At 39.6% G+C, this 57,671-nt stretch carries 45 protein-coding genes (1 of these 45 running past the window's edge); 16 read left to right on the plus strand and 29 right to left on the minus strand.

The features are described 5' to 3' along the window. Positions 1-567: 567 nt before the first annotated feature. Complete coding sequence (locus tag JMN32_RS04410; protein ID WP_202855081.1) at positions 568-1,311, minus strand: L,D-transpeptidase family protein; 744 nt, start codon at positions 1,309-1,311, stop codon at positions 568-570. Between the two features lie 3 nt (positions 1,312-1,314). Beyond that, on the minus strand, positions 1,315-2,160 hold the full coding sequence (locus tag JMN32_RS04415; protein ID WP_202855082.1) for a YARHG domain-containing protein: 846 nt from the start codon (positions 2,158-2,160) through the stop codon (positions 1,315-1,317). 57 nt (positions 2,161-2,217) lie between these two features. Here JMN32_RS04415 and JMN32_RS04420 point away from each other — a divergent pair, with 57 nt between their 5' ends. From JMN32_RS04420 to JMN32_RS04435, 4 genes are all read left to right on the plus strand, one after another. Next, positions 2,218-2,862: a DUF2306 domain-containing protein gene (locus JMN32_RS04420; RefSeq protein ID WP_202855083.1), complete on the plus strand. Its 645-nt coding sequence runs from the start codon at positions 2,218-2,220 to the stop codon at positions 2,860-2,862. Then, positions 2,859-3,575, plus strand: a complete 717-nt coding sequence (locus JMN32_RS04425) for a M15 family metallopeptidase (protein ID WP_202855084.1) — start codon at positions 2,859-2,861, stop codon at positions 3,573-3,575. The genes JMN32_RS04420 and JMN32_RS04425 overlap by 4 nt, the downstream gene beginning before the upstream one ends. A 550-nt stretch (positions 3,576-4,125) precedes the next feature. Continuing rightward, positions 4,126-7,179, plus strand: coding sequence for a fibronectin type III domain-containing protein (locus JMN32_RS04430; protein WP_202855085.1), 3,054 nt, complete (start codon positions 4,126-4,128; stop codon positions 7,177-7,179). Positions 7,180-7,378: 199 nt separating this feature from the next. Further along, positions 7,379-9,019, plus strand: coding sequence for an ABC-F family ATP-binding cassette domain-containing protein (locus JMN32_RS04435; RefSeq protein ID WP_202855086.1), 1,641 nt, complete (start codon positions 7,379-7,381; stop codon positions 9,017-9,019). On the opposite strand, the gene JMN32_RS04440 is transcribed toward JMN32_RS04435, so the two are convergent. From JMN32_RS04440 to JMN32_RS04500, 13 genes are all read right to left on the minus strand, one after another. Continuing rightward, positions 9,016-9,705 carry a LuxR C-terminal-related transcriptional regulator gene (locus JMN32_RS04440; RefSeq protein ID WP_202855087.1) on the minus strand — a complete coding sequence of 230 codons (690 nt, stop codon included), beginning with the start codon at positions 9,703-9,705 and terminating at the stop codon, positions 9,016-9,018. The two genes, JMN32_RS04435 and JMN32_RS04440, sit on opposite strands and share 4 nt — an antisense overlap. A 200-nt stretch (positions 9,706-9,905) precedes the next feature. Next, positions 9,906-12,329 (minus strand): hypothetical protein, encoded by a 2,424-nt coding sequence (locus JMN32_RS04445; RefSeq protein WP_202855088.1) that lies wholly within the window; start codon positions 12,327-12,329, stop codon positions 9,906-9,908. Positions 12,330-12,407: 78 nt separating this feature from the next. Then, positions 12,408-13,172 (minus strand): hypothetical protein, encoded by a 765-nt coding sequence (locus JMN32_RS04450; protein ID WP_202855089.1) that lies wholly within the window; start codon positions 13,170-13,172, stop codon positions 12,408-12,410. A gap of 5 nt (positions 13,173-13,177) precedes the next feature. Further along, positions 13,178-14,743 carry a hypothetical protein gene (locus JMN32_RS04455; RefSeq protein WP_202855090.1) on the minus strand — a complete coding sequence of 522 codons (1,566 nt, stop codon included), beginning with the start codon at positions 14,741-14,743 and terminating at the stop codon, positions 13,178-13,180. 4 nt (positions 14,744-14,747) lie between these two features. Then, complete coding sequence (locus JMN32_RS04460) at positions 14,748-15,488, minus strand: hypothetical protein (protein WP_202855091.1); 741 nt, start codon at positions 15,486-15,488, stop codon at positions 14,748-14,750. After that, on the minus strand, positions 15,488-15,799 hold the full coding sequence (locus tag JMN32_RS04465; protein ID WP_238354352.1) for a hypothetical protein: 312 nt from the start codon (positions 15,797-15,799) through the stop codon (positions 15,488-15,490). The genes JMN32_RS04460 and JMN32_RS04465 overlap by 1 nt, the downstream gene beginning before the upstream one ends. Next, complete coding sequence (locus JMN32_RS04470) at positions 15,780-15,947, minus strand: hypothetical protein (RefSeq protein ID WP_202855092.1); 168 nt, start codon at positions 15,945-15,947, stop codon at positions 15,780-15,782. Before JMN32_RS04470 ends, JMN32_RS04465 begins: the two co-directional genes overlap by 20 nt. Positions 15,948-15,949: 2 nt before the next feature. Continuing rightward, positions 15,950-18,247 carry a hypothetical protein gene (locus tag JMN32_RS04475; RefSeq protein WP_202855093.1) on the minus strand — a complete coding sequence of 766 codons (2,298 nt, stop codon included), beginning with the start codon at positions 18,245-18,247 and terminating at the stop codon, positions 15,950-15,952. A gap of 20 nt (positions 18,248-18,267) precedes the next feature. Beyond that, entirely contained in the window at positions 18,268-19,299 is a 1,032-nt protein-coding gene (locus JMN32_RS04480; protein ID WP_202855094.1) for a hypothetical protein, read from the minus strand. A 41-nt stretch (positions 19,300-19,340) separates the two neighbouring features. After that, on the minus strand, positions 19,341-20,339 hold the full coding sequence (locus JMN32_RS04485) for a hypothetical protein (protein ID WP_202855095.1): 999 nt from the start codon (positions 20,337-20,339) through the stop codon (positions 19,341-19,343). A gap of 39 nt (positions 20,340-20,378) precedes the next feature. Then, on the minus strand, positions 20,379-21,287 hold the full coding sequence (locus JMN32_RS04490) for a hypothetical protein (protein ID WP_202855096.1): 909 nt from the start codon (positions 21,285-21,287) through the stop codon (positions 20,379-20,381). 19 nt (positions 21,288-21,306) lie between these two features. Further along, the gene (locus JMN32_RS04495) at positions 21,307-22,596 is read right to left on the minus strand and encodes a S8 family peptidase (protein ID WP_202855097.1); all 1,290 of its coding nucleotides are present in this window, start codon (positions 22,594-22,596) and stop codon (positions 21,307-21,309) included. Between the two features lie 162 nt (positions 22,597-22,758). Then, on the minus strand, positions 22,759-24,183 hold the full coding sequence (locus JMN32_RS04500) for a hypothetical protein (protein ID WP_202855098.1): 1,425 nt from the start codon (positions 24,181-24,183) through the stop codon (positions 22,759-22,761). A 327-nt stretch (positions 24,184-24,510) separates the two neighbouring features. Here JMN32_RS04500 and JMN32_RS04505 point away from each other — a divergent pair, with 327 nt between their 5' ends. After that, positions 24,511-25,302, plus strand: a complete 792-nt coding sequence (locus tag JMN32_RS04505; RefSeq protein WP_202855099.1) for a sensor histidine kinase — start codon at positions 24,511-24,513, stop codon at positions 25,300-25,302. 282 nt (positions 25,303-25,584) lie between these two features. Here JMN32_RS04505 and JMN32_RS04510 read toward each other — a convergent pair whose 3' ends face one another. After that, positions 25,585-25,941, minus strand: a complete 357-nt coding sequence (locus tag JMN32_RS04510) for a hypothetical protein (protein ID WP_202855100.1) — start codon at positions 25,939-25,941, stop codon at positions 25,585-25,587. Between the two features lie 450 nt (positions 25,942-26,391). Between JMN32_RS04510 and JMN32_RS04515 the strand changes: the two genes are divergently transcribed. Both JMN32_RS04515 and JMN32_RS04520 read left to right on the plus strand, forming a co-directional pair. Beyond that, entirely contained in the window at positions 26,392-27,990 is a 1,599-nt protein-coding gene (locus JMN32_RS04515; protein ID WP_202855101.1) for a sensor histidine kinase, read from the plus strand. Positions 27,991-28,174: 184 nt separating this feature from the next. Next, entirely contained in the window at positions 28,175-29,125 is a 951-nt protein-coding gene (locus JMN32_RS04520; protein WP_202855102.1) for a class I SAM-dependent methyltransferase, read from the plus strand. Positions 29,126-29,135: 10 nt separating this feature from the next. On the opposite strand, the gene JMN32_RS04525 is transcribed toward JMN32_RS04520, so the two are convergent. Next, positions 29,136-29,603, minus strand: a complete 468-nt coding sequence (locus tag JMN32_RS04525) for a hypothetical protein (protein ID WP_202855103.1) — start codon at positions 29,601-29,603, stop codon at positions 29,136-29,138. Between the two features lie 310 nt (positions 29,604-29,913). Next, positions 29,914-30,633, minus strand: a complete 720-nt coding sequence (locus JMN32_RS04530; protein ID WP_202855104.1) for an SDR family oxidoreductase — start codon at positions 30,631-30,633, stop codon at positions 29,914-29,916. 187 nt (positions 30,634-30,820) lie between these two features. Here JMN32_RS04530 and JMN32_RS04535 point away from each other — a divergent pair, with 187 nt between their 5' ends. The 4 genes from JMN32_RS04535 to JMN32_RS04550 all read left to right on the plus strand — a co-directional run bounded on the left by JMN32_RS04535 (position 30,821) and on the right by JMN32_RS04550 (position 36,440). Continuing rightward, positions 30,821-31,654 carry a hypothetical protein gene (locus JMN32_RS04535; RefSeq protein WP_202855105.1) on the plus strand — a complete coding sequence of 278 codons (834 nt, stop codon included), beginning with the start codon at positions 30,821-30,823 and terminating at the stop codon, positions 31,652-31,654. A gap of 64 nt (positions 31,655-31,718) precedes the next feature. After that, positions 31,719-33,707: a DUF3352 domain-containing protein gene (locus tag JMN32_RS04540; protein ID WP_202855106.1), complete on the plus strand. Its 1,989-nt coding sequence runs from the start codon at positions 31,719-31,721 to the stop codon at positions 33,705-33,707. Positions 33,708-34,085: 378 nt separating this feature from the next. Then, positions 34,086-35,420, plus strand: coding sequence for a cytochrome ubiquinol oxidase subunit I (locus JMN32_RS04545; protein WP_202855107.1), 1,335 nt, complete (start codon positions 34,086-34,088; stop codon positions 35,418-35,420). A gap of 3 nt (positions 35,421-35,423) precedes the next feature. Continuing rightward, positions 35,424-36,440 (plus strand): cytochrome d ubiquinol oxidase subunit II, encoded by a 1,017-nt coding sequence (locus JMN32_RS04550; RefSeq protein ID WP_202855108.1) that lies wholly within the window; start codon positions 35,424-35,426, stop codon positions 36,438-36,440. 68 nt (positions 36,441-36,508) lie between these two features. Here the strand turns inward: JMN32_RS04550 and JMN32_RS04555 are convergent, their stop codons facing one another. The 5 genes from JMN32_RS04555 to JMN32_RS04575 form a co-directional block, all read right to left on the minus strand. Beyond that, positions 36,509-37,741 (minus strand): DUF58 domain-containing protein, encoded by a 1,233-nt coding sequence (locus tag JMN32_RS04555; RefSeq protein ID WP_202855109.1) that lies wholly within the window; start codon positions 37,739-37,741, stop codon positions 36,509-36,511. Between the two features lie 95 nt (positions 37,742-37,836). After that, positions 37,837-38,826 carry an AAA family ATPase gene (locus JMN32_RS04560; RefSeq protein ID WP_202855110.1) on the minus strand — a complete coding sequence of 330 codons (990 nt, stop codon included), beginning with the start codon at positions 38,824-38,826 and terminating at the stop codon, positions 37,837-37,839. 2 nt (positions 38,827-38,828) lie between these two features. Continuing rightward, positions 38,829-40,028 (minus strand): hypothetical protein, encoded by a 1,200-nt coding sequence (locus JMN32_RS04565; protein ID WP_202855111.1) that lies wholly within the window; start codon positions 40,026-40,028, stop codon positions 38,829-38,831. Next, positions 40,021-40,701, minus strand: a complete 681-nt coding sequence (locus JMN32_RS04570; protein ID WP_202855112.1) for a hypothetical protein — start codon at positions 40,699-40,701, stop codon at positions 40,021-40,023. The genes JMN32_RS04565 and JMN32_RS04570 overlap by 8 nt, the downstream gene beginning before the upstream one ends. Continuing rightward, positions 40,702-42,519, minus strand: coding sequence for a stage II sporulation protein M (locus JMN32_RS04575; RefSeq protein ID WP_202855113.1), 1,818 nt, complete (start codon positions 42,517-42,519; stop codon positions 40,702-40,704). Positions 42,520-42,552: 33 nt separating this feature from the next. Here JMN32_RS04575 and JMN32_RS04580 point away from each other — a divergent pair, with 33 nt between their 5' ends. Beyond that, on the plus strand, positions 42,553-43,278 hold the full coding sequence (locus JMN32_RS04580) for an RDD family protein (protein WP_202855114.1): 726 nt from the start codon (positions 42,553-42,555) through the stop codon (positions 43,276-43,278). Between the two features lie 25 nt (positions 43,279-43,303). On the opposite strand, the gene JMN32_RS04585 is transcribed toward JMN32_RS04580, so the two are convergent. The 5 genes from JMN32_RS04585 to JMN32_RS04605 all read right to left on the minus strand — a co-directional run bounded on the left by JMN32_RS04585 (position 43,304) and on the right by JMN32_RS04605 (position 46,165). Continuing rightward, positions 43,304-43,702 carry a hypothetical protein gene (locus tag JMN32_RS04585; protein WP_202855115.1) on the minus strand — a complete coding sequence of 133 codons (399 nt, stop codon included), beginning with the start codon at positions 43,700-43,702 and terminating at the stop codon, positions 43,304-43,306. A gap of 178 nt (positions 43,703-43,880) precedes the next feature. Then, complete coding sequence (locus tag JMN32_RS04590) at positions 43,881-45,212, minus strand: hypothetical protein (RefSeq protein WP_202855116.1); 1,332 nt, start codon at positions 45,210-45,212, stop codon at positions 43,881-43,883. Between the two features lie 74 nt (positions 45,213-45,286). Beyond that, complete coding sequence (locus JMN32_RS04595; protein ID WP_202855117.1) at positions 45,287-45,544, minus strand: hypothetical protein; 258 nt, start codon at positions 45,542-45,544, stop codon at positions 45,287-45,289. A gap of 54 nt (positions 45,545-45,598) precedes the next feature. Then, positions 45,599-45,841, minus strand: coding sequence for a DUF6952 family protein (locus JMN32_RS04600; RefSeq protein ID WP_202855118.1), 243 nt, complete (start codon positions 45,839-45,841; stop codon positions 45,599-45,601). Between the two features lie 6 nt (positions 45,842-45,847). Next, the gene (locus JMN32_RS04605) at positions 45,848-46,165 is read right to left on the minus strand and encodes a thioredoxin family protein (protein ID WP_202855119.1); all 318 of its coding nucleotides are present in this window, start codon (positions 46,163-46,165) and stop codon (positions 45,848-45,850) included. A gap of 219 nt (positions 46,166-46,384) precedes the next feature. Between JMN32_RS04605 and trpF the strand changes: the two genes are divergently transcribed. Further along, complete coding sequence (gene trpF, locus JMN32_RS04610; protein WP_202855120.1) at positions 46,385-46,987, plus strand: phosphoribosylanthranilate isomerase; 603 nt, start codon at positions 46,385-46,387, stop codon at positions 46,985-46,987. 49 nt (positions 46,988-47,036) lie between these two features. On the opposite strand, the gene JMN32_RS04615 is transcribed toward trpF, so the two are convergent. Continuing rightward, positions 47,037-47,825, minus strand: coding sequence for an outer membrane beta-barrel protein (locus tag JMN32_RS04615; RefSeq protein ID WP_202855121.1), 789 nt, complete (start codon positions 47,823-47,825; stop codon positions 47,037-47,039). A 286-nt stretch (positions 47,826-48,111) separates the two neighbouring features. Here JMN32_RS04615 and JMN32_RS04620 point away from each other — a divergent pair, with 286 nt between their 5' ends. From JMN32_RS04620 to JMN32_RS04630, 3 genes are all read left to right on the plus strand, one after another. Next, positions 48,112-49,410, plus strand: a complete 1,299-nt coding sequence (locus tag JMN32_RS04620) for a PorP/SprF family type IX secretion system membrane protein (RefSeq protein WP_202855122.1) — start codon at positions 48,112-48,114, stop codon at positions 49,408-49,410. Positions 49,411-49,465: 55 nt separating this feature from the next. Next, positions 49,466-52,657, plus strand: a complete 3,192-nt coding sequence (locus JMN32_RS04625) for an FG-GAP-like repeat-containing protein (protein WP_202855123.1) — start codon at positions 49,466-49,468, stop codon at positions 52,655-52,657. A 204-nt stretch (positions 52,658-52,861) separates the two neighbouring features. Beyond that, a protein-coding gene (locus tag JMN32_RS04630) for a T9SS type B sorting domain-containing protein (RefSeq protein WP_202855124.1) crosses the window boundary here: on the plus strand, positions 52,862-57,671 show its 5' portion. 1,370 nt of this gene lie beyond the right edge of the window; the window shows 4,810 of its 6,180 coding nt (coding positions 1-4,810); the start codon lies at positions 52,862-52,864; its stop codon lies beyond the right edge, outside the window.

A 57,671-nucleotide genomic window follows, 5' to 3' on the forward strand; every position in this document is an offset into this window, starting at 1 on the left:
AGACAAACGCAATGTATTTGCACCAATACCATTCTTTAAATGATATACAAAACTATAGCTATTATTTGTTAATAAAAGCGCTTTATTACCGATAAGCTTACATACTAAAAAAGGGCTCTCGACTAATAAGTCAAAAGCGTACTCCTAATCATAACATAAAAAAAACACCTGTTGCCTATATCTTACACGTCATAAAACCTGACCTCATTAATAGCCTGATTTTCAAGCAACATTTCCTTTACGCATTCCGATGCAAGATTCATTCATTATCCTCCCCTTGGTCCCAGCATCCGCTACTGACCCTATATGATCTTGAGCGTCCGCTCAATTCCTGTACTCATCCCTAATGAACAAATTAATCCAATTGACCACTGTAAATGTCATGAAATACATGGCGTGCTAATTCCGAATGGCATACTTTCTTCCCGTGTTTCAAAGGTTAGCATTAAAGAATCAACCCGGGCGGACGCCCTATTCCGTTTTAGGTCGTAGAACCGCTGCACTTAACCTACCAGATGGGGTTTTACCAAACTTTCAAAGTTTAGCAAAGCAAATTGAAGGCTAATTTCATCTGAACTTCAACTTCTCTAACTCTCTATCAGGCACCTGGATCAGCAATGGCTCCTTCTCCGGATCAAGCCAGCCCAATAGTTTCATCAGGTTCTCCTTGCTCATGGCAGTACAGCCCAGCGTTGGCGAACCGGGGCTTCTCCAAACATGCAGGAATATAGCACTGCCTTTACCGGGGACAGGTGGATTATAGTTATGCTGCACCACTATACCCAACTCATAGAGGTGGTCCGACCGTTTCATCCTCTCAAAAGATGCCCAGTACCTCTTCGGTTCATTGGGTTGGTCCGCAGGCACTGACACCCACTGGTTATAGTCATCGGAACCCGTAGCATCTACAAAGTAATCACGTGCAGTGGACTGACGGTATGGAAAAAGGGTTCCTGCCGGAGCAACTTTCTCATATCCAAAAACGAAATCAAACAGAAAAACACCTGCCGGGGCTTTTCCATCGCCCTCTACCTTTTCAACAACTGAGGTATTAGCGTGGAGCCCTCTACCCCATGCCAGGCCATTTTTACCGAGAGACACTTCTACCCTTTCTCCATGCTTTGTCCAGTTTCCATTGGCTCGACTATAACATTGAAGTGTGCCGGTCTTAGTATCCCAATCGGATGTGGTGACTAAAACTACCTGTTGATGGCTTCCAGGTATAGACAACTGATCTAACACCGATTGGGCATAGCTTAACCATGAAAAACATGAAAATGCTGATAGTAAAAATATTCGATATAATGCCATTACTTACCTGCCATAAGAATCGTAATAATCATCATAATACTCCTCATAGTTATAGAGCAGGATAATATTATGGGCTTCAACTTCCGTTAACTGATCTCTGATATCAATGCACATCGGTATATACCAGTCTTTGGCATCAAATATCCTTCTGATCCTTAAGTTCTGAAAGCTGTAACCATGGCGGGCGTATATCTCATTTCTGATCATCTCAATCTCCTCAGGAAGCAGATTCTCTACATCGGACTCTTCTAGATAACGTGTTGAAGCATCCGGATAATCTCCAAGTCTGGCATCATACTTATAGATTCTCTTTTTAAGCGTATACTCCTTCGCTGAAACTGTATTTTTATAAGGCTTCCAGGAGCCTGTCAATTCTTTTTTGCTTAAGTCAATAGTAAATTTAAACTCTCCGTCATACTGATCATCTCCGGGCTCCTTCATTTGTATATCATAAACCCCAGGATGAGATTCCTTGAGGGAACCCTTGATCGGTCTGAAATTACCAGCACATACACTATGTCCAAAAATCGAATCCTTATCAACATGTGCCAGCGCAATATTAATCTTGTTCTTGCCAAAGCTGCCAACCCAAAATCCGTAAAGCGGGTTTTCCGAAGCGTTGATCTCATAAATATTCTCTTCGATCTTATACTGCTCTTTGGACTTATCAGTCCCTATTGTTCTCGGGTCGCGTTCCAAAGTTGCCGTTAGCGTTTCTGCCTGCTCTGTTTCCTCAGAAACCCCTTCTTCCTGAGTTGTTTCAATAGTTTCTGCCTGTTGTTCTGTTTTGCCGCATGATAGCACAAAAAAAGCGATAGCTGCAATAAGAACGAGAGATTGTAATTTCATAGTTATTCCTGATTATTAAGTCACGGATTAATTAAGTATATTTTCGCAGTAAATACAATGCATTTAAAAAGTACTTTTAAAATATTGCTCATTCTTACACTTGGATTCTTCACTGTGTTGATGATCAATATTACACTCCCCTATTTTGCGTTTGATGATAAGGTTGCCTTTCTAAAAATCAAACAATGGATTATCCATAATGAAATCTGGAAAGGTGCTTTTTACACGCATGTCATTACCAGTTGCTTTTGCCTGATTGCTGGCTTTACACAATTTTCAGACAAACTGCTTCGTTCCCGTCCCAAAATCCATCGCACCATGGGATGGCTCTATGTAATCGTTGTTCTTCTCTTTTCCGGTCCTTCCGGTTTAATTATGTCTGTTTATGCCAATGGCGGTATTCCTTCACAAATAGCTTTCACAACTTTGAGTATTCTTTGGATATTCTTTACCTATAAAGGGTTCAAAACGGCTGTCCGGGGAGATTTCTCAACACATAGAAAATTTATGATCAGAAGCTATGCGCTGACGCTGTCTGCACTAACTTTGCGCGCATGGAAACTGGTCATAGTACTGGCATTCAGACCTCAACCTATGGATGTCTATATGCTGGTAGCCTGGCTGGGATGGGTGCCCAATCTTCTTATTGCGGAGTGGTATATTCGCAACAGGTTCAAACATTTCAAATTGATATTCAAATGATCAGATATTTCTTCGTTCTATTCATACTTCTTGCACAGGCCTGTAACTCCGGTCAAAAAGAAACCACGGAAACAATTCACGAGCAGCCTCAGGAAGAAGCAGTGGTTTCAGTGGAAGATACTGTTAAGGCTGAGGATGTCATTGATAAAACAGTACTGTATGACTCCAGCTTTGTAAACCTGAAGAAATACGCTGATGGATTTTCATATGATATGAGGTATGCAACAGCTAATAATTTTCTTAAAAAGAAAGTTTACCCGTGTGCTGAATGCCTGGTAAGAAAAGAAGTCGCAGAGGCCTTGACTAAGGCCAATAAAGAGTTAACCGAGAAGGGCTTTAGAATCAGGTTCTTTGATTGCTATCGTCCCTTAGATGTACAGAAGGCTATGTGGGAGATATTCCCTAATGCCAAATATGTGGCTAACCCCAACACTTCTGCTTCAATACATAACAGGGGTGCTGCCGCAGACATCACCCTGGAAGATCTTAAAGGCAACCCACTCGATATGGGTACTACTTTTGACTTTTTCGGAAAAGAGGCTCATCATGCATACACTGAGCTTCCCGATACGGTATTGGCTAACCGACAACTGCTAAAATCTACCATGGAGAACAACGGTTTCAGAGCGATTACTACGGAATGGTGGCATTACAGTTTCAAAAGCAAATACCGCTATGAGCCTTCTAATTTTAAGTTTAGTTGTGGGCAATAAATTGCAAATGTTAATTGAAAGTAGCTGAATAAATGTACCCATGAAAGCCATTTGTCACAGAAGAAACCAATAACAAATCCCAAATCAACATTACTTACTCCTCACCTCAGTAATATATACTTATTTAAAAATTGAACACCAATTCATACTTATGTATGTTTTTAAACTATATATACATAAAAACACAATCCCCCTCCCTTTAAAATCCAATATATTTCCATTCAAAAACCATCTTAATAACAGTAATGGGTTTCGAGTCACGAATTCTTTGGGTTACAGAAAATATCAATCATTAATTTTCCTGGTTCATAGTTAGCACTTAAATAAAATATCCCACATAGCTCGTTTAGCACATCAAGAGTTAAAAAACACATTCCTGGAAAATTTATTACATACAGCCGTTGGTAAGCGATTCATGACACTTTGCATATTAGAACTGATATATAATAATTTACAAAAATTATTGTAATACAGACAATTATACAATAATAGATAAGAACAATTTTATTTGTAATTATTTAATTAATCAACCTTTAACAAAACCAACCAAATGAAAAAATGTAACATTAGATCGTATGCTATTTTGCTACTTTTGCTATGCTACAGCTCTATTACGGCCTTTGGAGCTGCAACTTTTGTATTTAACCCTGCACAGCCAACGGCGGGGCAAACCGTAACTGTACAAGTTACTGACACTTCACCTTGGGCTTACGTAGATGTACAAGCTACAGGTCCTAACACTGTCAACGGTACCTGGGGAGGTGTTGTGGATAATGGTAATGGTAGTTGGACCTGGACCTGGACTTTTTCAGGACTCCAGCAAGGGAGTTACACTGTTAAATTTTACTCCAATAATTTTAGTGAGCTTCGGGGGCAAACTTCCCTTACTGTAGCCGGCAATGGCAATGCCTCCTTTGCATTTACCCCCTCACAACCAACGGCAGGGGAAACCGTAACCGTACAAGTTACCGATACTTCACCCTGGGCTTATGTAGATGTACAGGCCACTGGCCCTAACACTGTCAATGGTACCTGGGGAGGTGTTGTAGATAATGGCAATGGCAGTTGGACCTGGACCTGGACTCTTTCAGGACTTCAGCAAGGAAACTATACCGTGGGATTTTATTCTGACAACTTTGCTCAGCTTCGAGGACAAACTTCTCTATCAGTAAGTGCAGGTTCAGGCACTACAGATGATGCCTGGTTTCAATTTAACCCTCCCAATCCATCACCAGGACAATCCGTGCAAGTAAAGGTGACTTCAAGAACAGGATTTGCTAATATTAATTTAGATGTGAATCGTAATGGTACCAATGTACCTGCTACATACAACACTTATATCCCCAATGATGACTATTACGATGGAGCCACCCATACTTGGGTCTATGATTTGCCCGCTCTCCAAAATGGAGTGCATTCCATTACGTTTACAGCTGATAATGGTTCAACTACAGCAGGGCAAACTATTTTACCGGTTCAAGGTCGTTCTATGCGATCTATTACTCCGTCCTACTTTGGCTTCAACGGGCATTTTTGGTGGACTTATAATTGCGGTACTGTGGGCGACAGAATTCAACGATTTATTGATGAGTACCAGGCATTAGGAGCCAAAACCATCCGCATTGGTATTGATTGGGCCGCGGTGGAACCTTCCAGGGGTTCCCGCAATTATAGTTACTTTGATGATATTCTTACGCGCTTTAATGCTGCAGGGATTACTGTGATAGGGTTGTTTTATACCGCCCCGGCCTGGGCTACTGAAGACGGATCAGCATGGGGCTTAGGTAAAAAATTAAACCGAAACGAGGTGAATGCTATGCGAGCCACCGCTCAAGACATGGCACAAAGATACCCTTTTATACACAACTGGGAATTTTGGAATGAACCTCACTTTAGATCTGTAATGACCGAAGGAGAGGAATTCGCTTTTTGGTTCAGAAATTTTAGTCAAGCCATCAAAGGGGTAAGGTCTTCTGATAAAATTAGTTTTGGGACAATCATCACCCCTGACTCAGGCCCTCACACCGCTTCATTTGTGAAAAATGTAATGAGTGCTCTTGAAGGATACCAGCCTGACGCAATTTCTCTTCACCCCTACTATGGATCCTCTGTAAATACAACCCAGATTAGTCAAATTCACAATCTAGTCCCGCATGTGCCGTTATGGATTACAGAGTATGGTTGGAACAATTACTCAGAGGAGAATCAGACTAATAATCTGGAAAACGCCATTACGTGGATGCAAAGTCAAAGTTATATCGAATTCGCAATCATGCATATGCTACATGATTGGGATGAGACTAACGATACCCATTGTGACTTCTCTGATGATGGCCCTGGAAACGAGCGTTATGGTTTAGTTACACTACCTTTTTATCAAGGGCAAAATTATCACAGAAAGCAGGCATGGTACAAATTTAGAGAACTCGCACTAGGTCTCTCTGCTTGCACTGTTCCAGCTAACCCTACGGCTAACAGCATTACCTCTAACTCTGCTAATATTTCCTGGTCTTTGGTCAGCGGCGCTTCAGAGTATCAGGTAGCCTATAAACCAAGCGCTGACGTATCGGGGTGGTTATACAAAACAGTAACAAGTACCAATACCAGTTTAACAGGGTTAAACGCCTCAACAGAGTATGTATACCTGGTTAGGGCTAACTGTAGCGGGAACTGGACCGGATGGACCACAAACTCATACTTCACCACGCTATCAGGATGCACACCTCCTTCTGGCTTAGGGGCGAACTCCATTACCACTTCATCCGCCAATGTGTACTGGGCCAGCATGTCAGGTGCTACTCAATATCAGGTAGCTTATAAACCCAGTGCTGACGTATCAGGGTGGTTATACAAAACAGTAACAAGTACCAGTACCAATTTAACAGGATTAAACTCCTCAACTCAATATGTATTTGTGGTAAGTGCCTACTGCCCTAGTTCAGGTGGATGGACTGGGTATTCATCTAATGGTTTCTTTACTACCAGTGGTAACTGCCACCCTCCTATAGGTCTTGGAGCAGCAGCTTCATCGACATATGCTTATTTATCCTGGACAAGTGTAGCAAATGCTACTGCTTACTATGTAGCCTACAAGCCTAGGGATTATGGCTCTTGGCAGTATCAAACTACAGGAGGAACAACGGCTTATGTCAGTGGACTAACACCACTCACACCGTATGTTTTTGTTGTAGCTACCTACTGCCCTTCAAATGGATGGACAGGGTATTCATCAAATTACACCTTTTATACTTCAGGAAGTCTATTGCAATCAACCCCGGATACACAGGCCAGAACACAAACAACTCAACCTGAGCCTCCCACTAATGACATCATGGAAATGCAGAAAATAACCATGGACATATATCCTAACCCCGTAGAAGAAGGGCAATGGGTAGGAATGACCATACATATGACTGCAGAGGAAAATGTAGAGGTTACTCTATTAGACCATACTGGCAGAAGAATAGAACAACTGATGAATAAAAAGTTAAAAAGGGGCATCAATAATGTAAAATTTACTCTGCATAGTGTAAAGTCAGGAATGTATTTGGTGCAGGTGGTACAAGGAGCACAGCAGGAAACCCTGAAGCTCATGGTTAAATAAAATACATCATAAAGTCCATTAGCTGGGATTATCATACGGTAAAGGCAGCTTCAGTGATCGGGTGGCTTTAAGTCATCCGGTCACTACTTATACCCATAGAACTCTTAGTTAGTCCTTCTAATTTTTTTCTCTCCCCCCTCCCAAAACCTGCAATACATCTCGAATTTATAAATACCTTTGCAGCTTAATTTTTTAACACATGATCTCTGTTGACGCTCTTACGGTTGAGTTTAGTGGCTCGCCTCTTTTTAGTAACATCTCTTTCAACATCAATGAAAATGACCGTATTGCTCTTATGGGTAAAAACGGTGCAGGTAAATCTACCCTGCTAAAAATCATAGCTGGAGTTAATGCTCCTACTCGTGGTAAGGTCTCTGCTCCAAAAGATGCCGTGATTGCTTACCTTCCCCAGCATTTGCTTACTGAGGATAACTGCACAGTTTTCGAGGAAGCTTCCAAGGCTTTTTCAAAAATATTGGGCATGAAGGAACGCATTGAGGTCCTAAACAAAGAGTTGGAGACCCGAACAGACTACGAGTCTGAAGAATATTATAAAATAATAGAAGAAGTATCAGAACTAAGTGAGAAGTACTATTCTATTGAAGAGGTCAACTTTGATGCAGAGGTTGAGAAAACATTATTAGGCCTTGGCTTTCTGAGAAGTGATTTTACAAGACCTACCAAGGAGTTTAGTGGTGGATGGCGCATGCGTATAGAATTGGCAAAAATACTTTTGCAAAAACCCGACTTGATATTGCTGGATGAGCCTACTAACCATATGGATATTGAATCTATTCAATGGCTGGAAGATTTCCTTGTCAACAGTGCTAAAGCGGTAATTGTAATCTCTCACGATAAAACCTTCGTTGACAACATTACTAACCGTACCATAGAAGTTACTATGGGCCGCATATACGACTACAAGGTAAACTATACGCAGTACTTGCAGCTTCGTAAGGAGCGTCGTGAACAGCAGCAAAAGGCTTATGACGAACAACAAAGACAAATAGCTGATATACAAACGTTTATAGATAGATTTAAAGGTACTTACTCGAAGACACTTCAGGTACAATCCCGGGTAAAGATGCTGGAAAAGATGGAGATACTTGAGGTAGATGAAGTCGACACCTCACATCTTAACCTTAAATTTCCTCCCGCACCTCGTTCTGGTAACTACCCTGTGATTGCAGAGGATTTGAGCAAAAAATATGGTGACCATGTCGTTTTTAAAGATGCATCCATGACCATTGAACGTGGCCAGAAAGTAGCGTTTGTTGGTAAAAACGGAGAGGGTAAATCGACGATGGTTAAGGCTATAATGGGTGAAATTGATTTTGAAGGTAAACTCCAGGCCGGTCACAACTGCATGATCGGGTATTTTGCTCAAAATCAAGCTTCGCTATTAGAAGAGGATCTTACTGTGTTCCAAACTATTGATAATATTGCCCAAGGTGATATCAGAACTAAAATAAAAGACCTTTTAGGCGCATTCATGTTCAGTGGTGATGCTATCGAAAAGAAGGTTAAAGTGCTATCAGGTGGTGAGAAAACACGACTTGCTATGATCAAGTTATTGCTACAACCTGTTAATTTACTGATTCTGGATGAACCCACTAACCACCTGGATATCAGAACAAAAGACATACTTAAAGAGGCGCTTCAAAGTTTTGATGGTACTTTGATTCTGGTATCTCATGATAGAGATTTTCTGGATGGACTCGCCACCAAAGTATTTGAATTTGGTAACAAGAGAATTAAAGAGCACTTTGAGGATATCAATGGATTCCTAAGGAACAAAAAACTTGAAAACCTGAGAGAAATAGAAAGAAAAACTGCTTAGTCCTGGAGATCGAAAACCTGTGCATACTTGATCAACTCTACAAATGAGCTGGTGTCAAGTTTCCTGTTAATGTTTTTCCTGTGTTGTTCTACGGTTTTACGACTAATACTTAACTTTCTGGATATCTGAGGGTTATTCATCCCTTTGTACAATAGGCTAATGATCTCTATTTCCCTGCCGGTGAGCTGTTTAAACTTACTGTAATTACTCAGGTAGAAGGCCTCTTCATCCGCTAACCGTCCAATGCGCTGCCTAAGATAGTGAATATCGGAAAGTGGTTGCATCATGACAATCATGTCGCCCAGTGCAATAGATTTTTTGGCAGAGATGAGGCAAAGTTTGTATTCGCCCTCAGAAGGAAACCAAACCCTTTGCACATCATGATATACATCTTTAGGGTTCGTTTTAGTTAATTGAGGTTTTAGCTGATCTAGAAAGTCTTTTAAAGCTGCATGTTGATTGTACTTCGTCAACCAGCTTTCATTAATATACAAAAAACTCTTTGATTGAATGCTCAACCATTCGAAACCAACCGGATTGAGATATTCAAGTGTTAAATCTGACTTAATAATGCAAAAGATACACGGCAACACATCCCCTACTTCATATACACCATGCCCTTCCTCTTGTAGCCAATGATCAATTACATGCAGATTAACACCTGGTAAAGCCAACTTCCCTTGCATGTACGTCTTTCCTTTTAACTTAATTATAAACTTATGAATATTAAGCTAAATATGTCGGACGAAATAAGCTTGTAAATTACATTGAATAATATAGATATTCTATATCATTTTTAACAAAAAAACGAGCATACAAACTTGCTTATATGTACCGATTATTTAAAAACCTATACATTCTTACATTATCGAATCACTATGAAGCATCAGGCTCTTTTAAGAATGTTCCTTTTTACGAGTTCATCGAGCAAAGCCTGATAATTATTCTGGAGCAATTTATCTGCTCCTGCAACTATTTTAGTCCCCAAAGGATCCGTATAATCTCTAACAAGGTTTTTGATAATAGTAACCGAAGCGCTGGTGGGTCTGGGGGTAATATCCCAGGCCTTCTTATAGAATAAACTGTAAGGGCTGCTGTCTCCAACCGAATCATATAAGTTGGTTATGGACTGCTTAACTGCCTTTCTCATTATTTCCAGATTGGTTTTGTCCAGTGTACCATCACCTGTAAGTTTCCAGCTATCTCCCTTATTGTTGGTAACCGCTACACCACCTGGGTACTCATTTAGCGCATCGTGTACTAGTTTGGCAACCATGGTCTTGCCAATGATATCTGGCTCTTTTTTCATTATTCCTTGAAGCAGCTTGCTGAATATATCGGCTGAATCAATATTAGGCCTGAATATAATCCCTTCCCATTTCACGGTCTCGTACTTACTGAAAGTGTCTTTAAGCTTACCTCTGAATGCAGCAGAAGCAATATTATCAAACATTTTTTCACCGTTTGATGTGAGACTTCCCCCACTCATAACCCTTGATTTAAAATATTTCGACAGGTCGTCTTTGTTGAAAAGATGGCCTGCAGCAAAGGCATCGGTTAAGAAATGGTCTCCAAAGGCATTAGCTACTAATGCTCCATCCACCGCATCACTACTATTGCCTGCCCTCATAATATCTATAGCCTTCTTATGATATTTTTCCCACTCTGCCTTGTGATTTGACTTAGAACTAGAGAAGGAAATATAAGTACTGTTAGAAGGAGCAAAATGAGCAAAATTGTCTTCTGCAAGTTTAAGATACCTGCCACCTGTAGCGCTCTGCCATTCAGCATCACTGGTGTTGGATATTGAGGCTCTTCCACGCGTCACTTTGCTTTCATAAAATCGCTTACTCTTATCAATCAGACTCTTCAACTTTGATAACTCACTGGCCTTTGCTCTTAACATCTGATCATAGCTTTCATAAAAATCGCCCATAGCTATCAACTCGCCATAGGTGAACTTGACTCCGTTTACATCGATTTGATACGTGGGCGTTACACGATCTGCATCCACAAGGCCGGATAGCACATGCTCTCCTGTACCGTATTTGGCCTCACTATAGACCGTATCGGAAAATGATAATGAATGCGCAGCCGCTAATGATGCTGTATCTATTGTAATAGAGCCATTGCCTTCAACCTTGGGCTTACTATCAGCCAAAAGAGGGTTAATCTTCGACTGTAATGCACTCATGATGCTACCCCCAATAAAAGGTATATAATCTGCCTTGGCAATAGTATCTGATATCAGTTTTACAGAATCATTGTAGGCCGTACTTACGGCATTGGCAAATGAATCTCCCCGCAGCCAATTATTCCAGACTTTAGTCATCATAGGCTCAGGAATATAATTGTTCCGGATGGCTCCTGCTGTAGCTCTCGCCCCTGCATAAAGCCAGTCATCGTTAAGACCAGCACCTACACAATTCATCATATAAACTACTCTAATAGGCAAGGCCTTGCCATAACTATCTCTAAGTGCTCTGACATCATTGGCGCTAATACTACCTCCTCCATAAGCACTGAATGATGAGCCATTGCCATGAGTGAGTGTAAACACATCAATAATATATTCTTTATTAGCCAAGTCGTGCAATGTATGTTTCAGGTTAGCATAGGTGGCTTTTGCATCTTCAAGTATAATAACCTCCCTATATTTTTTTCCCTTGGCGTCGGCAAACTTATTAAGCCATTTCTCAAATTCTTCAGAGACATAGTCAACCACTTTTTCCAGCCCTTCCTGAACAGCTTTACCTATGGTGCTTTCCCACTGAAAAGGCAGCGCCCCTGTATTTTCTATAAACACGACTAAAGCAGTATTCACCGATGACATTTGCATAGTCATCTGCCTCGCCGTTTCAGGTTTCGCTGAAAGCAATGCTGTTTCAAACTCACTTCTATACTTGGACTGCACCGCAGACTTAACCGCTTTATACAACCCTTTATGATTTATTTTCCTGAATGCTCTTTGCACTCCTTCCGATGATATCCAGCCTATATCGGCCACACCATTAGGAGGCCCTGGCATAATATTTTCAGTTTTAGACAATGTGGTAGCTGTCCATAAGCTTCTCGCGGCGATATCTTTAAGTTCATCTGAAAGCCCATATTCCTCAGGTGACTTACCAAAGAACAAATCAAGTACCTCAATGACAAACACATCCGCTTCAACCATGATGTCACCAACCCTGGAACCTTTTCCATTGTCAGCAATCAAACCATTTTTTGCACTTTTACCTTTGACAAAGGTCCTTTTGCTCTTATAGCTTTGCAGCTCTTTATTTAATGATAGTAATCGGTTCCCTTTCATCGGTTTATAATTTTATTTTAGCTCATTTTAAAATTTTACTTTGCAATCAACAGCCTTGATTCATCTCTGATATTATCATCAAGGGTTTCCTATTTGCTCAAGCAAATACTTTTTCTGATCTGCCGGCAAAGCAGGTACAGTATAGCTCCTGTTGCTTTTCTTCTGAATAATGTCCGTAGCTTTCCCAGATATTGCCCAATCGGCTAAAGACACGCTTTTGGCCTCATGCCTTACAAATTTCAAACCTCCAAAGGCATTGATCTCAAATTCTCCCTGAAACTCGAATTGTCCGTTACCCCATGGATCAAAAGTACCATCGTACGCAAACACCACAGGCCACTCTCGTGGGTCTTTCATATTATTTGGTGGGATCTTACCCAGTTTGGTAAAGCTCACATTCAATGAGGATTTGGAAAAAGCAGTAGTATTTTTCAGGTTTCTCCTGACATAGGCACCTCCTATCTCTCCGTAATCGTTGCCCTCCCAGGTAACTTCAATCAGTGCATCAGCAGCTCCAAAAAGTGGTTTATCAAAATTGATCCATAGTATCGGATATGTATATGAAACTTTAGGTCTGTTATTGAGTTTTTGCCTGGCCTGTGGGGTTAACAACCGCTGAGCTTTGTCGGAAGAAATGGTGAGATTTCCTGATTTTGTCATTGCCGGTTGTAATAAGGATGCTCCACCCAGCCCTAGATTAGCAGCTTCTACTGCTGTGAGCCCTGCAATACCGAACAGTCCTGCTGTTTTGGCCCTTGTATACCTTGATGATGCTTTTGATACTTTCTTTCGCCTGATTGCAAATGTTGATAGTTCCTGTTGAAGTGATATGATGCGGTTCATAGTTTTTAGTTTTTTATTTTCAAATGACCTGCATATTGCCACTGGCCATTATGCTTAGTTTTAACCGGAGTATCTATAGATATTCCTTGTATCCCCTGATCCAGAATATTCAACCCTGAAGCCTCAAGAGCCTTAACAAGTGTATATGGGATAAAGAATTTGTCGTTGTCTTTAGTATTAATATCAACCTTTCCTTTGAATTGCTTACATTTCTCTTGGTCTGGCTTAGGCACACGTTCACATACTGACTGGTGAATCTGAACTGGAGCATAACTGATCTCCAGAATGGGGTTCTGAGCATCCGAAATGTTTGTATCTGTAGTCAGTTTAGTTACAACCCCCTGAACCGCCTCTGTATTTGCACTCTTGTGCCTCAACAAAACAGCTCTTCCTTCATTAAGTACCTGGTCAATATCCTTACGCTCTGTTTTCCCACTCTGATCTGCCCACATCATTTTATCATCACCAGTGTATAACCCTGCCCTGCAAACTCTTTCCTGCGTACCTGATGTCTCTGACGTGACCAGGATTAGATCTCCGGCTTTTAACTGCTGTTTTCCAACCTCCAAGCCTCCATTTTCAGGCGACAGCGGTTCTTCACTATTATATTTCAAAGAAGTATCTTCCTCAATAATGTCTGATGGAGCAGGGGCATCATCCACTACTGTTGCATCTCCCATGGGCTTTTTAGTAGCAATAGTTTTAATTTCGTCCTTCTCCAGTTCGCTTTCCATCTGATCAAATTTCTTCTCCATGGCTATGGACCCTAGGTCGTAAGAGTTTGCATAGCGCATGCTTTGAGCTATTTTCTCAAATATTTTATGCTCACTACCTAAAAGCTCAGGATTCTCCTCTTCCTTTTGAGGTCTGCTTCGTTCCTGAGAAGGTGGCGGATGTGCCCCCCCTTGCTGCAGCAATTCTTTTGATGGTGACTCACTTTTGTTTACTGTTTTCTTCTTCTCAGGATCAAACACTTTTTGTCCCGTTAAAATCGCCTTAATATCATTAGCGAACTCGTCCTCGTCTACTTCATAGGGCTCGCCTCTTTCCTCTCCTTTTGACGGCTGCCCTCCACCCTTATTCTGAGGAGCGGTTTGAACAGGAGGCTCTGCTTCTACTTTCTTATCCGGCTTATCTGGCAAAGGGGCTTTTGCTACAGGTTGCTCTTCTCTCATCGGTTCTGGCTCTCCCTCGTCACCATCTTGTGCCACCTGCATCTCTTCTTCTGCTTCTGATAATTGCACCACCTTATCAAGCATGGGGTTATCATGATCATCATCTACTTCTTCATAGCTAGCAGGAATAGTTTCGCTTTCAAAGGGTTCTACGTAAAAGGCCTCTCCTTGCATGTCATCTACAAAACTAAGCTGTGCTGAAGGTTCATTATGCCTGTATGAATCATAAACGGTTTGATCATAGACATCAATATTATACGACAGACTTATGGCATTACCTTCGTCATAATGTTTACCTGAAACTCTGGTCGTTTTTTTTCTCTTCCTCTCCTCTTTCTTAGTATGCTTCTTACAGTCAAGAGCAAGCTGAAATAATCTACCTTTGGGTGACATCATATCTTCAGTTGTTTATTTCTAACTTAAAAATTGCGTAAGGGTCCAATGTCATCACCAGTTCATTTTTACCTCCCTTTATAATTTCAGGCTGGACCTCTATCATAATTTGTTTCTTATCTGAGGCAATAACACTTACCAATTGGTCATTTACCACAGCTACCGGTTCAAACTTATTGTCTACATGGAGGTTTTCACCTTCAACAAGCAAAACAGGTTTATTGCCGCTCATGCTCAGACTCACTTTTCCAACTGATGGCGGCAAGGAGCTTCGTTTTGATTTCTGTAATACATCTGCAAGCGATTTATAGCTTATTTTTTTATTGGTAACCTTTTCCAGATCTACATTCTTCTTCTCCAGTTTTTCCAGGTCATTGACAGAGGTCACTCCCATTTTCCTAAGTGTCTTTTTGGTTTCATTATCAACCTCTATCTCATCAATGGATTTGGTATCTACAGTTATGGGTTCTTTAGATGTTTGCCTGATCTGCTGATCTGTAATAGAGCCTAGTTGGATGGATAACTTGGAGGCTCCGCTCTGGCCGGGCTGTGCAGTGATGAACTGAACCTGATCCCCGTTGTAAGAGGGAAAGAGTTGAAGGTCAAGACCTACATCCTTCACTGTATAGGTCAAAGGCCTGTTGATAGCTTTTACGGCCAGGGTTTCACGAGCTTTGTCTAGTTCAACTACCAAGGAATCAATAAATGACTCAAGGTTCCAAACCGTATTGTTTTTAGCTGTTGCCATCAATCCTCAGGTTTATCTCGTTGAATATGAATTTTCATTTGGTGAAACACGGGCATCACGGTGGTTTCGACATAATACAATGGTGGTGAACCACCAATTTTCACGGTTCCATCTTCTGCCACCCTGATGTCTAATTGTACAGGTATATCGAGCTCTGCACCTTCCATTTTTAAAGCAAACTCAGCCTCTTCTGAAGTAAGGTAACCGTCTATATCGCTCATTTCATAAACAAACTCGCTCATTTCAAGCATGGCCTCGTCTACTTCAGACTGGGCGTCAGCCGGCTCATTATCATATTCCTGATCCACCATCGCTATTGTTTTGTTGTTTTTTAGTATCTACTGGCATAAGGCTGACTTTTTTGTCAAACAACACCTTATGGCCTTCCATTTTTATTTCGGGAGTACTCATGCCTTCGGCTATTGAATGCAATGGGAATTTTGTATGTGCTCTCTCCATGATCATAAAGATTGTGTACCTATAAAATGAACTGATGAAAATTTAGGAAACTGTACTTCCTCGTCCTGGACTTCCGTAACCATACCGGTTGCATCTGCTGCTACCACCTTGCTAAGTGTATAGGATTGAAAGTTTCCCTCCGGATATGCCCACAGAGCTGAAGTCTCCCCTTGTCTTCCCCTGAAATCTGCACTGAACCGAGCTGCGGTGGCTGCCTGCTTGACAAATTCCTGACTTCTGAATGCATTAAGCTTTTCCTGATCAAGAGGCGGCAAGTCATGTAATTTAAGGAGTTCATTATACGCCTCAAGGCTAATCTCCATTCCTGACTTTAGTTTGGCGCTTATCTTTCTTCTGTAGTCATCACCTGCATCATCACTATGGGCACTATCACTGACTTTCTTCTTGCGTGTGGACAATTTCTTGATACTGGCATCTTCCTCATTGAGGTGATAATAATATTTACATTCAAAATCTATCTTCCATCTCTTATGACTTGTGGGGCCTCCTTCCCATATTTTATGCCAGTAATTTCTGAATTGATCAACATCATTGAGAACAAAATGCGTTGTAAACTCACTACCAGCCCTCTGAAATAGATACCCATCGGTAAGTACGATATAATGGTTCATAAATGTACCAAGTATTTTATCACCCTTTTTCCAATTAAAAGTAAGTTCAACCTTCAAATCCTTATGAACTGGAAGTTTTTTGGCTTCATCTGAACTCAGATTTACCACATCTAAGGGACTTCCTAAAGCAATGTTCTTTTCTTTGATTTTTTTCTCCAGCAGTACCTCCATTGTATCACCATCCTGAATTATAAGTTGAAAAATACCTTTAGGAATGGTAATTACTGCTTCCTTCGCTTTAGCACTCACCTGTAGTTCAATAGGCAGGCTTATCTTATTCCGTCTGTCATAAACAACCTTTTCCTTCCCTGCCACTATGATTCCCTTGGCATTCAAAAACTTGATTGAAACCATATTGCTAAATGTAGAGTCTATGCTCACTGCAGATTTTACACTCATTGAATTGACGATGTTATCAAATGCAGGATCATCTACACCAGGATTAATTTTCTCCAGATGGTTCAACTCTTGTTGCGTATGCTTAAGCCCGGCATTAGCAATGGCATTGAACAGTTTGACAGGCTGTTCCCCTATCGCTTTAATCATATCTGGTGACAAAACTTTTTGTAATACAGGCATCAATGCTGGAAGCGCAGCTAATAGGGCCGGAGCAATTTTAGCCTGGCTATACCGCGGCCTGCCATATGCCATACCTTTCACAATACTATCTAAGCCGGGATCATCAACACCTGGGTTAATCTTCTCCAGATGATCCAACTCCATTTTCTGAAATTTCAGTGCACTATCCGAAACCGCTTTGAAAAGTTTAACGGGATTATCCCCAATAGCTTTAATAGTTTCGGGTGACAGCACTTTTTCCAATAAGGGAGCTAACTGCATAAGCATTGCAGGATTAATAGCAAAATCATGACTGTATTTCTGCAAGCTCTGCGTAGCGGCATGGCCATTTGCTTTACTGCTTCCATTAGAATGACCATTAGTACTACCACCGACCTGTCCTTGAATGATCTGTAGTATGGCACTGATGGTCTCTGGCGATATGTTTTGCAAAACCTGCTTAGCACCTTCTGCCCCAGGTTTAACATCTTTTGGGATTACTTTTGTTAACTCTGGTAAAATCTTCCCTGCAGTATCTGCAATTTTGCTGATAGTAGGTGCAGCAGATTGAAGTCCAGGCAATAACTTACCCAACATGGGTAGTGCATTGTTCAATATCCCTGGAACAGCTCCCAATAGGGTATTAAAGAAGAACGCTTCACTTACCTTGTTATCCTTCAGTTTAAATGGGGCATTCCTGACTACTATCGATTGTTGATCATATGTCTGTTGATGCATGCTCATCATTTTTGGCAGTTTAAAATCATCATTCCAATCTCGGACAGAAGGTACAACGGTAAGCACCTCAGATATCGCCGGAGATATTTTAGTTTTGGTTTTATAGCTAAAAAGCTGCATATACCGACTATCTCCTTCAAACTTGCCCGACTCCAAGCTTATAAGAAAGTGGGTTTGAAAACCAGTATTCTCCTTGACTGGAGACTTTATTAATGTGGATTGGTATTGCACCTCATCCACAAATTCCATCCCTCTGAACTTTCTTTTCGATTTCCCAATCTTAAATTCATACCAGCTATTGGTACCAATATCAGCCTCGAAAATATACCTGCCGGGCTCCTGGCCTTTAAGTTGTAAAATCGCTAGTGCCATATAATACCTGCATTAAATGGCTATTGTTTAGCTGCAGCCGCATCCTTCTCTTCTTGTGATGCTGGTCCGTACATTTGAGCGAAGTTGTCAAGCTTAAAGTAGTCCGTCTTAAATTGGATTTTTACAAATCCCCTCAACTTGGCTTTCAGCTCATCTTCTGAGGTACTTTTAGTGGTAGATACACTAAACTGGGTCTGCCTCGTACTTGAGGTATGCCCTGCACGCGGCCCTCCAAATATGGACCCCAATAACCCTCCGCTATACCCTGCAGATGTCCCGGAGGACTTACTCGTTTTTACACCGGCTTTATCTCCTTTATCAACCTTTCTTTTACCTTTAAACTCGAAATTGACCTCTGCTTCAACCTCTCCCTTTTCAACTACAAGACGAGTAACTCCCATCAATATGGTCTCCCTGAGTGCCGCCCGATGTTCCTGTGCCATTTTAATTTTGGCATCCATAATCTTGGCCTTAACCTCATTGTCTTCCATATCCACTTTCTCACCCTTAGGATTGGTAAGCTCCATCTTCTGCCCGCCATCACCATCCTCTTCCATGGAGATGCCAAACTCATCACCGTTATTTTCTGCGAGGTAAGCAAACGTGGTGGTATTGTCAATTTGCTTTATAAATTTGGCAAGACCGGTAGTAGCCTCTTTCATCAGCCTGATATAGTCATCCGTTTGGGCTTTCATCACACTGATATTGGCATCAAAAACTGCCTTCAGGAGGTCTTTAACGAACTCGGGAAAATCTACAGAATCAACCAGGTCTTCGAAAGAATCTACTCCTTCGTCAAAACCTTTTTCATGTCGCTGGTCGTTTAGCAGGTCTGATGATTTATCCACGAAATCACCTTTCTTTTTCATTTGACCTGACAGGCTTCCGCTTCCGTTACCCATCATTAGCGACATCTGCTCATTCATTACATCCTGGTAGACCTGCTTTTGCTCATCATAAGGCATGTGTCTGAATGAGGCCGAATGCGCCAATATATTTCTGGCCTGCTCTTTCGCCGCTTCTCTTATATTATTAATACTAGTCTGCTGCATATTATGTGACTTTTTACCAAAGTTGATAGTTTAATACCTGCTTAGAAATCCCAATCATCCTCTCCAAATTCCTCATTCATTTCCTCTTCTATATCTTCCTCTTCTCTTTGTACACTGCCTGATGAGCCGCTACTTTCTCCCAACTGACTTTGAGCTATAATGAATGACTCTATGTTGTGAAGTAAATCCTGGAAAGCTGACTCTGACATAAGGCCCTCATCAAAACCGGCAATTGCAGCAAATATTTTATGACCACTTACAGCTGCTGTACGCATAGAAGAAACATTAGGCTTGTAATTGAACTCTTCCTGGCTTACACGTTCAATAACATTCCACATAGACCTTCTATAGCCCCATCCCAACTGTGCTTTTACCGCATCGTCATCAATTATAGATATGGCTTTCTCAAATTGCTTGTACATTTCCGGAAGTATGGCTTTCACCATGCCACTTGAATATGTGGTGAGGTTATATTGTAGCTCTTTGATAGCCTGATAGACTGCGGACTTAGAAACAGATGAAAAATTGCTGTCTTTCTGCTCATACTTGTCAATGTATTTCACTGATTCGGTCATCAAAGTATCCCATAGCGGAGTAAAATCAGTGTTAACAGCCATTTCGTCCAGTACTTCACCGTCACCAACGTTCAATACAATTTTATAGAACATGGCTCTCTCCTCTGCTGAGGTATATTCATCTCTCAGTTTATAGTAGCTATATAGCTTGGAAGCTGTGCTACCTTGAGGTATGTCAAGCATACCAGATGTCCACCTCATCAACACTGCATCAGCAACACGGAGTATTCCAAGGTCGTCAGCAAGTGTTTTGAGATAATAAAGGGTACCGGCTGCAAGGATGTTTTCTGCATCTATCCCCTGCTCATCTGCCGTTTCAAAATAATCCACCGCGTAGTTAAACGAAAATGGACTGCCATTTTGGTAAACATTAGTTACCGGATCACCCGAATTTTTAGCCTCCTTCAGCGCATTGGTATAGGCGAGGGCTAAGTATTCACTATATTTTTCTAGAATGTCTGCCATCGTTATTATTTTTTGTAGTCTTTTTACTTCCGTTTTATATCACTTGACGTCATCATCATGGCTGTTATCACTTTCAAAAACATCCTCTTCAATCGCCTCCAGATCAGTAAAACTGATGTCATCGCTATCTTCGTCTGGTATGTCTTCAGGTATAACCAGCCCAATTTCTTTGAGGTAGTTGACCATCAGTTGTCTGATTTGCGGTGTGCCTTTGGCTGGATCTATTTCACCTGATGCAAAGAATCTATCTACCAGATCATGAATACTTCCGTTGTCAACATATTTCGCAATGATTTTGGAAATAGCTCCCGCTGGCATGCCTTTCACATAAGAAATATTAGTATTAGAGGCAGCTTTGTAGATATCCTTGCGCTGTTCAATGCTCAGGTTTAAATGCCGCTGCTCAATAGCAGCCCTGGCAAGTAAAATATTGAAAAATGGTTTGATTTCATTTTCCGTCAAGGTGATCACTCTATCGTTAATTCCCTCTGCGTCTTTTACCTTCTCATAATAGATAACAAAACTCAGAGCGTAAACATAAAGTGGTTCGTTGCTCAACAAAAATTTGGAAGTGTGATCAATACTACTCTTATTGAGCATTTTGCTAACCTCCGCTATAACCGCGCTAAACCCGTCTCTAACAAGTTTTGACTTGGCATTGATTTTATTAGAGTCACCATCTTTCATTATCTCCTTTAACGACCAATCTTTTCTTTGTCTTGACTTGTACTTCAGAGACTTAGTGGCCAGAGATTTACTAATTCTCTCAACGATATCCTTCATTGAAGGATCTATCTTCACTCTTGGGGGCTCAACTGAGAAATCAGAAACCCAAAGAGGCCTGGCTATATCCAGTATAGGAAATTTAGCCGTAATAGGTGTATAGGAAGAACCATTGCCCAGAGATATCTTTTCGAAATTGGCTGATCCCAGAATGTTGGTACTCATGATGTATTGGTTTTAATGGTTAAATACTTAGTTTATATTTCAATAGTTTAAAGGCATCCAGCAGGTTGATCAGGCCGTATCCGCTCTTTACGTTTTTCAGGGTCCCGTCCATCCTGTCAGCAGTATTTTTCAGAATATATTTTACCTGATTATCTTTCAATTCTCTTCCGTATTTTAAAGCAAAAGACTTAAGCAGTGCAACCGCACCAGTCACATAGGGTGAAGCTTGTGAGGTTCCGGAAGACATAGAATATTTATTGTTTGGATAAGAGCTTATAATGTTGGCTCCTGGCGCTACAAAGGACACATGCGAACCATAAGTAGAAAATGCTGCCATCTGGCTATGCTGGTCCACTGCACCAACAGCTATTACACCCTTTAGTGCTCCTGGGTAGTAGCGATCCTTGCGGCCGTCATTACCTGATGCGGCAACTATGGTGACACCTTTCCTTAGTGCATAGTTGATCACCTCTTCGTGAGGAAGTCCACCGCCTTCATGTTTAATGCCCAAACTCATGTTAATGACATCAACTTTTTGGTCTACAGCCCATTTGATTCCATTATTAATATTATCTATGAGTCCCGCCCCTACTACGCCATTACCAGACTTAAGGGCTCCAAGTACTCGAACAGGTATCACCTTACACGATGGAGCAATTCCCCTGGCCATTTTTAACCCCTTGGCTGACAGTATTCCGCATACATGAGTTCCATGTCCTACATCATCCTGTGGATCGGTATCATAACCCAAATAATCCCCTACAAATTTTTCAACACCATCCAGAATATTCACAAAATCCATCCCTGGCAGAAGCACATCGGTGATCTCTTTATGTTTAGTATCTACACCTGTATCCAGTACAGCAATTTTTATTTGGGGGTTTCCGGTTGTAAATGTATGGGCTTGCCTAATGAAGATTTGGGCTGCCGGGTCCAGCATGGGTGCACCCATTGATGAGGAAACCGGGGGAAGTTCTGTGACGCCAATATCTACAGGCCGGACTTTTTCTACATACGGGATAAGCTTTATCTCTTCAACCAGAGACTGAGGAATGCCTCTATCTACTTTAAGTATAACTCGAAAAATATTGGCCAAGCCGCTCTTAACTTCTTCAGGAGTCCAGGTTCGATGTTGAGGCTTATACTCTGTGCTATATAATACGGGAAGATTATACTTTCTGAAAACGTTTGAAACTTCTGGTAAAAAATTTTCGGTTTCAGGTGACTTTTTATGAATAATATCACCCCAATATGGCAACTCATCAATGCGCTTATCCTGCTTCGTCCATATTATCAAGTGATTTTTCATTTGTTGGTTTTATGCTAATAAGTACTATATATTAAGTTCGATAAAATGTGAATGCCATCTAAGGACAAATTAGCAATAAGTAAACATTGATTAGTTCACTCAAATAAATTAAGTACCTGAAACAAAACACTTTACCTTAATAAATTAACATCATTTATGACATTAATCCCTATCAACCACATGCTCCGCCTCAAAGACCGTTATCAATGCACTTAGCAGGCCTCCAAAACTTAATAGTTCCTTACTCAATGGATGCCAGGGAGATATATCCTCCAACATCTTCAGCTTCTTCAGCATGAGATTTTGTCCCGATGATGTATCAAATGGCTTTCTGAAAATGGAAAAGAACATCTGTAACCTGTCTGACTTGTCAACCTTACCATTAAGCTGTTTTCTAAGGCACTCTGATTTATAGAAAAACCAATCCTGATCATTGAGTCGATATATGCAAATGAGTTCCAGCATTTTGAGCATCAACAGTTCTCTTTGGTCTTTTATAGCATTCGTCACACTTGAATTAGCTAGTTTGATGATCTCTTTGAGCTCTCCTTTTTGATAGTGATGGTAGGCTTTGTAATAGCCCCATCTGCCTTCAAACATATCCTTATTATGATCTACTAAAACTCGATTTATTTCTTGAAGCAACTTGCCTTGCAAATCTGTATTGAATGATCTAAGAGCTATAATATATTTCAACTCATATATTACAGATTGCCATGGCAGCGTTTGCTCCAGATATTTCTCTGCCCGCAAAAGAAATCTGTCGGCTTCTCCAAAATTTCTAATACAGATCGATGCTTTGGTCAATTCGAGGTAAGTCAGCCCAAGACAAACACCATTTGGATCATGTTGTTCTTCAAGCTTCTTAATCAGCGTTTTGAGTCGTATGAAGGCCACTTCAAAAAGATGTTGATGAAATAAACCGTTGATTTCATGTAACTGGTGTATAAAACTAACATCAGCCAGAGGAAGTTGCTCCTTTCCTATTAATTGCATCAAACTTCCTCTCAGCCCATCATCACTATTATGATCGTTCTTCACTGACTCTATAATGTATTGTTTTAAATACTCATTAATGCTGAGGTCACTACTCAAGTTTTTAATATAATTGCATGAGGTATTTACTGATGGTGCCTCAAACGGGAAATACCTGTTTTGAAGGTCAACAGCTTCGCAGTGAATCACTGTCAAGTGTTCCTTTTCAGATGTGAAAAGTACTTCTTCGAGCATCTGACGAGCATGATCTTCCATACCTCTGTCTAGCAATATTTTAATACAGTAAAGTTTTTTATGACAGGCCATTTCCTCACCAAAACGGTCGTCTTCCCTTTTAGTCTGATGAAATGATAATAAGAAGTCGTACAGGCTCTCCCTTAATCTTTTGCTTAACTGATAATAGTTCTGTCTGGAGTATTTTTGGTCTCTAATGAACTGCTTGAAATCAGCATGCCTTTTACTTTTTAGTGCTGCTTCAAACAACTGCCTCTTCTTATTCTCACCAACACGTTTTTTAGTCAAAAACAATCTTTGAAAAGCACGAGCTTCTTTATCTGAAAGGTTCTTTACTATGGAAAATAGCGATTTCAAGTTTTTTTGGTTATCTGACCTTTTAACCTCTAGCCCCCCCTAAAAGTTTTCAGAATGTGAATAGGTTTTTGAATTTTCGTAAATCAAATTACAAAATTCAATGGTATGATTGTAGGGGAAAAACCCCCTTATTAGGGGGTAAATTGCCATAATTTTTTACTTTAAAGCTCCTGTTGATAAGCCATACTCAGTCTCTACCTCAAAGTGCTTTGTACTCTTTAAATTACTTGCATTTCAGGGTTAACCCTGATGGTCAAAACCAGTAATCTCCTGATACATTTGGTATAGAATGTATTTACCTTTAATTATCATCAAACACTGTCTATTATGGAACCCACGGCTTTAATGTACTCTAAAAGTGAGGGATTTTCTCCCAGAAGTTTATTCTTTAATTTGAAAGAGATTATATGCTATGTGTTCTATCGTCATGTTTATCGCTTCTGCTATAAATCATCCCTTATTCTAGCTATTACTGCAAAACCTTGTAATAAGCGCACACGCATAACTATCAAAAATGAATTGCCGTGGGTTAACTATTGTATCTCAAGAGTGGACAAAACCATTGAAAACATTGGAGCCTTCAACAAGGCTTCCAATCACCATAATATGGAATATCTTAATTTACGTCAGACGGTAGATGGCATTGTGAGAAAAAGAAAGCGATTAGCCACTATGGTCGGCGTTGAAATAGAAGTAAGCATCAAGCGTGAAATATTCATTTATATGAACAGAGAGATCTTTGAAATAATTATTCGCAATATCCTTGACAATGCTATTCAGTATTCTGACGACAAAAAGCGTAAAAAAATCGTTTATATTAATGCTATTGAAAACTGGGAGCATTTATTCATAAGTATAAAAGACAATGGCATCGGTATCCCTGATAAAGAGGCTGGAAAGATATTCAGGATGTTTTATAAAGTAGCTCCTTCATCACCGGGAGTTGGGGCTGGTTTATATCTTGCTAAAAAAGCTATTGAGAAAGTCAAGGGCAGCATTGATGTAGTCTCCTCAGTAGGATTAGGGTCCGAGTTCCTCATTAATTTACCATCAGTCATATCAATACTTCAACCTAAGCGCATCATCGAAAAACAGTCTGGCCCTAATAATAGTTATTGAACACTTTTGCATAATGCTGAGATGAATAAACCACTTGAGCACCGCAGAAAAATCAGGTAAAACCATGCTTCTTATCGTATCAAGAGTATCATTTAGTCTTTTTTATTATCATGACCTCCCATAGTTGCAGCCTTATGGCTGCGTATATAAAGTAGCTCTAATGTAATACAGAAAAAGTTACACTAATAAACACTTTAATTATGGTATATCTCATGCCCAAAAAGTTACGGATCAGATAGTTCGGAGCTAATATGGCCTGCTCTATGTGATAAGGCTAAAAATTCACTTTACCTTTAATTTACGTAAATGCTTTTCTACAAGATCGTCTAGTTCAGTTTTACTAAAACCAAGTTTTTCACCAACAGTATTGATCAGTTTGTGCTCAGCAGGAGCAAAATCACCATCTACCAAAGCAAACTTTATCATATCCTCCAACTGCTTCTCTTTTTCAACATGGTTCTGGGGTATCAGGTAAAGGTATTCATGTGCTCTATCGAGCATAATGTTAAGCCTATCAAGGGGTATACCTCTTTCAAATGCAATTTTAGAGAGAGTAACTCTTTCAATATCCTCTATTTTACCGTCTACCGCTGCAAGTGAAACAAGGTTACGAAAATGCTCTAATTCAATATCTAACATAACTATGGCCTATAATACAGTTTAAAAAATGCTACGGGCTTATAAGATAAGAGATTAAATTGAAATATGATAGCATTTTAACAGGATTCAATTCCTATTTTTGCTATTAGTTTACTACATATGATTCCGGGTCTGACATGTCATTCCTTTTCCCTATATTCCATCAACACAAATAATCATTTCTTCTTGGATACTACTATTGATGTATCCTAGTTCCAACCCTCCTTTTACTTCACATTTTGAGACTAGTACGAAAAAATATGATCTGATTCGTTATTCAGAAAACCAGAATCTAAAGCGATATCTGAATCATAGATTTTAGGAGAACCAACGGCAAATTAATCTTCAACTTCAGATTATCTGGTCAATATTTAAGCACGCCTTCTTATTGACATTTTTATTATTGAGGATTTGCAAATAAAGGCTTATATTAATGCATAGACCTCATAAATGCGTACCCCTATACTATATTATTCATTTATACAGTTCTCCCAATATTTGGCCTATGCTGTAATAGGGATATCTGTAGTAGTTTTGGCTGGTTGGCAATTCAATATTGACATTTTCAAGCGTGTCATCCCTGGTCTTGTTGCCATGAATCCACTTACTGCCATTTGCTTTATTATGTCTGCAGTTTCTCTTCTTCTTTTTTACTCTAAAAAGGCATATGTAAAATGGGGTAAAGTAGTAGCCATGAGTGTTACTACCATTGGCTCCATAAAGGTAGTTGGAATGTTGATAGGGTTGGAATACAATATAGATGAACTCCTGTTTCACAATAAGCTGCAAGCCGATATTGTAGTTGAGAACACCAATAGTATGGCTCCTAACACAGCACTGTGTTTTATAATTATTGGTCTGGCCTTATTTTACCTACAGCGAGAAAGTCAGGCGGGAAAGAAAGGTTCGGAGTTCTTGTCCATAGCAGTTTTACTGATATCTCTTTTATCAGTGATCGGATACATATATAATATCAGCTTCTATTATCGCTTCTTGGCCTTCATTCCAATGGCACTACATACTGCACTCTGCTTCCTAACCTTATCCATTGCAGTATTATTTTTTCATCCTGACAAGGGTATGATTAGTGAACTAACTACCCCTCATGCAGGAGGAAAAATGGCTCGCAAGTTACTACTGCCCATTTTTCTGGTTCCTATACTATTGGGGTGGATATCCCTTCTTGGAAACAATGCTTCACTTTATGATTCAGAATTTGCTGCAGCTACTTTTACTATTGGGGTCATTATACTCCTGGCAATTGTTACCTGGCTGGCGGCAAAATCGCTCAACCAGGCTGACCGGCAAAGAGACCAGAACGAAACAGAGCTTGAAAATGCCAATGAAGAGCTTAGGGCACAGGCTGACCAACTTACGGCTTTAAACAAAGAATTAGAATCCTTTTCATATTCCATCAGCCACGACTTAAGAGCCCCCTTGAGAAGTATTATCGGTTTCAGCAAAATACTTGAAGAAGATTATGAACATATACTGGATCAGGAAGGGAAAAAAATTCTGACCACGGTACTAGCAAGTTCAGAAAAAATGAACAAACTGATAGATTGCCTTCTGAGTTTCTCAAAATTGGAAAGAGAAAGCATTGAAAAGAAAAAAATAGATATGAACAAGCTGGCACAAAACACCATTAAAGAACTTTTAGGCTCTCACACAAATAACATTTCTATTACCATTGACCCTCTTCCAGCAGCCAACGCAGATAAAGTCATGATATCTCTGGTTTATCAAAACTTAATCTCCAATGCCATTAAGTATTCCTCAAAAAAGGAATCTCCTTCTATTCATATTGGTACAAAAAAAATGAATGGAGAAGCAGTTTATTTTGTTAAGGATAATGGAGCCGGCTTTGACATGAACTATTACGACAAGTTATTTGGAGTTTTTCAACGCTTGCATAGTGATAGAGAATTTGAAGGAACAGGAATCGGATTGGCTACGGTTAACAGAATTGTACAAAGACATGGTGGACGCACTTGGGCTGAAGGAAAGATTGGCGAAGGATCCGTTTTTTACTTTACACTAGGTAATTAACAAAGTTCTGCTGCTAATACCTTACCTTTGAAGTTCAACTAGTTATTATTTTTGACAATTCTTCCTTTATACCTGATCCCTGTGATCCGTCCTTTCACAAATCATCAATAAAATAAAGGCCGATCTTCATTTTGTAAATTTAACCACGGCTCACGGGTTAGTTGAGTAGAAGCACAAATCTATAATGGGTAAATATAACGGCGCAGACTATCAAAAAAATATCGAAAAACAGCATTCAGAATCAGTACTAACAGAAGAACGGGAATATTGGTGGAATGAGGATTACCTGGAACTTTTATCTAAGAGGCTCAATTTTGATCAGTGTCAAAAGGTTGCAGATATTGGCTGCGGCATTGGTACTATGTCATTCGCGCTTTCAAAGTTCTTTCCCGAAAACACTGTAATAAAAGGAATGGATTTTGAAAAAGGGCATATTAAAAAGGCGCGTCAAAAGAGCAAAAAGAAGAGTAGAGAACATGGAAACGAATTTCACTTTGTTGAAGGAGACGCTATGGATATACCTTTCGAGACTGATGAAATGGATCTCACCTTTTGTCAGACTCTGCTAATTCATGTGGACCAACCAACGCATGTTCTTGAAGAAATGAAGCGTGTAACTAAAAACGACGGTTGGATTGTAGCCATTGAACCTAACAACCTTGTCCACTCACTAATGTTTGACAATTACGCTCAAACCCACTTTGACATTGATGATATGATGAAGATCATTGAAGTACGTCTAAGGTGCGAAAAGGGAAAAAGAAAGCTGGGGCTTGGTTTTAATTCACTTGGAGACGCTCTTCCTGATCTTTTCACACAAGTAGGGTTAGAAGACATACAGGTTTGGATTTCCGATAAAGCACTATCCTGTATCCCTCCCTATGATACCCGAGAAAAAAGAGTAAGGGTTGCACAATTGATAGATTGGCTGGAAACGGGGGGCGGTGGTGGCTTCAATTATGACCGTGACTTGTGGTATTTCAAGGCAGGAGGTGGAAAGAAGGCTGACTTTGATATATATTGGAACTATGTAATGATGTACAAAGAAAAGCTTTTAAAACAGCTTATTGAGCAAAAATACATCTCGGCAGGAGGAAGTTTAATGTATATTGTGGCTGGCAGAGTTTCCAAATAGAGCCCACAGACTAGGACTTGCTCATTACAGCTCCACCAATTCTATTTTTAAGGTGGGGCAATTCTTCCAATGGGGTTACCGTTGAAAGCAATCCATCCAGGTTCCGGGAAAACTTAGTAGTAATGAGGCTTAGCTTGTATTCTGAATCTTGTTCATACCAAACCTTTTGAAGGTCGTACTGAATATCAAATGCATTTTGCAAATTATAAAATTGATGCATTTGTGATTTTGCTACGTGAAGTGTATCTGGATGATAATAATTAATAATGGAAATCGATTTATGCATAGACTTTTCCGACTCCAAGTTGAGCCATTGGTACCCAAGAGAATTGATATACCTAATAGTCAAATCCGGGTTGATAACATAAAATATTGTTGGTACAACCTCTCCTACCTGCTCAAGTGTCATTTCTTCTTCTAAAATCCAATGATCTATTGCGAGCAGGTTAACATTATCCAGCATCAAATCTTTTTGCACAATAAATAGATTAATTAGTATACGCAAAAATATTAATAAATTATTAAATCATATAATTAACTAATTAATATATCTTACATATTTAATTTCAGTAATTAAAAATTACTTCTGGCCTATAAGCGAATATCAGGTTAACCAATTACAAAATAGCAACATTCTACTAACAAAACTTACATGTTTCGAACTACAGCAACCTAATATGTCAATACTACTATTAGGTCAGGAAATGCAATGGACCTGCATTGGGGTTATAAATAACAGAAATAACCCCAATACAAAGCCCTCATTGCGGTGGCAATAATTTATATTGTTAATGGCTGGGTGGTGTAGTAGGTCTGACTTCAATTTTACTAGGCAATGTCCTCGGGTTAATCCTTAGTAAATCTACTACCATTTCTCCTATATCTTCGATCTGTATTTTCCATGCATCCTGCTCCCCTGGTTCATGATTATTAAAGTGAGTAGAAACAGACCCCGGCATGATTGTACTTACCCTTATACCATACTTGCGAAGGTCCAACATAATTGCCTGTGTAAACCCCGTTAACCCAAATTTACTAGCATTATATGCAGAACCTCCTGCAAAAAAGTTAGTACCAGCGAGGCTTGATATCGTGATAATATAACCCTTGCTAATTTTGAGCGGATCGATTGTCGCTTTAACAGTATTGAATACACCTGTTAAGTTTGTACCTATAGTCTCCTGCCATTGCTCTGAAGTAAGCTCTTCAATAGAGCCAAAATGTCCAAGACCCGCATTCGCAATTACAACATCCAATTTACCCCATTTTTGTAGTATTTTAGCTACCGCATCCTTTTGGGAATCTATATTCCGAACATCTGCCTCAATTGCCAACACCTCACTATTTCCAATGCCCTGAAGCCTTTTAGCCGCTTCATCTGCAGCATCTTGCGATCGGCTTGTGATTGCTACATTCATTCCACTCTTGATCATAGCTTCTGCTATCCCAAAGCCTATTCCTTTACTGCCCCCTGTTATTAATGCGGTTTTTCCTTCTATTTCTGTCATTTTATTTTTTGGTTTTCTAAACTTTACTTGTTTACGGAATAAAGATTCCTTTGTTATCGATCAATTATTTACCTGATAGATATGCTTCTATGAAGACAACTGACCTAGCCAAATCGTCCATTAAACTGAAAAATGGCATATTTAATAATAAAAGTTAATAGTTTTGCAACTAAATTAAGTTTGAGACATGAGGCTTGTACAGTTATCCCGCGAATTAGGTATTACACAAAGTGAAATCATTGAATTCCTAACAAACAGCGGTATTAAAAACATAGAAGGGAGTAATACTAAAATTGATGACCATGCAATAACCCTAGTCATGCAACATTTTGGCAAACCAAACATTGCTGAGGCAGAAGAAGCCGATCAACCTCGGACTTCTGATGCAGTGCAAACAATGAATCCGGTTGAGACCAATGAAGGGGAACCCAATCAAATGGTGAGTCAAGAATCAAATACTGTATATGAGGAAAATCAGTTAGAGGAAGTTGTATCTCTTGAGGAAAATATGGCTGATGAAAGTGCTGATTCCGATCAAAATGAAGCTGGGGGCAATTCTGATTCTCCTCACAAGGTAGAGGTTATAAGGGCAAAGAAAATAAAACTTGAAGGTATTAAGGTATTAGGCAAAATTAAACTCCCTGAGCCTGTAAAAAAAGAAAAAGAAGAGGTCAATGAAAAACCAGTTATAGAAAAGAAGCACCCCAAAAAAAGAAGCTTCCAGGATAAAAATGGAAAAAAGCCTCATCGCAAGTCTAAAAGGGAAGAAAGCTACGAGCAAAAACAAAAGCGCCAGGAAAGAGAGGCTCTGAAAAAGAAAAAGGAAAGGGAAAAAAAACTAAAAGAGAAAAAGAAAGCCCATTACGAACAACAGGTTAAACCTGGCCTGAATAAACAAAAGCCATCCGCTAAACCCAAGAAAAAGAAAACTTCAGAAGCTCCAATTGAAAAAGAAGAAGTTATTCATTACAAAAATCCAATAAAGAAGTTTTGGGCATGGCTAAATGGCAAGTATGACTAACCCAATATTTGGGTAACCTCATCGTTATTAGCGTATTGAGTAATATTATTTGCAATTTGGCAATATGAAAAAAATTATAATACTGGCAGCAACAGTTATTGTTGCAAGCAGCCTTTTTTACTATCTGTATTGGTCTCCTGTCTATCGGATTAAACCTCTTAACCTGATTCCTCCTCAGGCATCTTTTATATTGGCAAGCAGTCGCCCTATCGATAGCTGGCAAGAATTGAGCGAGAGTGACATATGGGCACATCTCAAAAAGAACCCTCAATTCGCAGAAATAACTGATAATGCCAATTACCTGGATTCACTATTTTGGGCTAATGAATGGCTGGACTTTGTTGGCAACAAGGAACTTTTAATTGCGGCGCACCCTGTACAAGATACTTATGATTACTTATATGTTATGGACCTGGCACGGGCATCTCGCCTTCAAAACATAAAGTACTACATGCAGAATTTTGTTGATGAGAGCTATAAATTAACATACAGAAAATATGAAGGTGTAGAGATCACCGAGTTTTATGATATCATAGAAAAAGAGACACTTTACCTCTCTTTTATTGAAAATCTGCTCGTAATCTCTTATTCTCCTACACTGATTGAAGCGGTGATTAGGCAACACGTCAACCCAGAAGAAAATGACAGGTATTTTCTAGAGATAACTGATCAACTGGGTTACAAAGGACAGTTACGAGCATATGTGAACCTCAATAGCTTCATGGACTACCTGGGACAATTCGCTCTTGACAACCCATCAATGGATATGATTAAAACCAGTCTCAGGTATGGAGGTTTTGCCTTGAATCTTGGCGAGAACAAGCTTGGGTTAGGCGGTATCACCAATATTAATGATACCGTTAACTCGTACTTAAAAGCATTGTACATGTCAGGGGAAGGCTCTCACGAATTCCTTAAAGTTATCCCGCAGACTTCTCCATATTTTGTGAGTCTGGGTTTCAATGATTTCCCTTCATTTGTCGAAAACCTCGAGAGCACATTAAGAACAAACCCAAATCAGGAAAAGGCCTACATGGAGAACAGAAATCTTGTAGAGAGTTTCTTGAAAATTGACCTCAATGAGGTTTTTATAGACTGGGTTGACAATGAAGCTGTCATGCTCCAGGCTAATGCAAGTAGCAAAACCGGCATCAATGAATATGCACTCTTACTGAAAGCCAAAGATATTGAACAGGCTAAAACAGGACTGGGTAAGATACGCCAACAAATAAAGAAAAAAACACCTGTAAAGGTAAAAAGCGTAACCTATAAGGGGCATGAAATCCATTATATGGCCATGAAAGGTTTCTTCAAAGTATTCCTAGGAAAGCTCTTTGACAAGTTTGATAAACCATACTACTGTACAATTGGTAATTGGGTAATATTCAGTAATCATCCTCACACTTTGAAGAATATTATAGATGCTGTAGAAGATGAAACCACCCTATATTACAATGATGAGTTTCAAGAACATTATGAAGAACTAAAAGATCATACGTCGGTATTCGCATACATCAATATGCCAGACCTATTTGATGACCTGCGTCCGCTTATGGAACAGGAAGACTGGTGGGATATGCAAAAGAACAAGGATTATATTACCTGTTTTAAACACATGAGCCTCCAACTTTCTCCTCAGGATGGTGATATCTTTCATACTGGGCTTTACACCTCTTTTGAAGTACCTGCTATAAATGGATACACAAGTAAAAAAGCATTACCCTCGATAGTACCAAAGTACGAAACACCCCATCAGGCACTTGCTTGGTCAGAGACCTATAAGAAAGTGCTAAAAGAGATAGATAGAATAGCAATACCCGACCTTACTCAGGATGAATACAAAGCCTATTATGAAAACGGCAACCTCCAATATGAAGTAGACCTCAAAAACGGGTGGAAACATGGCAGGTTTGAAAGCTACTTCGAAAATGGCACTGAGCAGTTTAAAGGTCGTTATAAGAATGATAAAAAAGACGGTACCTGGAGAGTTTATAATGAACAAGGCGAATTAATTACCAAAATTAAATATGACGAGGGTATACAAGAAAAATGAGATTATTGGAAACAAATAAAAGCCCCTACCTTGGTAGTGTAAACTGAACGCTGAACGCTGTCCTGCCCGCTGATCAAGTCGAGCGGTGATCGTTCTCTAAATTTAATAGCGAATTGCTGAACTGTCAAGCTCCAATTATGGAATGGTGCTGTTTATTTTGAAACGTTATCCCAAACTGGAAGTTTTAACCTTAATTTATTGCTCTTCCAAAAGTGTAATTACCGAAACTATACCGGATAGACTTTTACACGAGACAAATCAATATAATTAGTTTTTAAAAACCTCTTTTTCTACGATTTAAAATGAAAATTACTTCATAACTTTAACTTCATCAAACCACCGGCACTTAACTACACACCGGCTTAAAAAGAAAGGATTATGGATGACCTGATGGCTGCGCGGTCTCAAATGGCCTTATCTCTCGGATTTCATATAATTTTTGCGTGTATAGGTATGGTCATGCCCTTTTTTATGGCCACCTCTCACTACTTTTATCTTAAAACGGGTGATCTTAACTATAAAAACCTGACAAAAGCATGGGGTAAAGGTGTTGCTATATTTTTTGTAACAGGCGCGGTTTCTGGCACCATGCTTTCTTTTGAGCTTGGCTTACTATGGCCAGCCTTCATGGAACATGCCGGCCCAATCTTTGGAATGCCTTTTTCTCTGGAAGGAACAGCCTTTTTTATTGAAGCCATAGCTATTGGCTTTTTCTTGTATGGCTGGGACAGGTTCAGCCCTTGGTTTCACTGGATAACTGGGCTAATTGTAGGTATCAGTGGCCTAGCTTCTGGTATTCTGGTGGTAGCAGCTAATGGCTGGATGAACAGCCCTTCAGGCTTTGACTATGTCGATGGCAAATATATTAATATAGACCCCATAGCGGCGATGTTTAACGACGCTTGGTTTACTCAGGCACTCCATATGACCATAGCAGCCTTTGTTGCTACAGGTTTTGCAGTGGCAGGCATACATGCCCTGATGCTTTTAAAAGGCAAGAATATAGGCTTTCATATCAAGGCATTCAAAATAGCTATCATTTTCGGCGGAATTGCGGCTGTAGTCCAACCTATTTCAGGAGATATTTCAGCCAAAGATATTGCCAAAAGACAGCCTGAAAAACTGGCGGCAATGGAGTCTCATTTCGAGACAAAAAAGCAGGCACCACTACTTATTGGAGGTATTCCCGATCTGGAGAGAAAAACCGTAGATTATTCCATAAAAATTCCCGGGGCTCTTAGCTTTCTTGCTCACGGCGACTTTGATGCTGTTGTAATCGGACTTGATCAGATCCCGGAAGAAAATCACCCTCCTGTTTTAGTAACTCACATAGCCTTTCAAATCATGGTCTTTACAGGTATGATTATGGTTGGTTTAGGCTTACTATACTTCTTTGCCATTTGGAAAAAACAGAACTGGATTAACAAAAAATGGTTTCTGAAGTTATTTATTGCGGCAACTCCCTTAGGCTTCATAGCCGTTGAAGCCGGGTGGACCGTGACAGAGGTTGGGCGACAGCCATGGATACTTTATGGCTATATGAAAACAAGTGAAGCCCTAACTCCTATGCCAGGAATCACTTATTCATTCATAGTGTTTTCCTTGGTATACCTCTCATTATCTTTAGTTGTAGTGTTTCTACTTTACAGACAAATAAAGGCAGTACCTGAATTATATAGCAACCAGAACAAAACTACGGAGTCAATTCAATAGCCTATGTTATACGTTGTCATTGCATTTCTAAGTTTATCCATTCTGTTCTACCTCCTTTTCGGTGGGGCAGACTTTGGTGCTGGTATAGTGGAACTGATTACTAAAAGCGAACTCCGGCAAAATACCCGAATGCTTACATATAAAACAATTGGTCCCATATGGGAGGCAAACCATATGTGGCTCGTCATCATTATTGTTATTCTTTTTGTAGGCTTCCCTCCCATCTATTCAACACTGTCAATTTACCTGCATATCCCTTTGCTTTTCATGCTGCTCGGCATTATTGGCAGAGGTACTGCCTTTGTCTTTCGCCATTACGATGCTGTAAAAGATGACATGCAAAGGGTTTACAATCTCATATTCACTTATTCAAGCTTTATCACGCCCTTTTTTCTAGGTATAATAGCTGGTGCCATGATATCCGGAAATATCAACCCTGATGCGGACAACTTCTACGCCCTTTTTATTGCTCCCTGGACTGGATTTTTCCCTATCACGGTTGGTATATTTACTGTATGTATTTGTGGTTTTCTTGCTGCAGTTTACTTATCAGGTGAAGAGACTGATCAGGATATCAGACAGCTATTTATTCGTAAGGCTCGTTTACTTAATTTAGGTACTGTACTATCTGGTGCTATGGTGTTTTTTGCCGCCTACATTGATGGTATATCACAAATGGTTAAGCTGGTCATCCAACCTGTTACACTGATCATACTAACCCTTGCTTCTCTTTCTTTATGGCTTCTCTGGCACTTTCTTCATAAGCAAAAAGCTATGGAAAGTCGCCTTATTGCAGGATTTCAGGTTACAATGATACTTTTGGCCATAGGCTACCACTATTTTCCGAACTTTCTGGTGATGCATAATGGCACAAATCTATCTCTGATTAATTCAGCAGCTATGGGTAAACCAATTACTACACTAGCATGGGCTCTTATACTGGGCAGTATATTTATTCTTCCTTCACTTTTCTATCTGATATACAGTTTCCAAAAAGAACAGCAAAAGGAGGTTTTGTAAATATTGATTTACCGAATGTATTGAAATAGTCTGCACACTAATTAAAAAATAAATTCAATGGATCGGCCTTAGATCATACCACGGCTTTTCAACTCCAGGTATTTATTGATAGCATTAATGGATAAGTTTTCCGGGCGAGTAAATATATTTTGTATGCCATAACGACTCAGTTCACTAGTGATCTGCTCTCTATCAGAAGCGATCTTATGCGCAATGGTCTTATAGTAAATATCCTTGAGTGTTTTCTTTTCAGCACTATAATAGTTTATAAGCTCTTTATTTTCGAATACAACCACCACAAGTAAATGTAATTTATTGATCCTCCTAAGTACCGGCAATACACGTTCCAACGCATGTGCACTTTCAAAATTTGTAAACAGAAATATCAAACTACGGCCTCTCAGGGTTCTCCTTAGTACTGTATACATTTTTTCATAGTTAGCATCCAGCCTACTCTCCTCTTCTCTGTAAAGAGCTTCCAGTATTTTCTTCAGTTGGCTCCGACCTCGATCTGCCTTAATGATACTACCCATATTATCTGAGAACGTGATCAATCCTGCTTTATCCTGCTTCTGAAGCGATGTATTAGCTATAACTAAACTCGAGTTAACCGAATAATCCAGTAAGCTTAGTCCATTAAATGGCATCTTCATATAGCGGCTTTTATCTATAAGACAATAAACCTGCTGAGCCTTTTCATCTGTATAGCTATTTACCATAAGTTTACTAGCTCTGGACGTCGCCTTCCAGTTCATACTCTTGTAGTCATCTCCAATGGTATATTCCTTGATTTGCTCAAACTCATAGCTATGCCCAATCCTTCTGATTTTCTTAATACCAAAATTTGAAGTGATGCTTACAGCTGCCTTAAGCTCATACTTCTTCATATCAATAATGGAAGGGTAAACAGCGACATTATCCTCAAGGTTGAAAGATATACGCCTCTGGACAAGACCAATAACAGAGGTTAAGAATAAATGAACCTTTCCAAAGTTATATTGCCCTCGCACCAACGGTCGAATGTTATAAACAGTTTTGTTTTTCTCATTTGGCAACAGGTGGGTATGCTTTACAAACCCCCTTCTTTGCAACTGGTAAGGAAGTTCATCTACAATTTCGATAGACAAAGGTATGGAAGACATATTTCTGATCCGAAGCTCTACTTCATTATCATTGCCTAGTGAGAGTAGTTTTGAAGTGCTTCTGGAGCAGGTTAAGGCAACCGACTTCCCATGTAACATGAGTACATCAGCAATTACAACAGCCATATAAGCCACAAGTGCCGTTTTGGCTATAGCCATAAATACTGGCCATGGAAAACCTAAAACAAACAAAAAAATAACCCCTCCTAGCAAAAGGAAGAATCTGGTAGGAAGATATAAATTCTTTAGTTGTCTCACCTGGGCACCTCAACCTTTTTGATAATCTCATCGATTACATCTTCAGGCTCCACGCCTTCCAACTCCCTATCAGGACTCAGAATAATTCGGTGGTTAAGGACTGCCTTGGCAACAAATTTAACATCATCAGGAATTACAAAATCGCGTGCATTAATGGCTGCCACAGCCTTGGAAGCCCTCATTAAAGCCAGCGAAGCCCTTGGGGATGCCCCAAGAAAGAGGTCTCCATTATTACGAGTGTCATGCACTATTTCCGCTATATAATCAAGTATTTCATCCTTGATATGGACCTGCTCTATCAACGTACCTGCTTCTTTGATGTCTTTCTTCTTCAAAACAGATTTTACGGCCTTCATAAGCTCGAGCGAGAAGTCACTTCTAAACCTTCTCAGAATGGTTTTTTCATCATTTAAACCCGGGTAATCAAGTTTTATTTTAAAAAGAAACCTGTCTAACTGTGCTTCAGGGAGTTTATAAGTACCTTCCTGCTCTATGGGGTTTTGGGTAGCAATGATCATAAATGGAAAGTCCATATTATATGTAATACCGTCTACGGTGATCTGACGCTCTTCCATCACTTCAAATAAGGCAGATTGAGTCTTGGCAGGGGCTCGGTTGATCTCGTCGATCAACACTATATTGGCAAAAACAGGTCCTGCATTAAACTTGAACTCCGAGTCTTTCATATTGAAAACGGAAGTCCCCACTACATCAGAAGGCATCAGGTCTGGAGTAAACTGCACGCGACTGTATTTGACAGATAAGGTCTGAGCAAAAAGCTTAGCCCCCATGGTCTTTGCCAAACCGGGAACACCTTCAAGTAAAATGTGCCCCTGAGTGAATAAAGAAACCATCATAAGGTCGATCAACTGGTCCTGACCTACCAATATTTTTTTGATCTCTTGCCGTACAGCACTTACATTATTCCTAAACCTAATGAGTTCGTTATCCTCCCGTAGACCTTCTTCCTGTAAATTTTCTTCCATTTTTATTTACTCTTTTGATAAAATGATTCAATCATTTCGTGGAAAGCAACCAGATCATCGGCACTTATCTCCACTTTAAAATCCAATCTTTGATATTCTTTAAATATTTTCTCCACTTCTTCAAAGGGCACCTGCGATTTCAAGCTGACTCTTTTGATAAGATTGTCATCTAACACGTTTGTAAGCAAGTTGTAATTATGCCGAATATAAGACAAAAAGAGGTTCATCTTATGATCAGCAATTTTCTTATGATTTTGTTCCTCAAAATACAAATAGCCCATAGTTTCGGCGAATTCAATGGTGGTATTCGTATTGGGCTCCAATACAGGAATTATCCGTTGTCTTCGCTTAGCATAAAAGATCATGTATATGAAACTGGTGATGAGCAACAGATACCAGGCCCATTTCAGTGGTGGCTGAGAAAGTATATACTTCAAAGGACTATCCTTGCTTTCAGCTTCGTCAAACGGGGTTTTACTAAATTCATCCCAATACACTTGCCTGACTTGAAAATAAGACATCACCTGTTCTACATACGCTAAAGACTCTTCATTCTTGAGGTAGTAATTGCCAAAAACCAATGGAGTAGTATGGAAGTAGAAATAACCTTCACCAAATTTGACTCTGAAAAAATTAGGCTTATCTTCATTAAAATAGGCCAGCACTTCCACAACATCCGTACATTCCAAACTGTCAAGGTAGCTCCAATAATTACTCACTGGACGCCAATACATGATATACTCATATGCATATTCCTCAGGTTCTTTCTCAAACTTCATCATTATTTTTTCAGCAGGCTCTGAGCTTATCACACCACACTCATCAAAATATATTTCATAGCTGAGGTCGTAAGGAAATGCTGTTGTTGCGAGTAAAGCAGAATTTCCTGCAGAAACAAAAGAAGTAAGACTGTCAAGGTCTTCATACCGATAGTAGGCTTCACGCCCTAAAAAAACATACAAAGATTGCTCCTGGTCTGCAGAAAGACTTGCTGCCACAGGCGACTCTATAATAGTAAAATTTTCATCATAATGAGTCTTCATCAGTTCATGATAAATATAGCCTCCGTATGGTTGCTTACTATCAATTTTGTAAGTTTCACTCCAATTATAAAATTTATTGCTACCAGCTGTAAAGAAAAAAAATAAGAACACAGCAATAAGTAAAACCCCGATGATGATCAATAGCTTTTTCCTATCCATTGTCATATTGATTTATGGATTGGTAATAGCTCTTAAACTTATGACTCATCTCAACAAGATATTGGTCTCCCATATTCTTCTCTCCATACCATATCAATTGATAAATGCCGGTTACTTCCTCAAAGCGATCATAAGTGTTGTGCCCTCTCATTTCGTAGAGGTAGTCCATATTGGTCTTTTCCTTCTTCCAATTGATCAAACCTTTAGTCGCGAGTTCTTTAATAATTATCAGGTAATAAATTCTCAGGGCAAGACGGTAATTCTTATCCTCAACAACTTTTTTGAGCCATTGCATCAAATCAGATTCCATGAGGTTCTGCTCAATATCCTCTAGCTTTTGCTGCATATCACCTCCCTTGTGCTTTGCCTTTATGCGAAGATTATTACCGGCAAGTTTGCTGATAACCACAATTAGGATAATAATGAAAACCGCAATAACAATGATCTGCAAAAATTGCCCGCCCGCGGGGAATATACTTCCTCCTTTAGAGCGGACATTTCCCTTAGACTCTCTTTCTTTTTTTTTAAGCTCCTTTTTATCTGGGGAATAGTCAATATCCTTAGTTATTTCCTTCCAGTGCTGTCTATTGAAGGTATCAAAATCCTCATTCTGACATCTGCTGTCAGTAAACACAAAAAAAACCAATGCTATCGTCAATATTACGATTCTCACCTAAACATCCTTTCTTTTACCAAAATTAGAGATTTGCTCCTTTAGCCATACTGCCTCCTTAATCTCTACAAGAGTATAATATTGGATCGAGAATCCCAACAAAAAGAAGGGTATAACCATTGCGAGCCCCAGAGTCATGACCAATCCATTTATTACCAAACCAATATGGTAAGTTGTTTCCGGATCCAACACAAAATTAGCCTGAATAAACTCCATATAGAATGCAAAAAAGGGCGTATCAGTTAAAACAAAGAAGGTAAAACCAATAAATAGCAACAGAGCATAAAGCCCCAAGGCTCTTCCCAACGTCTCTTTCCAAAGACCACTCACGCGGCTAATGGCTGATCCCAATGAAATTTGCTCCTTTAAATAAATGAATGTACAAAATAGTGCCATTGGCATAATCAATACCCAAAAGAAAAAAGAAAAAAATCCATTGATGAAGAATGGCATATTAATTAAAAAGCTTGCAAATAGACCCGCTATCAGGGCTCGCTGCTTGCTTAATTTAATTGCATGATATTTCGGAAACCGAAGCAAGGTAAGATACACAATGCCCGCCAGAAAAAGTAAATTAACAAAAAATAACGCGGGATATTCTTGATAATCAATAAGAAAGGACAACTTCTTAAAAAACCATGAATCTACGTAAATCAAACTATTCCCTATAGGTTCTCGCAAAACAAATGCTGCTCCTGCCAGGTACACTAGTGTAAGCAATATGGCTGATTTAAAATACGGCTTAACTATTCTTTGGTAAATTAAAACAGCATCTCTAAAGATCTCATTGACTTTTCTAATTTTCCCTTCCAGTGTAGGTACTTTTAAATTCCTCGACTGTAGACGAGTTTCTCTTAATGGTTGTAGGGTACCATTCCTATGCTTGGAAAATGGTACCCATACAAAATAAAAAACCATAAAGAATAATGACACTAAAATCAGTGTCAGTTTTACCATATCCGGAAGTTCAGTGTATCTGGTTACAAATGACTCGATCAGTGCAGCAAATACCAATATGGGAACAATACCAATCAACAACTTAAGTCCTCGCCTTGCTGAAAGCTGAAAAGCCCGTATCCGCGAATGAGTGCCTGGAAAAACAAATCCCTTACCCAACACTATCCCCGCTGCACCGGCTATAACTATAGAAGATATCTCCAAAGTACCATGAAGCCAAATACTAAGAAAAGACTCTACCCCCAACCCTCGCTCGATAAAAAAGAATTGGAAGGTACCCACCATGATACCGTTATATACTAAAACGATGATTGCACCCAAAGAAGCAAGGATGCCCGTGATAAATGTAAGAAAAGCCACCCTTACGTTATTCAACGTAATACTCAAAAACATATCCACTTCATTGGAACTTTTATAAACCCCCATAGGGTCCCCATCTTCTATGTTATTGATAGTCATGTCAACATAACTATCTCCCAGGATAGATCTGGCAAACTCAGGGTCGTAGACTGAGGATAGTACGCCAATAGCAAATGCCAACAAAAAAACTACTAGCGCTGTAAAAAGTTCATACCTGCAGTAAAAAACAACACTTGGCAATTCTTCCTTCCAAAAATTAACAAACTTATTTCTGCTTTCTTTTTTATTCTTATATATGTTGTAAAAAAGTTGCTGTGCGAGATTATTGAGGTAAACACGAATAGACCGGTTAGGGTAATTGGTGCGTGCATATGAAAGATCATCCGTGATCTGAATAAAAAGATCACTAAGTTTGTCAGGATCTCTTTTGTTAAGGCGGAGAAGTTGTTCAAATTTTAGCCATTTTTCCTTATTTTGCTCAATGAACTTCGTCTCCTTCATATAATATGACCAATTTGCTCTTAAACTGGCAATATGCAAAAAATTGAAATTAACACCACACAAAATGTTAGTATTGAATTCGAAGCAGCCTTACTTCGTGACAGGGTTTTGGCCTTTGGGGTAGATTTTCTAATTATGGGTGGTGCTTCACTTATTATTTCCATTATCATCACTATAGCCTTCACCAGTACAGCAGAATACCTGTATTATTTCTTTATAGTACCTATAATTTTCTTTTATAGTCTCGCTTTTGAAACACTCAATCATGGCCAATCTCCAGGAAAACGAGTGATGGATCTTAAGGTAGTGAAATTGAATGGTGCTGAGCCCCGATCCAGTGACTATGTAATGAGGTGGGCTTTTAGAATGGTAGATATCTATTTATCCTTTGGGGTACTGGCTGCTATTTTTATAGGAAGTTCTAACAAAAATCAAAGGCTTGGGGATATGGCGGCAGAAACCACCGTAATAAAAATTAAACCAACTAGGACACTTCGCCTCAATGACATTATTAACATTAATTCCATTGATAACTACCAGCCTGTATACCCTGAGGTTAAGAAGCTTTCAGAGTCTAATATGCTACTGGTTAAAAGCGTAATAGAAAGATATAAAGCTTTCCCTAACCAAGCCCATCGCGAAGCGGTACATACGCTTGCTGTAAAGGTTAAGGAAAAAATCAAAGTAGATCAAGACACAAACGGGGATCTCGACTTTCTTCAAACTCTCATTAAAGATTATGTTGTACTAACCCGTTAAGACTACGAAGAATATACCCTACTAATCAAGCTGCCTTTTGAGATACTTTGATATATTGCTTTAACTCCTTTTGCTTAAGCATGATATCTGCTAACGGGAGATGTAAATCTTTGCTATATAGCCTGTATATTAACTGCCACTCCCTTTCATCCATAAAACCATCAGCATTGGCAATTATACTCAACCATGCTACAAAGCGAACTTGGATGTTAATATCAAGTTGCTTCATTCCCTGAAGAACTTCTTTGTAAAGCAAGGCATGGTCAATGGTTCTTAGGGTTTCTACTTCTCTTTCCAGGGAATCTTCTGTAATCCTTTCATACTCCGCCATCCTCTTTCCCACCACAAGTTCCTTGTCATCAATAATGTCATCTGCGTAAACAAGCAGAACATACATTTTAATCAGTGTGAGTTGTCTATTCATGATCTTTTAGGATGTTTTTATTACATCGTACCAAAATCAATACCATTAAAAAAACGCTTTTTATTCATTAAATTAAGCAATAATATAACTTTTTAAGATCCCAATACGGGAAAACTATTCAATATGGATAAAGCCATGGGTAATTGCCGTCTTTAGCTCATACCCAGGCTATAATATTTCAATGTTTTCCTAATGCTATAAGTTTTTCAACATCATTGTTAATAGATAAGGTTAACAAAGTAGTGGCTGTACAAAATACAGGACTGGTTATACAATGATGTCCATTCCAACTTCCATCCTCATTTTGGATACTGATTAACCTTCCTGAAACATTGTTATACCACTTCTTCCAATCTTCATCCTGATTGATTATTAAGGATTCACCTGTTTGCAAATAACTAAGAAACTCTTCACCCCCGTTATTTCCAAATCCTTGAATCACTCGATCCTCCTGCGCTGTTTCTTTAGCTGATTCATACACATGATAAGCTGTTGAGTATTTTTGAGCTTCATCCTCACTATATCCAATCTTTGTCAGACTTTCAGCTGTTACAGGTTCGTTACTTTCTAGTTTCCCTTCCTTAACAGCCTTATCAACTTCCTCCCTAACTTTTCTAGCTTCTTTAGCACTTGCCCTCACCGAGCCAGAAACGGCATATAACACTACACCTGCCCCCTTCTCTGCATTGACCTTTCCAGACGAGGCATCATAATTGTTTTTTTGATAATTCCTGGATCTCTCAAGTACAGTTTCATCTATGTCTGCACCTTCATATTCCGCCGATTCCAATGCATTGTTTGCTAAAGAAGACTGCAACACGCCAGCCCATCCGGAACCTTTGAAACTCCCATCCTGATCCTGCTGTTGTTGAATTTTATCAGCGCAAATATTCATGCATCGCTGAACTCTCACCTTATCGGGATCATTTTCCTCCATCTCACTAACAATATTAGAAAAGAATTGAAGAGCCAGCACAGCATCAATATTACTTCCCAATTTGGTTTGGATCTGGGTATTCGTTTCCGTCGTAATTTTCAGTTGATCATCGGTTGTAGACTCTACCGCCTTCAGTAAATATTCAAGTACATGTTTTAACTGAACTGAATAACCCCCATGCTGCAAAGTATTACCAGTCCTCAAAAAGGCCATTCCTACCATAGCCGTTGTAGCCGGATCAGCACTAACAGCATGAGGATCCATAATCCCTTGACTATAGTGACTCCCTGCTCCCCAACCTCCGTTGGAAAGTTCAGCTGCAGCCATCCAGGCAAGCCCCTTATCTATGGATAGCTCAATATTTGTATCTGTATTAGTTATGTAACCCTGACTTGATGATTCCTCACCAAATAATGTTCTGAACACACACCCCTTTTCAGTGTAACAAACGGGGATTTCTTCTTGTACATCAGGGTAATGTACGTTATTAGTAACTGGCTGAGCGGTCGGCAATGTAATAAGTATAGAACCACCGACAGCAACTATTAGGCTAAAAGTTTTTAAAATCATCATATCTGTAAGCTTTTTGTTATACATATATGATGCTGCTAGATATGGTTATTCCATAACCCTTCAGAAAAAAAATGCTAAAACTTTCCTTTGAACTTTTCCTCCCAGTAATTCGCCTCTTTTTGAACCTCTATTCTTTTCTTCACTTCCGCTGATTGAAGTGTAGCACTCTTCTCACCTTTGGAGGTGGTATGATAATAGCCACAGTCGGGACACCAATAAGTAGATGTTGGTCCACCACCGGAAGCTGTTCTATATTTAGCCTGAAGGTGAATGAGCGCTTCCTCAGCTTCTCCTTTCGAATGATAGCATACTTTATTACTTACACACTTCATAATTCACCAACTTCCGGTAGTGTTAAATAGTTTCTGTAAATTTATATAAAAAAATTAGCTTATTGATTCTCGTACCTTGCTCGTATAATCTCTTAATGCTGCCTTAAAATCAACATTATCATCTTTTATCTTATTGATAATATAGATAGCCGCAAAGACATGCGTTAATTTTTCACCCTCATCTGCTCCGTTTATCTCTATAGTCGACTCTTCCTCATTGATCAGCGCTTCTTCAGCAGCTATTAAGTCCTCAATAGTATAATTCTCTACCAAACGCTTTATTTCAGGTATTTTCATTTGCTATTAGTTTAATTTTTCCAATAATTCCAATACAGCCTCTTCTTTGCTGGAAGCAACAGTATCAACCAACTCCCCATCCTTAAAGATTGCAAAGAAAGGAAGGTTAGTTACCCCAGCAACTTTCCTGGCATCAGGATTTTTTTCTGCATCCACGTCAATGAATGCTACATCAGAAAACCTTTCGTCATTGGACAGTCTTTTAAATTTAGGAGCAAAAAGCCTGCAACTGCCGCACCATCCGGCAAAATACTTTACTACGGCTTTATTACCTTTGCTTATTTCGGTTTTAAAATTCTCATCGGTCAATACTTCTACTGCCATATTTTACTTCTTTTATAATTTATAAAAACTACTACTGCAAATCACTCTTAAAGACACCCGTTAAACTAATAAGTTAATAGCTGCTAAAATTAAGATATCTTTTCAGCCAAACCTCAGTCATACAACATCTTTGTCAATGATTACGCGAAAAAAGATATTTTCAGCTAGATTTGCTTTCGTTTTTAATGGATTGTTTCAATTGACTCATAATTATTATCTATGGCACTTAAAACCTTCGTAAAAGTAAGTACTGTAAACAATTTATCTGATGCCCGTTATTGTGCAGGCATGGAGGTTAACCTTATTGGGTTTAACCTTGAAAAGGACAACAGCAATTATATCTCTCCTGAAAATTATAATGAGCTAACCGAATGGCTATCTGGAGTACAATATGTTGGCGAATTTGAAGGGTATAGTAGCTCAGAAGTTATTGAAACCATCGAAAATTATAATATTGATTATATACAGGTTGTAGATGTTACACAACTTGAAGCTCTTAAGACTCTCGATATTCCTTTAATACTTAAAACAGACTTAAACACCCTAGGGCAGCTACCTACAGATCTGGCAGTGGAATATTTACTAGTAACTTCTGGAGAAAATGAAATTTCTCAGGAGGAATTAAAAAAAATATCAGATGCAGCGGCTCACTACAAATTACTGTTAGGATCGGGTGTTACGGATCAAAACGCAGAGAGCATAGTACAGCAAACCAATGCTTATGGTATAGCTCTACAAGGGGGTGATGAGCTTAGACCTGGATATAAAGACTATGATGAGCTGGCAGATATTCTGGAAGCACTTGAGGATGAGGATTACTAAGATTATTTCTCTCTATTGACCTTACTAACATCCCTAGGAATAGTCCTGCTTATTTCCTTCTGTTTCTTCCGGTACTTTTCCCTTTCTTTCTTTGAGCAACCTTGGTGTCTAGTAAATAAGCAAAACCAAGTCTGAAACCCATATTCCTACCTTTAACGGGATCAACAAAGGTTATATTACTAAATTGGGCGGGAGATTCTTTATATAGGTAAGAATGGCCTAACTCAAACCTGAAATCAACAATATATACTCCACCTCCTGTGGGTTCAAGGACCAAACCTGTGGCAAAGTTTATACCTAACTGCACTCTATTAGCATCTTCAATTACGAGTATACTTGGGTCATCGTTTTCGTTAGTGCCACCAAACTTAACGTCATATTCAAGTTCTTCAATATGACTTTCCAACAACTCACCCGATTTCAATGTCCCATTCCCCTTCCACCAATAACTGATATTGGGTCCCAGACCTACAAAATATTTGAAACCTAAATTTTCACCAAAACTTCCTTTAAAATCCATTCGGTAAACTATGGGCAGATCAAAATGATGTGTAATAGACCTGTACTCCAATTCCGGATCTGATTTCGAAGCATCGCCTGTACCCTCTATTACTTTTCCCTTTCTGGAATAAACAAAGTCCGTCTGAAGAAAAAATCTATCCCTTACTCGAAAAGCAACCGTAAAACCCCCAAAATAGCCATATAGCGGTTCAATATCATAATATTCTTTAACTTGACTGTTATCATAACTGACCCATGACATCTGTCCACCTACACGGGGCCCGATAAGTATTTGCCCCAAAGAATCAATACTAAATAATAAAGATGCTGCTAACATAAATAGCAACGAGCAGGAAAAACGTCTGTTGGCGATAAAGATCATTTGTAGATAAAAAAATTATATTTTGTATTCAGTAATTTTAAAGCCAACTTTATTAATTGAAAATTTAATGCAAACTTATTAATTTTGAGACAATTTATCATATTTTTTAGACTTGAAAAGGCTTTTATAAAAACAATTATCGCAAATAGGGCGTAGCTTAACTCCTAAAGGAGTATTCTGTAGATAATAAATTTGCATTTTTTTATGTTATTTGTATCTACGCGCATATTTAACACATGGAATGGGCAAATTTTTTGGTATAGTATTTTTACTGTTACAGGCCTTTTTGCTGCATGCACAGCAGATTCCGGTTTATAATCATTATTATAATAACCCATATCTGTTTAACCCAGCAGAAGTAGGATCTAACGGCTATTTGAACTTCACATTAAACCACCGCCAGCAATGGAGAGGCATCGAAGGCGCTCCTGTGGTATCTACACTTACTTTTGAGGCTCCATTTGATTATAAGCAGCATGCTTATGGGCTTACCATTCGCAATTATGAACGTGGTCTGATAACTACCAATGATTTACTGGCTACCTATGCCTATACTGTATACCTCACAAAAGTCTCGAAAATATCCTTCGGGCTTTCTGCAGGGGTTACCAGTACTGATATAGATTTTGATCAAATTGATGATCCGGACGACCCTGTTCTCGACGAATTTTTAAGGAACAATATTCAACCCATTGCAAACTTTGGATTTAAGCTTAAAACCAAGAGTGGTTTAAATCTGGGTATAACCATTCCTAAATTGTTTAAGCCAACCATTATAAGCACCCAAGACTTTCAAAATTATGAGTTTTCTCCCTTCGATGAGATACTCTTCTCTACATATTATAAAAAACGGATAGATAAGAAGATCGTAACCAGAAGAATTAAAGGTATACGTAGAAGAGTGGCTATTGAAGATGCCTATGCCCCATTACAAATGTACCTTTTGTATCGCTACTCAAAGGTGACGGATGAACGGATTGAAGTGCTTTCTACGTTGCATTTACATGAAGATTTCTGGATTGGTGGAGGGTATCGACTTAATTATGGAGCCTTTGGGCTGGTAGGGTTTAATATTTCGTCGTTTTCGTTTGCTTACGCCTATGAACCCGCGAGTAACCTAGTAGATGGATACACCGCCGGAACTCATGAACTTCAATTAACCATTAATATTGGTGAACGCAAGAAGCTGGAAAGAACCAAGCCTATACTCAGAACTATTGAAAAAACAGAAACTCACAGAGCCAGGTATTCTGTTGAAGATATTTCTGAAGGTGGCGGTGAAGACAAGGGAAGTGATAGACCTAAGAAGTATTATGTAGTGATTAAAACCTTTAAAGATTTCGACTCAGCCGATGCTTTCGTGAGAAGGATGAAAGAGGAAAGAGAACTCTATACGAATATATTCTACAATAAAGTTGACAACAAATATCATGTTTATACTTACCAAACATTCAAACTGAAAGAAGCCAATGAACAGAAAAGAGCCCTTCAGGAACTGACTAAGTATAAAAGTGTAACAATTATTGCCATTGAGCAATAATTACAAGGTTACCTTATGATATAAAGTAAGATACATACCTAACTACAACCAACGAATGCACCTATACCTGAATATAAAAAAGCTGTATGAACACCGGCTCAGGACGTTATTTATGCTTCTGTGTTTTATATTTATTGCAGGCACAACTTTGGCTCAGGCTCCTGTAGTCAGAGAAGTATCACCAAATAAGGCTTATGCAGGGCAAACGATTAGCATTAAAGGTCTTAATTTTAACGCTTCCTCAATTGTTTCATTTGGAGGTGCTTTAGGGAATGTGGTTTCAAGGACTAGCCAATTAATTGAGGTTGAGGTCCCGGCCTCTGCAACTTATGACCTTATTTCTGTAACCAACCTAAGTAACAATTTAACAGGTTATAGCCCTTTGCCTTTTCTATTAAGCTATGGAGGCCCCTCGGGCTTAACCGCTGCAGATTTTGAAACACAAATAGACTTTAATGCAAAATCAGGGTTATATGACCTTTGTGTCTGTGATTTTGATGGAGATGGGTTAAATGATATTATAGGTTCTAATTCAAAAGATAATAGTTTCACTATATTGAGAAACACCAGTACAGTGGGTTCGATTAGTTTTACATCAGTCCACCCTGCTATCGGTGCTCCTACACTCAATGTTAAATGTGGTGATCTGAATGGAGATGGCAAGCCAGAGGCTGTATTATCAGAGGGTAGTACAGGCAATAGGGTTTTTATTCTGAACAATAATTCAACTGTAGGTAACATTTCATTCACAGTGAATGGTGTATCTATATCAGGTAATTCAACAAAAAGAATTGAAATTCATGACCTTGATCTGGATGGAAAACCAGAGCTTATTGTTGCAGACCAAGCCAGCAGTAAGGTATCCGTTCTTAAAAACACCACCAGCGGAGGTGTTGCAACCTTTGCTACTCCGGTAGATATTCCCATACCAAATGGTGATGTAAGCGGGGGTATAGTGGTCAATGATTTTAATATTGATCTGAAGCCTGATATTATCACTAACAACTTTTTGAAGGATGGAAAACTATTCTTCTCAGAAAATAATAGTACCATTGGCAACCTTCAACTAAGCACTTTTCATTTTACTGATATTGGGGGAACCCTTGCCAACCTTAAGTCAGCAGATTTTAATAATGATAAAAAGCTAGAGCTTCTGGCAACTCGTTACCTTAGCAACGACATTAGCATCATGCCCAACCAGGCCACAAAAGGTAGTGCCTTAACTTTTGGTAGTCCGACTTCGGTAGGCACAGCGCTAGTTCCCTGGGGCTTAGATATAGGAGACCTGGATGGCGACTCCAAGCCAGATGTCCTTGTTGCAACTCTTGGAAGCACCAAGGCATTGACCGTTCTGAATAATAACAGCTCAGGCTCTATTTCTTTTCAAAAACTAGACCTGGGTGTAACCTATATCAATAGGAATGTCCGATCCGAGGATATAGACGGGGATGGAAAACCAGACATTGTATTTACGAGCGTAGATGACGATAGCAATGGCGTACCAGCCTCAAAGATCTCAATTATCAGGAATGCCAATTGTATTAAACCGGTCATAGATCCTCCGGGACCAATGACAGTATGTACGGGCAACCCTCTTAGGCTTACCACCCAGGAAGTTAGTGGAGCAACTTACACATGGTACAGAGATGGAAGCCCCCTACCCGACACAGATCCATTTATTGATGTTACCACTTCAGGGTCTTACACCGTAGTGCTTGATGAAGCCGGCTCTTGTTCTGAAACATCTGATGCTATAACAGTAACTGTACAAGCACCCGGAACTATCGGATCCCCAACAGTAAATGACCCAGGCCCTGTATGTATAGGCGAGACATTAAATCTTAGTGCAACAACTATTGCTGGGTTGACTTATAATTGGGAAGGTCCCGAAGGATTTTCTGCCACTGGCAATCCAGTTACACTTCCTGACTTTAGGTTTATCAATACGGGTATTTACTATCTACATGTATACTCTGGAACTTGCCTTTTGGAAACAAAAGAAATTACTATTGACGCCGTGTCGGCTCCAGATTTTTTCTTAGGAGGTGCATCAGGAGCGAGCCAATGTGAAGGTGATAATGTGACGCTAACTATTTCACCCACTTCAGGAAGTTATACTTACCAATGGTTTAAAGATAACAGTCCAATTGCTGGCGCAACGTCTTCATCATATTCTGCAACCAGTTCAGGTTCCTACAAAGCTTCCATTAAATACGATGCTTCCTGCCCTGCATTGAGTACTGATCCGGTAAGTTTAACCTTCTTCCCAACCCCACAATCTCAATTTGATGGCCCCGTTTCGGCATGCGCAAGTCAAAATGTCACTTTCACCAATCAGTCAACGGTTGCTTCAGGAGCAACTGCTCAATATATGTGGGACTTCGGGGATGGTACTACTTCATTATCAAAAAATCCATCACCACATGTTTATCAAGAAGGGTCATATACAGTTACTCTAACTGTTAAATATATTGGATTGACATGCGAGGATACCTCAACAAAGTCTATCACTGTGAAGTCAGGTCTTAATCCTGAAATAAACTCAACTACCGATGTCCTTTGTGCAGGTGAAAGCGCAGAATTAACCCTTTCACAAAGCTTTGAAAGTTATGCCTGGAGTACAGGAGAAACTACAACGAATATTACCGTAGATCAATCAGGCACCTACTCTGTAACCGTTTCTGATGCCACCGGATGTGAAGGAAGTGCAAATATCACACTTAAGGCTTTTCCAGACCCGGAAGTTATCATAACAGCTGATAGATTAAGCGTCGCTCCGGGTGAAACCGTACAATTAGAAGCTACTGGCTTACAAACGTATAGTTGGACTCCAGCGGAGTCCTTGGATGATCCTACTATATCAAATCCTACAGCCACAATAAAGGAAACTACAGAGTTTAGTGTAAGCGGCAAGGATGCCAATGGCTGTACCGGAGAGTCAGCAATCACCATTTTTAGCCAAACAGATCTTATTGGCAACCTACTGAAGCCTAAAAATTTCTTCTCACCAAATACCAGCGATAACATCAATGCAGTATGGCTGATAGAAAAAATTGAGCAATTTCCCCAATGTGGGGTTACCATTGTCGATCAAACTGGAAATATACTATTAGAGGAAAAACCCTATTTGAATAATTGGGATGGAACAGCTCATGGACAAAAACTCCCTAGTGGGGTATATTATTATGTAATTAAATGTGATGATGATGAAATTGTTAAATCGGGCAGCATAACCTTACTTCGGTAAAACATGCTAAAAACACAAGAAATTAACCTAACTTCCTTAAAATCAGTCAATTTGATAACCGTTATACATTTAACTTTACAATTTTCTTACAAGGAGAGTTACCTTTTTTAAAGGAGAGTTATATAAAAATAAGAATTAAATGCTTATTTGCAGGTTGTTCTATAGATTGGCTGATCTAAGTGAAGAATAAACACTACCCTAATTATGATTAAGTTTAAGTTCCTTTTTTCAGCTCTATTCCTGCTAGCAGCCGTAGCAAATGCTCAGGAAATTTGTGATGACGGCATAGACAATGACGGAGACGGGTTCATTGATTGTTTCGACCCCGATTGTACTGGTAACTCCAGTTGTGACGGTTTTTACATTGGTCAGGATGTAACTTGCGAAGCCATCCCTAATGAATTTCCATCATTCTCTTTAACCCTTGATTTTGCATCCCCTAACAAAACTGCCAATCATATAGGTAGGATAGCCGTGGGAGATCTTGATGCCGACGGCATACCAGAGATCGTTGCTCAAAACAAGTACACCGACAAACTCTTCATACTTAACGGAAACGATGGTTCTGTTAAGTATGAAACCTCTGTTGACAGCTGGTTACAACCCGAGTGGAGAGTGATTATTGGTAACGTCGAAGGAGACAATTGTGCAGAAATTTATACCATCCTTTATGATTGGACTGGTATACATGAATACTACATTGTAGCTTATGACTGTCAGCTGAATGAACTTTGGAGATCCGAATACCGTGAAAGGGATCCTGTTCATATGAGTTTAGCTGACTTTGATGGCGACGGACAAGTTGAGCTTTTTTATAAAGATGAAATAAGGGATGCAAGAACAGGAACACGCTTGGTTGCGGGTAGCCATAAAAGCTGGAACCAAATGAATGGTGGTCCCGTGGCCGTGGATATATTAGGTGATGGTAACCTGGAATTGGTTTCCGGATTAAATATCTATCAGGTAAACCTTGGTTCTCGTACCTCGGACGCAGGCTCTTTAACCCTACTAGACCAAAGGACAGAATATAATGTAAAAAGGCCAGAAAATGCAACCAGTATTGCTGACTACAACCAGGATGGCTTCCTTGATGTAATCGCTACAGGTAAAGATGATGCAGGAGTTACAACCGTATTTTTCTGGGATGTTAAGAATGACATACTAAGAACGTACGCAGACCCTATTCCTAGTGTTAATGCAAATAACCTCACTTGTGCAGCTTCATCAGGCACGGATAGTTATGCAAAAGGGTGGATAAACGGTACTGGTCGTTTAAATATTGGAGACCTTGATGGTGATGGCAACCTTAACGTTTCATATGTTTCCGGTAGATTTTTATATGCGTTGGATGAAAATTTCAACCTGCTGTGGCGTGTTGATGTGAATGAAGAAACCTCTGGTTATACTGGTTGTACATTATTCGATTTTAACGGTGACGGAAAAACTGAGGTGGTTTATCGTGATGAGCAGTGGCTTTACATAATCAACGGAACAGATGGTAGTGTTTTCACTCAAATCCGTTGTATATCAAGAACCAGTATAGAGTACCCTATAGTTGCTGATGTAGATGCCGATGGTTCTACAGAGCTTTGCCTTGTTTGTGGTACATCAGATGTAGATGCCTGGGACAACTTCTGTAACCTTTCATATTCTGAAAATTCGCAAGTTAGGGTGTATAAGTCAGGTGGTGAACCTTGGGTACCTGCCAGAAGACTTTGGAACCAACATGGGTATTTTAACGTCAATGTCAATGATGATCTTACTATACCGGCTCATCAGCAGAAACACCATTTAGTATGGTCTGAGGGTACATGTACACAAGGTCCAAACAGGCCTCTGAACAATTTCCTTAACCAATCACCTTTCTTAAGCTCTGAAGGGTGTCCTACCTACCCTTCTCCTGATTTAACATTTGTGGACAATAGCTTGAGCATTACCCAACCACAATGCCCTGAGTTAGATTTTCAGGTATCCTTCCAAATGACTAACAATGGAGACGTGGACATTACTGGTAATGTACCTATATCATTTTATAATGGAGACCCCCGTCAAGCTGGAGCCGTTAAGCTGGCAACGGTATCTGTTACGTTAAATCACTTCAAAATTGGAGAAGTTGCTACCATAAACGAGACAATAACAGGACCCGGTAATGATTTTCAATTATTCATTGTGCTAAGCGATAATGGGACTACCGTCCCAACACCTATCAGCATGCCAAACACCAACTTCCTGGAGTGCGATTATACCAACAATATACTGGATGGCTTAGTTGATCCACTTCCCTTTGCCCTTTCGGCAGAAAAAACGGACAATATATTCTGTGTTGGAAGCTCTGTTCCAGCTAACGGATCGGCAAATGCTTACAGACTAATTGGAGGCGTGAAAAATACTACCGACTATAAATTTAACTGGTTCAATGGCACCGACGCTACGGGTACCCCTGATTTTACCGGACCTATATACACAGGTCTGTCAGCAGGAACATATTCTGTATATGCAACGCATAAAACAGCCTTCTGTAACTCTGATACCGTTCAAGTGCAAATTGTTGATGTTCCAGAGGATTTTTCAGTAGATGTTCAAATTAAAAATGATAACAACAATTGTATCATTCCCAATGGTGTATTAAAGGCAGTAATCACCAATGGTGGTTCACAAAACGATTATACTTATAAGTGGGTAACTGGTAGTACAGGTGATCCAATTACACTTCCCGCAATTAGCGTAAGTCATACTGCTACTAACTTGTCTTCCGGAGACTACCGGGTATTAGTAACCAGTAAACTGAGTGGATGTAGCAGAGTTGCTCCAGGTACAGTAGGAGACCTCACTTTCAAGCCGGTTGTTGCAGCCTCTGCCGTAGATATTATTTGCTCAAACGCTAACTCGGGAGAAGTAAGTGCCAATGTAGGTGGTGATGTAACTGGATTTACATTTGCTTGGTATACAGGCAATAACATCAAACCTACAGCCGATTTTAACGGTGCTACAATTACCGGTTTAGCACAAGGTGATTATACTGTTGTGGCTACTAATATTGACTCTAAATGTAAGTCAGACCCTGTAACTGTAACCGTTAATCAAACTACACCTCCGGTGATTGCCAATACCAGTAGCACAGATATGAATTCATGTGATCCTACCCTGCCTAACGGAAGCGTGACAGCTACATTCACCGGAAATGCTTCTGATTATACCATAGAATGGTTTGCTGGTCAGAACACTGATGCCTCCAATTTAGTGGGCTCTACAGTTACGGTTAATGGACTGGACCAAGGAACTTATACAGTTAGGTTAACAGAAAATAGTACTGGATGCTCAGTTACTGCAGAAGCTTCAGTTAATAGCAATATTGTTATACCTAATTTGTCATTGACAAAAACGGATGTTACCCTTTGTCAGCCTTTCAATGGTACAATTACAGCAAGTGTTAGTACAGGCTCAGTTAGCGACTATACTTTCTCATGGTATAATGGCAACAATGTAAAAGCTACACCGGATTACAGTGAAACCGGAAACACCTTAATTCAATTGGGAGCAGGAACATATACTGTAGAAGCATTTAACAACGTAACTAATTGCGTAGCTTCTGCTAAGTCTGTAACGGTTCTGGCTCCTGTTACTGAAATCCAGTTAGATGACGCTGCTTCTTCATTCCCTGCTGATTGTAATGCAACAAGTGGTGTTTTAAAAGTTGATGTTACGCCGTCATCGGACCTTTATAATATTGACTGGTATCAGGGTAACGTAAACCCGTTTACATCTACGCCATTCCTAACACATACAAATGTGAATACATCTACAGCAAGTAACCTTACCAGTGGTAATTATACTGTTTTGGCAACGAACATTGCCACCGGCTGTCAGGAGGTAGAAGTTTTCTATATGCCTTTGGCAACAGGGCACGAATTAGACCTTATTACACAGGCCTCATCAACTACATGTAACGACGACAACGGAACTTTAGAGGTAGAGCTTACTCCTACCAACCTTGTTGGGTTTGATCAGGCGGATTACGAGATAGAGCTATATATTGGCAGCTCTGTTGCTTCCGGCACTCCGGACTTTGTCTTAGCGGGTGTATCCGGACAAAGCAACTATACGTTTGCCGGGCTTGCCAGCGGAGATTACGCGGTAACTGCTACACCAACAAATCCTGCCATTGCAGTTTGTGATGATCCAGTAATATTGGTATCCATTGATATGGAAGTAGAATACCCGGATGTAGCGGCAATAACTCAAAATGCAAATACATTCTGTGATGATTTGGGAGCGACTCCTAATGGAGAAATAGAAGTTGAGATAGATGGAGGAGCAAGCCCTGCTAACTACATTATAGACTGGTTTGTAGGTCAGGATACCTCTACTCCACTAAGTGCGATCAACATTACTGGAGTGAATAATGAAAGAGCCATAAACTTGGCTGCCGGTTACTACACAGTAAGGGTAGTAGATAATACAACTTACTTAACATGTTCATCTACCAGAACATTCCAGATACTAAATGACAGACCAAACGTAAGTGTACCTGCGGCAGGCTTAGACATCACTAATGTTATAAGGTGTATCCCAAGCAATGGTAGCCAGGTTATTGTAACTGATATCATGGAAGATGGGGTTTCTGTCGGCACCGCTAACTATACGTTTGAGTGGTATGATGCTAGCAATAACATCTTACCTAACGCAGGAGCACCAAACACAACGAATCAGATTAATGACCTTGCGGCAGGTAACTACTATGTAAAAGCAATTAGTACTTTAAGTGCCTGTCAAACAACTTTAATTGAGTTTACCATTGATGATGAAACTATCAGTGATCCTTCTGTAGATTTAGTAAGTTTCCAAAACCCAACTAAGTGTTTACAGCCTGCTAATTTGCCTGGTGAATTACATGTGAGTGCCAGTGGTGTTGGAGGTGGATTCTCTTATTCCTGGACTTACCCTGACGGAACTATTGCCGCAGGACCAGATCAGGTTGGACTGACAGATGCCGGCGAATATACTGTAGTTGTAA

Origin of the sequence: Fulvivirga marina, assembly GCF_016775155.1 — a bacterium.
In the GTDB taxonomy this organism is placed as follows: Bacteria; Bacteroidota; Bacteroidia; order Cytophagales; family Cyclobacteriaceae; genus Fulvivirga; species Fulvivirga marina.

Excerpts from the sequence above, each read along its gene's own strand:
- JMN32_RS04410 (WP_202855081.1), bottom strand. The coding sequence starts at position 1,311 with ATGGCATTATATCGAATATTTTTACTATCAGCATTTTCATGTTTTTCA.
- JMN32_RS04415 (WP_202855082.1), bottom strand. The coding sequence starts at position 2,160 with ATGAAATTACAATCTCTCGTTCTTATTGCAGCTATCGCTTTTTTTGTG.
- JMN32_RS04420 (WP_202855083.1), top strand. The coding sequence starts at position 2,218 with ATGCATTTAAAAAGTACTTTTAAAATATTGCTCATTCTTACACTTGGA.
- JMN32_RS04425 (WP_202855084.1), top strand. The coding sequence starts at position 2,859 with ATGATCAGATATTTCTTCGTTCTATTCATACTTCTTGCACAGGCCTGT.
- JMN32_RS04430 (WP_202855085.1), top strand. The coding sequence starts at position 4,126 with ATGAAAAAATGTAACATTAGATCGTATGCTATTTTGCTACTTTTGCTA.
- JMN32_RS04435 (WP_202855086.1), top strand. The coding sequence starts at position 7,379 with ATGATCTCTGTTGACGCTCTTACGGTTGAGTTTAGTGGCTCGCCTCTT.
- JMN32_RS04440 (WP_202855087.1), bottom strand. The coding sequence starts at position 9,705 with ATGCAAGGGAAGTTGGCTTTACCAGGTGTTAATCTGCATGTAATTGAT.
- JMN32_RS04445 (WP_202855088.1), bottom strand. The coding sequence starts at position 12,329 with ATGAAAGGGAACCGATTACTATCATTAAATAAAGAGCTGCAAAGCTAT.
- JMN32_RS04450 (WP_202855089.1), bottom strand. The coding sequence starts at position 13,172 with ATGAACCGCATCATATCACTTCAACAGGAACTATCAACATTTGCAATC.
- JMN32_RS04455 (WP_202855090.1), bottom strand. The coding sequence starts at position 14,743 with ATGATGTCACCCAAAGGTAGATTATTTCAGCTTGCTCTTGACTGTAAG.
- JMN32_RS04460 (WP_202855091.1), bottom strand. The coding sequence starts at position 15,488 with ATGGCAACAGCTAAAAACAATACGGTTTGGAACCTTGAGTCATTTATT.
- JMN32_RS04465 (WP_238354352.1), bottom strand. The coding sequence starts at position 15,799 with ATGGTGGATCAGGAATATGATAATGAGCCGGCTGACGCCCAGTCTGAA.
- JMN32_RS04470 (WP_202855092.1), bottom strand. The coding sequence starts at position 15,947 with ATGGAGAGAGCACATACAAAATTCCCATTGCATTCAATAGCCGAAGGC.
- JMN32_RS04475 (WP_202855093.1), bottom strand. The coding sequence starts at position 18,247 with ATGGCACTAGCGATTTTACAACTTAAAGGCCAGGAGCCCGGCAGGTAT.
- JMN32_RS04480 (WP_202855094.1), bottom strand. The coding sequence starts at position 19,299 with ATGCAGCAGACTAGTATTAATAATATAAGAGAAGCGGCGAAAGAGCAG.
- JMN32_RS04485 (WP_202855095.1), bottom strand. The coding sequence starts at position 20,339 with ATGGCAGACATTCTAGAAAAATATAGTGAATACTTAGCCCTCGCCTAT.
- JMN32_RS04490 (WP_202855096.1), bottom strand. The coding sequence starts at position 21,287 with ATGAGTACCAACATTCTGGGATCAGCCAATTTCGAAAAGATATCTCTG.
- JMN32_RS04495 (WP_202855097.1), bottom strand. The coding sequence starts at position 22,596 with ATGAAAAATCACTTGATAATATGGACGAAGCAGGATAAGCGCATTGAT.
- JMN32_RS04505 (WP_202855099.1), top strand. The coding sequence starts at position 24,511 with ATGGAACCCACGGCTTTAATGTACTCTAAAAGTGAGGGATTTTCTCCC.
- JMN32_RS04510 (WP_202855100.1), bottom strand. The coding sequence starts at position 25,941 with ATGTTAGATATTGAATTAGAGCATTTTCGTAACCTTGTTTCACTTGCA.
- JMN32_RS04515 (WP_202855101.1), top strand. The coding sequence starts at position 26,392 with ATGCGTACCCCTATACTATATTATTCATTTATACAGTTCTCCCAATAT.
- JMN32_RS04520 (WP_202855102.1), top strand. The coding sequence starts at position 28,175 with ATGGGTAAATATAACGGCGCAGACTATCAAAAAAATATCGAAAAACAG.
- JMN32_RS04530 (WP_202855104.1), bottom strand. The coding sequence starts at position 30,633 with ATGACAGAAATAGAAGGAAAAACCGCATTAATAACAGGGGGCAGTAAA.
- JMN32_RS04535 (WP_202855105.1), top strand. The coding sequence starts at position 30,821 with ATGAGGCTTGTACAGTTATCCCGCGAATTAGGTATTACACAAAGTGAA.
- JMN32_RS04540 (WP_202855106.1), top strand. The coding sequence starts at position 31,719 with ATGAAAAAAATTATAATACTGGCAGCAACAGTTATTGTTGCAAGCAGC.
- JMN32_RS04545 (WP_202855107.1), top strand. The coding sequence starts at position 34,086 with ATGGATGACCTGATGGCTGCGCGGTCTCAAATGGCCTTATCTCTCGGA.
- JMN32_RS04550 (WP_202855108.1), top strand. The coding sequence starts at position 35,424 with ATGTTATACGTTGTCATTGCATTTCTAAGTTTATCCATTCTGTTCTAC.
- JMN32_RS04555 (WP_202855109.1), bottom strand. The coding sequence starts at position 37,741 with ATGGCTATAGCCAAAACGGCACTTGTGGCTTATATGGCTGTTGTAATT.
- JMN32_RS04560 (WP_202855110.1), bottom strand. The coding sequence starts at position 38,826 with ATGGAAGAAAATTTACAGGAAGAAGGTCTACGGGAGGATAACGAACTC.
- JMN32_RS04565 (WP_202855111.1), bottom strand. The coding sequence starts at position 40,028 with ATGGATAGGAAAAAGCTATTGATCATCATCGGGGTTTTACTTATTGCT.
- JMN32_RS04575 (WP_202855113.1), bottom strand. The coding sequence starts at position 42,519 with ATGAAGGAGACGAAGTTCATTGAGCAAAATAAGGAAAAATGGCTAAAA.
- JMN32_RS04580 (WP_202855114.1), top strand. The coding sequence starts at position 42,553 with ATGCAAAAAATTGAAATTAACACCACACAAAATGTTAGTATTGAATTC.
- JMN32_RS04585 (WP_202855115.1), bottom strand. The coding sequence starts at position 43,702 with ATGAATAGACAACTCACACTGATTAAAATGTATGTTCTGCTTGTTTAC.
- JMN32_RS04590 (WP_202855116.1), bottom strand. The coding sequence starts at position 45,212 with ATGATGATTTTAAAAACTTTTAGCCTAATAGTTGCTGTCGGTGGTTCT.
- JMN32_RS04595 (WP_202855117.1), bottom strand. The coding sequence starts at position 45,544 with ATGAAGTGTGTAAGTAATAAAGTATGCTATCATTCGAAAGGAGAAGCT.
- JMN32_RS04600 (WP_202855118.1), bottom strand. The coding sequence starts at position 45,841 with ATGAAAATACCTGAAATAAAGCGTTTGGTAGAGAATTATACTATTGAG.
- JMN32_RS04605 (WP_202855119.1), bottom strand. The coding sequence starts at position 46,165 with ATGGCAGTAGAAGTATTGACCGATGAGAATTTTAAAACCGAAATAAGC.
- trpF (WP_202855120.1), top strand. The coding sequence starts at position 46,385 with ATGGCACTTAAAACCTTCGTAAAAGTAAGTACTGTAAACAATTTATCT.
- JMN32_RS04615 (WP_202855121.1), bottom strand. The coding sequence starts at position 47,825 with ATGTTAGCAGCATCTTTATTATTTAGTATTGATTCTTTGGGGCAAATA.
- JMN32_RS04620 (WP_202855122.1), top strand. The coding sequence starts at position 48,112 with ATGGGCAAATTTTTTGGTATAGTATTTTTACTGTTACAGGCCTTTTTG.
- JMN32_RS04625 (WP_202855123.1), top strand. The coding sequence starts at position 49,466 with ATGCACCTATACCTGAATATAAAAAAGCTGTATGAACACCGGCTCAGG.